The following is a 43,339-nucleotide window of genomic DNA, read 5'->3' as shown; positions in this document are numbered from 1 at the left end:
GTTCGCGCTGCTCGCGCTCGACGGCGCGCGCGGTAACGCCGCCCGGGGAGACGGCTCTCGCGGCAACGGCACCCGCGGCGACGGAGCCCGCAGCGGGGCCGCCCGAGGAGACGGGTCTCGCGGTAACGGCACCCGGGGCGACGGTGCTCGCGGAGACGCCCGCCGCGACGCCAAGGGCGACCGGCGCGGCGGAGGCGAGGGCAACCAGCGCGGCAACGCCCAGCGCGACCGCCGCGGCCAGTCCCAGCGCCGCGCCGAGCCCACGGGCGCCATGGCCGAGGCCCTCCGCAAGGCCGGCCTCACCGGCAACGACAAGTAACCACCCGGCCTCCCGGACACCCGGTCCGGGAGGCCGGAGGTGTGGTCAATCCCGCCTACGTCGGACGCCGTGACCATCGTCGCCAAGTGCACGCGCGCGTCATGGCAGTCCACAACCCCAAGCCCGGTCAGTACGGCGTGCCCGTCCCCCAGAACCTGATCGGCACCACACGGCCTAGTCCTGTCGCACATCCTCAAGATCGCCCATAGTGCAGGTCCGCTGACCGTCTTTCCAGACGCCGCGCTCCGCCCGGATGAGGAGACGTTCTCCGTCTCCACGTACCGCTTGTGAGGATCCGGCGGCTCAGGAAGAGGACGTTCTAGATTCCCCCGTGCCCGCGTACAGAGATTCGGCGGCTCAGGGACGGGACGTTGTGCCGCCCGTGAGGACCGGGCGACTCCAGAAGAGGACGTTCTCCGTTCCCCCGCCGCGCGGGAGGATCAGCCAGCCCGGGAAGAGGACGTTCTCGCTTTCCACGTACCGCCCGTGAGGATCCGGCGGCTCAGGAAGAGGAAGTTCTCCGTTCCCGCGCCGCGCGGGAGGATCAGCCAGCCCGGGAAGGGGACGTTCTCGCTTTCCATGTACCGTCCGTGAGGATCCAGCGGCTCAGGAAGACGACGTTCTAGATTCCCCCGTGCTCGCGCACAGGGATTCGGCGGCTCAGGGAGGGGACATTGTGCCGCGCGTGAGGATCCTGCGACTCCAGAAAGAGGACGTTCTCCATTCCTCTGCCGCGCGGGAGGGTCAGGCTGCCCGACCTCTCGGTTCTCGCGTGACGCGCGGTGGGACTGTGGATGGACATCGCCAGGGACGAGCGGCGACCCGGACCGGCGGTGACGGCTGTCATGACCGGTGGGACGATACGGTCGGAAGGTGACCACGTACGACCGCGCGATCGAGCAGGCCCGTGACCTCCTCCGGTGGCGTTCGCCGCTGCGCACCGAGCTCTGGGCGGCCCGCCTGGTGTCCGAGGGCGACCCTGACCTGCTGGGCGAACTGGCCGGTTCCGAGCGTCCCGAGGCGAGACTCGCGATAGCGGCCCTGGCCACGCTCGAACTCCCGGACGACCTCACCACGACCGCCCGCGCGACGCCGTACGACACCGAGGCCGTCCAGGAGACACCGACCTCGGACGAAGAACGCGACGATCTCACCGCCGCCCGGGAGGACGAAGAACCCGACGATCTCACGGCGACCGTCCCACGGACACCTCCCCCGTACGGTGTCGATCTCGCCGTGGCAGGGCGGGAGGCGTTGGAGTGGTTGCCCAGGTGGGCGGCCCGGATGGGGGAGGTGGTGTGCGAGGGGGCGTGGTACGGCAGGGGCGATCGGCACGGCGAGCAGGTGCTGGCCGCGCTCGCGTTCCGTTACGCCGACGGCCGGGAGCCGCATCTGCTGGTGGTGGGCATCGACCAGGCGCACGGCGGGCTGGCGGTGGACGCGGTGGTGGAGGAGCCGAAGTTCCTCGACGACCTCGACCTGGCGCGGGCGCCGGCGGACGTCGTGGCGGGGCGGGTGCTGGACGCGTTCGAGGTGACCGACCTGCTCATGGGCGCGGAGGTGGCCGACACCCTGCCCGCCGTCCGCCCGCTGGCGCTGGCACGCGCCCGGTCCGTCCCCGATCCGGTACGTCACGCGCCGGATGAGACGTTCACCGCTTTCGACGCCCTGCCCGACACGCCCGGGGCGGACGAGGCGTTCGGCGCGCTGGCCGAGTTCCTGGGCGCGCGGCCGCTGTGGTGGAGCCCGGCCAGGGTGTCGGTGTTCCTCACCTCGTGGCTGCCCCGCGAGGCGATCCTGAGCGACGCGGCGATCGCCGCGATGCCGGAGGTCCTGCGGGCCTGGACCCGCCACCTGGGCGACCACGAGGAGATCCACGACCGGATCGCCGCGGAGGCCCCCAGGTTGCCCGCGCTGATGGCCGACGAGTCGCTCGCCGGCCTCGCCAAGCGCATCGCCGCGAGCCGGACGGAGGAGCCGGGGGCCGATCCACCGGCGGGGGGCGGCTATGGTGTGCAGTGACGTTCACGCTGCCCCCGCCCGGGCGTTGAGAGGGAGATCTACACGATGTACAAGGAGTTCGCTGCCGAGGCGGTCGTCTGGCTCGTGCCGGTCGTGGTTCTCATCGGCCTGGCCCTGCTGGTCACCTCCTGACAGCCAGGGGCGTTTCGCCCCTGGCTGTCACCCTCAACGCGCGCAGGTCGAAGCGGATCTCTCCGTCGAGCCAGCGTCTCCAGAGCCTCGACAGCGTCGTGGCGCGATTTCCGGCATGGCGTCTGCGCACTGGTGCCCCCATGACTGACCGGCCGCCGCCTCCCCCTGTTGAAAGCGGCATCCTGATTAACCACCAGATCGGGAGCAAGGTCAACGTCCACATTTGCCGATATTTCGGCTCATGATGCCCAGGCGAGCAGCGGTCCGCCTTCCCGCAGGCGTTTGAACGCCTGCTTCTCCAACTGCCGGATGCGCTCCCTGGTCAGCCCCATCTGCGCGGCGATCTCCGTATAAGTCATGATCTCGCGCCCGGCCAGCCCGAACCGCAGCCTGATGATGTACGCCTCGCGCGGCGGCAGCGACGTGACGAGCCGGTTCAGCTCGGCGCCGAGCGCGCGGCGTTCGGTGAGCTCCTGCACCTCCAGGCCGTCCTCGTCGGCGATCAGGTCGCCGATCCTGCCCTCGCCCCGGTCTCCGACGGGCATGTCCAGGCTGACCGTCTCCTGGGCCAGCATCCGTAACCTGGCCACCTGCCGTATCGAGCGTCCGGCGGCCTCGGCCAGCTCGTCGAGGCCCGGGTCGCGGCCGAGCTCGACGGCGAGCCGCCGCTCCACCGTGAGCAGCCGCGCGAGCTCCTCGGCCACGTGGATCGGCAGCCGGACCGTACGGCTCTTGTCGTGGATGCCGCGCTCGATGGCCTGCCGGATCCACCACATGCCGTAGGTGGAGAACTTGTATCCGCGCCGGTAGTCGAACTTCTCCACGGCCCTCATGAGCCCGAGGTTGCCCTCCTGGACGACGTCCGTCATGGGCAGCCCGCGATGGGCGAACTTGCGCGCCGCGGCCACGACGAGCCGCAGGTTGGACCTGATGAGCAGCTCCTTGGCACGCTCGCCGTCGCGGCGGACGTCTTCGAGCTCCGGGGAGCCCGCGCCCCGGCCGATCAGGTGACCCGCGTACAGGCCCGCCTCGATCCGTTTGGCCAGGTCGACCTCGTCCGCGGCGGAGAGCAGGGGGATCACGCCGATCTGCTGCAGGTAGAGGCCGAGCAGATCGGGCTCTTCAGCCGACATGCCAGGCGACTACCCGGTAAAGGGCGGCGAATTCCCCTCTTCGCTCAGCTCGGCGATGGCCAGCTCGGCGGTCGTCCTGATGTCGAAGAACTTGTCGAGCGCGGTGATCGCGAACAGGTGCTTGCACCGGCCGTTGAGCCCGGACAGCAGCAGCTTGCCGCCGGAGGCGGTGACGGCCTTGTGCAGGTAGACCAGCACGGACAGGCCGGAGGAGTCGCAGACGCTGACCGCCTGCATGTCGATCACGAGCATCGGCGGTTGGGTGAGGTCGAGAGCCTTGGTGACTCGGTCGCGTACTTCAGCGGCGGAGCCGAAGTCGAAGTCGCCCGTCAGCCTCGCGATGACGCACGGCCCCTGGAGACCGAGACTGATCGACAAGGCTTGGTCCGAAGTCACCCAGCTCCACCTACCTGCGTTGCGTCTGACTTCCCCTTACTTTACGAGAAGTATCGACGGGGGTTGAACACCAGCATCTGCTCGATCTGCCCATCCGTCACGCCTGCCTCACGCAGAGCGGGCAGCACATCATCGTGAATGTGGTCATAGCGCCAGTTGGGAGCGATGACGCCGACCATGTCCCACTCGTTGGGGAAGTAGTCCATGAAGCAGGACGCGTCGTGGCTGAGCACCATGCGGTCGGTGTAGCCGCGCTCGCACAGCGCCGCGATCGTGGCCACGCGCTGCGGCGTCGGGTTGTAGAGGTCGAGCCCGAACCGGTCCATGCCGAGCGTCGCCCCGGTGTCGGCGAGCCGCCGCAAGTAGTCCAGATCGTTACTGTCGCCGGCGTGGCCGACCACCACCTTGGTCAGGTCCACCCCCTCCTTGGCGAACAGGTCGAGCGCGACGATCCCGCTCTGGGCGGGCGAGTTGGTGTGCACGGTGATCGGCGCCCCGGTGCGCACGTGCGCCTGGGCGACGGCGCGGCAGATGCGCTCCACGCCGGGGGTGAGCCCCTTCTCGTCGACCACGCACTTGAGGAAGGCCGCCTTGACCCCGGTGTCGGCGATCCCCTCGGTGAGGTCGCGGACGAAGTCGTCGATCATCGGGTCGGGCATGTCGAGGAGGAGCCCCGGGCCGCGGTGCTCGTACTGGTGAGGCAGCTCCTCGAAGCTGTAGATGCCGGTGGCGACGACGATGTTGAGGTCCGGAACCCCGGCGGCGACCCGCTGGATGCGGGGGATGTAGCGGCCGAGCCCCCACACGGTCGGGTCGACGATCGTCCGCACCCCCTTGGCCGCCACCGCGTTCAGCTTGGTGATCGCGTCGGCGACCCTGACCTCCTCGTCCCACCAGGCGCCCCTGCCGTAGTTCTCCAGGTGCTCGGCGGCGGCCACGAAGATGTGTTCGTGCATGAGGGTCTGGCCGAGTTCGGCGACGTCGACCGGGCCTCGGACGGTGCTGACGACGGGCATGGCCACCTCCGTGCCGGCGGATCTTCCCGCGCCACCGTAAGCGGCCCCTGACTCCCCGTCAACCGCCGCCCAGCCGGGGGAAGAGCGGCGCCGGCCGCGGCAGCCGCCCGTCCTCCTCGCGCACCGCCGCGGCCACCCGGCGCGCCGCCGTGGGCAAGAAGGGCTCCAGCTGTACGGCGAGCTCACGGCAGGCGTGCACCAGCGTCGCCAGGGAGGTGTCGCGCCCGCCGGGATCCTGCTTCCACGGCCGCGTCCGCTCCACGTACTGGTTGGCCTCCTCGACGATCGCCTGCACGGCGGCCGCCGCCCGCCGGAAGTCGAACGCCTCCAGCGCCTCGTGCACCCGCTCCCCCGCGCGGCCGGCCGCCTCCAGCGGCTCCGGCCGGGCGTCGGGCACCCGCCCGTCGCGGAACCTGTGCACCATCGTGACGACCCGGTTGACCAGGTTGCCGGCGCCGTTGGCGAGGTCCTCGTCGGCGCGCGCGATCAGCCGCTCCTCGGTGAAGTCGGCGTCGCCGACGCGCGGCACCTCGCGCAGCAGCCACCACCGCACCGCGTCCACCCCGTACGCGGCCGACAGCGCCACCGGGTCGGCCGTCGCGCCCCCGGACTTGCTGATCTTGCGCCCGCCCGCGGTGACGTAGTCGTGCACGAAGATCCGCGTGGGCAGCGGCAGCCCGGCCGAGAGCAGCATGGCCGGCCAGTACACGGCGTGGAAGCGGATCACGCCCTTGCCCATGAGGTGGAGCTTGCGGGGCTCGCGCTCCCACCAGCGTCCGTAGTCGTCGCCGTCCAGCGCGGTGATGTAGTTGGCCAGCGCGTCCCACCACACGTACACCACCTGGCCGGGGTCGCCGGGCACCGGGATGCCCCAGCCGCGCGAGCGCTCCGCCGACCGCGAGACGCTGATGTCCTCCAGGCCGGACTCCAGGAACGCCAGCACCTCGTTCCTGCGGCTGACCGGCTCGATCGCCGGGGTGCCGCTCCTGATCAGGTCCAGCAGCGGTTCGCGGTAGCGGGACAGCCGGAAGAACCAGTTCTCCTCCGACACCCGCCGCAGCGGTTCCGGGTGCCCCTCAGCGCAGGGTTCCTCCGGGTAGAACGCCTCGCAGCCGACGCAGTAGAGCCCTTCGTAGTGCCTGCGGTAGAGGTCGTGCGCGGTCGCCCGCCACAGGCGCTCCACCCCGGCCCGGTGTCCCGGGTGGGAGCTGGTGCGGACGAACGCGTCGAACGACAGGTCCAGCGGCCCGCGCAGGCCCTCGAACGCGGCGGCGTTGCGGTCGACCAGCTCGCGCACCGGCACGCCCGCCGCCTCCGCCGCCAGCACGTTCTTCAGCGAGTTGTCGTCGGTGCCGGTCTGGAACCGCACCGGCTCGCCGCGCCGCCGATGGTGGCGGGCCAGCACGTCGGCCTGCACGATCTCCAGCGCGAACCCGAGATGCGGGCGGGCGTTCACATAGGGAATGGTCGTCGTGATGTACATCGGGTGCCTCCCGGGGACCCCTGACACGACGAGAGGCCCCGCTCGCAGGGCCTCGTGAAGGACGTCGTCCGGTGAACCCCGCTAGAGGGCCGTCATCACCGCGAACGCCGTCATGCCTCCCATCGTACCGATCGGCCCCACGCGTCTCCCGCCATTTTCCGCGTACGAGGAAGCAGGCGTACGAGGAAGCGGGCGGCTCAGGCCCGGCGGCGGCGCAGGGCCCACAGTGCCGTGCCGACGGCGAACATGACCAGCCCGGCCACCACCGACGCCACCGGCAGGGTGGCGGCGAGCAGGAGGCAGAGCGCCAGCCCGAGCACCGGCACCGCCTTCGGCGGCGCGCCCTCGTCGGGGCGCAGGGTCAGGGCGGCGGCGTTCGCGATCGCGTAGTAGACGAGCACCCCGAAGGACGAGAACCCGATCGCCTCCCGCAGGTCGGCGACGAGCACGAGCACCACCACGGCCGCACCCACCGCCAGTTCGGCCCGGCGCGGCGCCTGGTGGACGGGGTCGACGGCGGCGAGAGCGCCGGGCAGGTCGCGCCCGCGGGCCATGGCGAGCACCGTGCGCGAGACGCCGAGCAGCAGCGCGAGCAGCGCGCCGAGCGCCGCCACCGCCGCGCCGGCCCGCACCACCGGCTCCAGCCACAGCGCACCGGCCATCTTCACCACGTCCACCAGCGGCTCGGCGGACTGGGCGAGCATCCCCGGCCCGAGCGTGTCCAGCGCGGCCACGGCGACCAGCGCGTACACCACCAGCGTGAGGCCGAGCGCGACGCCGATGGCGCGCGGGATCGTCCGGCCGGGGTCGCGGACCTCCTCCCCCAGCGTGGCGATGCGGGCATACCCGGCGAACGCGAAGAACAGCAGACCGGCCCCCTGGAGCACGCCCCACCCGGTCACCTCGGGATCGAGGAACATGCGGAGGCCCGGCGGCTGGTCGTACGCGGGAGCGGCGAGCAGGTCCGGCAGGAACGCCGCCGCCACGACGGCGGCCAGCACCAGCAGCACGAACCCGACCATGATCCGCGCCGCGCCCGCCGACCGCCGCACCCCGAACAGGTTGAGCGCCGTCAGCACGACGACCGCGCCGACGGCCAGCGGCCTGGCCAGGCCGGGCGCGGCGTACGCGCCGAAGGTCAGCGCCATGGCCGCGCAGGAGTCCGTCTTGCCGACGGTGAACCCCCAGCCCGCGAGGTAGCCCCAGAAGGGTCCCAGCCTGCGCCGCCCGTACACGTAGGTCCCGCCCGACTCCGGGTGGCGGGCCGCCAGGCGGGCGGAGGAGGTGGCGTTGCAGTAGGCCACGACGGCGGCCAGCCCGAGCGCGGCGAGCAGCCACGACCCGGCGGCCCCGGCCGCCGGCGCGAACACGGCGAACACCCCGGCCCCGACCATCGCGCTCAATCCCACGACGACCGCGTCACCGGTGCCCAGTCGCCTGGCCAGCCCTTCGCCCACGCACCCCTCCCTCACCGTCCGGCGCACTCTGCCGCATCGGACCGGCGCGATCAACCCACGGCGGGAGAACAGCGGCTGAACAGCGTGCTATTCGGCGGGTCTCGGGCCAGGCACGACCAGCACCGGCCGGCCCGCGTGGTGCAGCACCCGGTCCGAGGTGCTGCCGAGCAGCAGCGACCTCACCCCGCCGAGCCCGCGCGTGCCGGTCACGATCAGCTCGGCGTCGAGCTCGTCGGCCACGTCCACGATGGTCGCCCACACGGCCGGCGCGTCCGGCTCACAGCGCGGCCGTGCCTCCAGCCCCGCCGCGCGCGCCCGCTCGGTCCCCTGTCCGGCCAGCTCGGTCATGGCCCGCTGGATCGCCTCCTCCTCGGCGGGCGAGGTGTCCACGACCATCACCAGGCCGGCGGAGGCCCGCGCGGTGGTCATCGCCAGCCGCTCCCACACGGTCAGCACCACGGCGTCCCGGCCGGGGAACATCTTCCCGCAGAACTCGATGGCCGCCTTGGCGTCGTCGGATCCGTCGTACGCGATCAGAATCGTCATGCCCGTCCTCTACCGAAAGGCGGGGCGATTACGCCAGGGCCGGGGCCGTCGAGCGGCGGGCGGGCCGCCCCGGCATCGACAGGCCGGCCAGCGCCAGCACGCCCAGCTCGGTGATCACCACGGTGCGCTGGATCAGCCCGGCGGGGAAGTCCTCGTTCTCCAGCGGGATGCCGAACATCCGCACCGCGTACGGGATCACGACCATCACCAGCGCGCCCAGGGCCACCATGCTGAGCACCCGCACCCATCCGGCGTACCGGATCCGCGCCCTGGCCAGCAGCAGTCCGGCCAGCGGCATCACCAGGAACGCGACGAAGGCGGCATAGCGGTGGACGGCCCCCGAGAAGGACAGCGGCAGCCCGGGCGCGTCGGTCGGGAAGGCGCCGACCAGGAACATGCTCGCTCCCCACACGGCCAGCAGCGCCACCACCCACCGGTCCGCGCCGGACCGGCGCAGCGCCTCGGCGATCAGGGCCGCGCCCGCCGCGAAGAGAGTCAGCGACAGCGGCAGCAGCCAGCCGGCCGCCTGGAAGGCGTACTCGCTGATGACGGTGTGCATCGGGTCGAGCCCCGCCTCGGCGTGCAGGGCGACCATGGTGCCGGTGCCGGTGCCGATGGCCGTGAATCCGCTGGCAAGCAATCCCTTCATGCTTCCAACGTCGTGGCACGCGGCCTCGCGGAGTATCGGAGAAGAGCCCCAGCGCTCCCTGGTCGATCCCTTAGTACTTAGGTCGGATCATCCCCTAAGACCCTCCCCTGACCTGCGCGGACTCGACCCTGGGTAGGGCTGGCCCGATCAGGGAGGGTGGGGCGGGCGTCAGCGCGGCGCGTCGAAGTAGACGCGGACGACGGTCGCTCCCGCGCGGGTGTGGACCCGGACCAGATCGCTGAGCAGGTTGACGATGAGCAGCCCGCGCGAGCCCGCCACCTGCGGGTCGACCGGCCTGCGCCCGGCCAGCGGGTCGGCGATGTGGCCGGCGTCGCTGACCTCGCAGACCAGGCGGCCGCCCTCGCGCCACACCCGGATGAGGCCGGCGCCGCCGCCGTGGTCGAGGCTGTTGGCGCCCAGCTCGGCGACCACCAGGCGGACGTCGTCGAGCCGGTGGCCGCCGAACCCCATCTCGGCCGCCGCGGTGGCGGCGAGGCCGCGGGCGGCGGCCAGGTTGTCGTGGTCGAAGCGGAGCGAGACGAAGTCGTCGGGGTCGGCGAGCGGCCGGTTGTGGCCGTCGACGACGAGCCGGGGGGCGTAGCTGCCGCTCGGCCGCTCGCCGGCGGCGTCGAGCAGCACCGGGTGGGTGAGCTCCGCCTCGCGGAGCACCTCGGCGGTGAGCCCCTCGGCGTCGTACGGGCACAGGATCGTGACGTGGCGGCCCTCGAACGCGAAGTTGATCAGCGCCTCGTGCTGGGCGCACGCGGGGTATTCGGTGTCGGTGCGGTCGGGCCAGATCGGCTCGCCGACGATGCGGACGTGGGCGTCGCGGTGGCGGTCGGCGAAGTCGAGCAGCACGCCGGGGATGATGCGGCCGGGGTTGCGGCCCTCCCGGTTCATGTCGAGCATGAGGACGCGGGCGGCGTCGGCGCCCAGCTCCCGCTCCAGCAGCTCCAGCTTGGGACCGGGCACCGCCACGGCGACGGGCTCACCGGCCGCCAGGCCCTCGCGCACGAAGGCCGTGACGGCAGCCGTGTATTCCCGGTCGCCTCTGTAGAAGAGGGCCGGATGTGAGAAGGAGAAGGACTCGGCCAGCATCGTGATTCAAGCTACCCGGAATTGACGACTTCAAGGCACCTCGTTGGGGGTACCCCCTCAGTGTGAAGAGATACCGGGTCGTCCGGCGACCCCGCCTGCCGCGTCCAGCGTTCTCCCTGGATCTGCGCACCCCATCCGGCCGTCAACTCCCGTTCTAGGTTTCCGATCCCTATGCTCGGAGTATGTCGGAATTGCGGATGCGCGCCTCGGACGCGGACCGGGAGCGCATCACCCAGCAGCTGCAGCAGGCGTTCACCGAGGGTCGGCTCGACCAGTTCGAGCTGGAGGAACGCCTGGAGAGGGCGTTGAGCGCCAAGGTCTACGGAGATCTGGTCGCCCTGGTCGACGACCTGCCCGCGGCTGCGGCCGGGCCGGCGCGCGACGAGGTGACCCTGGAGAGCACGCACGACAGCATCCGGCGCACCGGCGACTGGGCGGTCCCGCGACGGCTGCGGATCGCCTCCAAGCACGGCGCCGTCCACCTCGACTTCACCGAGGCCGTGGTTCCGCACCGGGTGGTCGAGGTCGCGTTCGACCTGAAGTACGGAGCGGCCAAGATCGTGCTGCCGCCGGGCGCGTCGGCGGACATCGACGGGTTCCGCAGCGACTGGGGCAGCACGAGCGTCGCGGACGTGCCGGGCCGCCAGCAGCCCGGCGCCCTTCACCTGGTGATCGTCGGGCAGAGCAAGTACGGCGGCCTGACCGTACGCTATCCGCGCAAGCGCTGGTTCACCCAGTCGTGAAAGGCGGAGATGTGGTGCTCGCTCGGCACCAGCACGCCGCCTGACCGGTAGGCCCGCGAGTACATCCCGGGCTGGGTCCGCTCGCAGGCGTCGAAGTCCTGCTCGTTGACCCGGTGGAACAGCTCGACCGACAGCGACAGGTCGGCTCCCGAGGCGACCACGTCGGGGTGGTAGAGCCAGTCGCACTCCACGACCGTGCGGTCGACGGCCATCGGGAACATCCGGTGCACGATGACGTGGTCGGGCACGAGGTTGACGAACACCTGCGGCTTGACGGTGATCGCGTAGTAGCGCCGGTCCTGCTCGGCGGAGACGTCGGGCAGCTTGCCGAAGCCGGGGCTGCCGTCGACGGTGAAGCCCTGCACGCGCTCGGCGAACTCGGCGCCGTGGCCCACGTAGTACTGGGCGGCGTATCCGCCGGCGAACTCCGGCAGCACGGCCGTGAGCTCGGGGTGGATGGTCGCGCAGTGGTAGCACTCCATGAAGTTCTCGACGATCAGCTTCCAGTTGGCCCGCACGTCGTAGCGGATGCGGCGGCCGAGGGCGAGCTTGTCGGTCTGGTAGTGCTCGATGGCGGCCGGGTCGCCGAGCCGTTCCGTGGCCGCGTGCATGACCGTGTCCTCGAACGAGGGCGGCTGGTCGGCGAGGCAGACCCAGGCGTAGCCGAGCCACTCGCGCAGGGCCACCGGGACCAGGCCGTACTCGACGCGGTCCACGTCGGGCATCTTGACCAGGTTGGGCGCGGCGGCCAGGCGGCCGTCGAGGTCGTAGGCCCAGGCGTGGTAGGGGCACTTGAGCGTGCGCTTGACCTCACCCGTCTCCTCCACGCAGAGCCGGGCGCCGCGGTGCCTGCAGACGTTCAGGAACGCGCGCAGCTCCCCGTCCCGGCCCCGGACCACGATCACGCTCTCCCTGCCGACCTGGACGGTCTTGAACGCCCCGGGTCTGGCGAGTTCGTCCGACCGGAGCGCGCAGAACCACAGGACCTCGAAGATCCTGGCCTGTTCCGCCACGAACAGCGCCGGGTCGGTGTAGGAGCGTCCGGGCAGCGTGGAGATCAGACTCGATGTGCTGGTCAAGGGACACTCCTTGTTGCGTAATACGCACCGAGTTGCTCTATATGCGACATATTCGGGTCGGCCTCGGGGCGTGTCAAGAGGCATCCGGGGCGGCGCGCGCCGGGGCTGGTCAGGGCGTTCCACCCCGGCTGGCCACCTGCAGTCACCGTGGTCGTTAGCGCGGTCGTTAGCGCGGTCGTTAGCGCGGTGCAAGCGACCGTCAAGAACGCGCTTCTACTGTCCGTTCGTCCCTGAACCTACGAAAGGCACAACCATGACACCCCCTCGCCGTCGCCTGGCCCTCGCGGTCGCGACGTTCGCGTTCGCAGGTATGACGATCACCGGCTGCGGCGCCCTGAGCCAGGCGGTCGACTGCAACACCGCCGCCGCGGAAGTCACCACGATCATGAACGAGTTCAACACCACGGCCGCGTCGGCCGCGACGGACCCGAAGGCGCTGGAGACCGCGGGCAAGGAGGCCGGCGCCAAGGTGAAGACGCTGGCCGGCAACTACGACGGGGAGGTCGGCGCCGCGCTCAACGACCTCGCCACCGGCCTGGAAGGCATCAAGATCGACGGCTCCGACCCGGCGGGCTCGATGGAGTCGGTCAGCAAGCTGCAGGGCTTCATCACCAAGATCCAGCAGGCCTGCAGCTAATCAGAGAACGGTTCCGGGGGCAGTCGCCGACCGCCCCCGGTCGCGTCACGTAGGGGTGGCCGCGTTGGGGGAGGCGAGCCGGGCGGCTATCGCCCGCTCCCAGGACCCGAGGAAGTCCGCGTAGCCGTCGGCGAACCCGCGCAGCTCGCGGGCCCCCTGCGGGGACAGCGCCGTCAGCTCGTACGTGACCTCGACCGTCGTGCCGCCGTGACCGTCGTCGACGGCGGTGACCGTCACCGTGCCGGCCCGCGAGCCGGGGGTCACCCTCGCGTAGCTGATGCGGTGGCCCTCCTGCCGGTCGGCCACCACCCAGATCGTGCGCTCGCCGTGGGAGTCGGTCTCGAAGACGGTGCCGGGCCGCGAGTCGTCGGGGGCGGGGACGGGGAAGCGGGGCCGCCAGCCCTTGATCCACTCCTCCTCGCCCCGCGGGGTGAACAGGCGCAGCGCCTCCGGCGGCGGCAGCGGGACCGGCACGTGCCCGGTCAGCGTGCAGTGCCCGTCGCTCACCGGTCGACCAGCTTGTGGGCGTCGTCGGCGGTGAGCGTCAGACCGTAGACGGACTTGAGCTGGGCGATCTTGCCGAGGGTCTCGTCGGAGAACGGCGCGCGGCCTTCGAAGGCGTGCAGCGTGATGCCCTCGACCAGGTCGCCGAGTGACATGTCGAGATATTCGGCCAGCCCCTTGAGGACCTTCAACAGGTTCTTCTCCACTCTCAGGCCGGTCTGCGTCCGCTCGGTTGGTACCACGGTAACAAGATAACACCCTCAGGCGCGGCCGGCCGCTTCCGCGTACGCCCGGTCGAATCCGGCGAGCACCGTGGGCCAGGAGCCCGCCGCGGGCGGGTTGGCCCGGTTGTGGCGGGTGATCCGCTCCCGCAGCCCGCGGTCCTCGCAGAGCCGCGCCACGGCCTCGGCCACCGCGCCGGGATCGCGGCCGAGCAGGCCCTCCGTGCCGTGCTCGACGAAGTCGGCCACCCCGCTCTGCGTCCGCGCGACCACCGGCAGCCCGGCGGTCCTGGCCTCCAGCGCGGCGATGCCGAACGACTCGCGCGGCGCCGGCGCCACGAACACGTCGGCCGACTCCAGCACCTTCGCGATGCGCTCCCTGCTGTAGCGGCCGGGCAGCGACACCCACCCGCTCATGCCGTGCCTGGCCAGATAGCGCTCCATGGCCGGCCTGGCCGGGCCGTCGCCGACCACCGTGGCGCGCAGCGGGATCGCCGCGGGCACCCGCGCCCTCGCCTTCTCCAGGATCCGCAGCAGGCCCACCGGCTGCTTGCGCGGGGCCAGCCGGCCGACCGCCACCACGTGAACCTCGTCACGCGGCTCGGGCCCGCCGCCTCCGGGGAAGAGCCGCCAGCCGGACAGGTCGAGGCCGTTGGACACCACCCGCACCGGCACCCCAGGCCCGGCCACCCGGCGGATCGGCACCGCCGCCGCGTTGCTGACCGTGGTGGCCACCAGTCCCCACCGCTGCCACCCGTACAGGAGCCCCAGGAGGCGGTAGAGCGCCCGCGTGACGGGGTCCCACATGCTGTGGACGGTCACCACGCACGGCAGCCCGCGGCGCACCGCGGCGCGCACCCCCATCCACGCGAACGGCGAGACCGCCCCCATGTGCACGTGCACCACGTCGGGCCTGGACAGCGCCAGCCGTCTGGTGAGATGGCTCACCCCGCGCGGGTGGACCGGCAGGTCGAACGGCATCCTGGCGGCGACGCGGTGCACCCCGTCGAGCGGCTCCCCCCGGGTGGCGGTGGCCACCTCGACGGCGTGGCCGGACTCGCGCTGCATCCGCACGAGATCGGCGACCTGCACCTCGATGCCCCCGAGCCGCGGGAGGTAACAGTCGCTCACGTGAAAGATCCGCACCTCTCCCAGACTAATCTGGGGCCTGTGCCTCCACGTACCGCAGTCTTCTTCCACGCCCACCCCGACGACGAGGCCCTGCTGACGGCGGGCACGATGGCGATGCTGGCGGCCGAGGGGCACCGCGTGGTGCTCGTGGTGGCCACCGCCGGCGAGCGCGGCCTGGCCGACATGGATCCCGGCGAGGCGCTCGGCGAGACCCGGATGAAAGAGCTCTACCAGTCGGCCGCGGTGCTCGGCTGCGCCCGCGTGGAGTGCCTGGGCTACGGCGACTCGGGGCTGAGCCCGCAGGGCGGCGTCGCCGACGAGCGCCCCGACAACGCGTTCATCGACGCCGACACCGAGAAGGCCGCCGGCGCGCTCGCCGCGATCCTCCGCGAGGAGGAGGCCGACCTGCTCACCATCTACGACCCGGCCGGCGGCTACGGCCACCCCGACCACGTGCAGGTCCACCGGGTGGGCAGGCGGGCGGCGGAGATCGCCGGCACGCCGATCGTCCTGGAGGCCACGGTCAACCGCGACCCGCTGCTGCGGCTGCTGCGGATGGCGGGCAAGGTCTACCGGTTCCCGCCGGAGTTCGACGTGCGCACCTTCGAGAGCGCCTACTCGGCCGGCGAGACCATCACCCACCGGGTCAACGTGCGCCGCTACGCGCGGCAGAAGCGGGCCGCGATGGCCGCGCACGTGTCCCAGGCCTCCGGCGGCGACAGCGACCGCACGCTCGCCGTGATGCTCAAAGTGCCTGGCCCGCTCTACCGCCTGGTCTTCGGCACCGAGTGGTACGTCCGGCGCGACCTGCCGCCGGGCACCCGGGTGCGTCATCCCTTCGACCCGGGGCCGAAATAGTCCCCCAGATGGACCCGGCCACGCCGCGCAGCCGCCAGACTGGGAGCCGATGAAGAACAAGTGGCTGCAGATCACGCTGTCCGCCCTCTCGCTGGGCCTGGCAGTGGTGCTCGTGGTCTACCTGCCGCAGATCGTGCACACCCTGACCGGCAAGCACGTCTCGTGGCGGGAGATCTGGGCCGTCTTCGGCTCGCTCGGCGCCGGCACCATCGCGCTGATGACCGGGCTGTGGCTGCTCAGCCTGCTGGCGTACACGTTCGTGCTGACGGGATCCCTGCCGGGGCTGGGGCGCCTGCAGGCGCTCACGCTCAACGCGGCGGGCAGCGCGGTGAGCAACCTGCTGCCGTTCGGCGGCGCCGCCGGGGTCGCGCTGACGTTCGCGATGGCCAGGGGGTGGGGCTTCCACAGCCGCTCGATCGTGGTCATGACGCTGGTCAGCGGCGTGTGGAACACCCTGTTCAGGTTCGTCCTGCCGGCCGTCGGCATCATCGCCCTGCTGATCGCGGGCCGGGTGCCCAACCCGACGGTGGCCAACGCGGGCTGGGCGGGCGCGGTGTCGATCCTGGTCCTCGTCACGGTGGTGGCCGTGGCGCTCTACTGGGACCGCGCCGCGGCCGTGCTGGGCCGGGGCCTCGACTCCCTCGTACGGCTGATCCGGCTGCGGGTGCGGCCGTCGGAGGCGTTCCACCGGCTGCGGGCCGACACCGCGGACGTCATCAGGACCCGGTGGCCGCCGTTGACCGCGGGCATGGTCGCGTTCCTGGTCCTGCAGGGGGCGATCATGGTGGCCTGCCTCGTCGCCACCGGCGCCTATCCGGGCCCGGCCGAGTCGATCGCGGTCTTCGCGCTGTCGCGGGTGCTGACGACCGCGCTGATCACGCCCAGCGGGGCGGGCATCATGGAGGCGGGCGTGGTGGTGCTGCTCACCAGCGCGTTCGGCGTGCCGCTCGCTCCCGCGACGGCCGCCGCACTGCTTTTCGGCTTCTGGACTTACACTATCGAGATCCCGTTCGGTGGCCTCGCGCTCGGGGCGTGGGCGCTTCTGCGTAGGCGCGACAGGCGTGGCGCCGCCGCGGAGCCCCCGTCCACGATCTCGAAGGCCCCCAGGTGACGATCAGAAACATAACGCTCGATTATCAACCCCGGGCCTTGTGCGTGATTCGGAAGCCCGCATAGCGTGGCGGCTGAAATGGTGGCGTTCCGAGTTCTGGGGCCAGTCGAGGCGTACGCACACGACGACGAACTCGACCTCGGCGGGTTGCGGCAGCGGGCCGTCCTCGCCCGGCTCCTCGTGGCCAGGGGTCAGGTCGTGCCCGTTGACACCCTGCTCTACGACCTGTGGGACGACGACACGGCCAAGGGCGCCCAGTCCGGCCTGCAGGTCTACATCTCGCGGCTGCGCCGCGTGCTGGAGCCCGGCCGCCCGCGCGGCGGGCCCAACCGGCTGCTGGTGACGGTGGCCTCCGGCTACGCGCTGCGGGTGGCGCCCGACCAGGTCGACGCGCTGCGGTTCGAGCAGCTCGTGCGCGCGGCGGGCGAGCACCTGGAGGAGGGCGACCCCCAGTCGGCGCGCGGCCGTCTGGAGAAGTCGCTCGGCCTGTGGCGCGGCACCCCCTACTCCGACTTCGCCGACCAGACGTGGGCCGAGGCCGAGGTCAACCGGCTCGCCGAGCTGCGGCTGGTGGCCCGCGAGCGGCACGCCGACACCGGCCTGCGCCTGGGCCTGCCCTCCGAGACCGTGCCCGACCTGGAGGCGCTGACCACCGAACACCCGCTGCGCGAGGAGGGCTGGCGGCTGCTGGCGCTCGGCCTCTACCGCTGCGGCAGGCAGGGCGACGCGCTGGCCGCGCTGCGCAGGGCGCGCGGCATCCTCGCCGACGAGCTGGGCATCGACCCCGGCCCGGCGCTGCGCAAGCTGGAGTCCGACATCCTGGCCCAGTCGCCCGAGCTCGACCTGACCCCGCCGCCGCGCCCGTCCAGGCCGGTCCCGGCGGCCGACACCTGGCCGCCCCGCCCGGCCACGCCCGTCGAGCCGCCGCCGCTGGAGCCTGAGCCGTTCGTCGGCCGCGACGCCGAGCTGTCCAGGCTGACCACGGCCGCCGCCCGTACCGGCCGCTTCCAGGTGGCGATCGTCACCGGCGTCGCCGGCGCCGGCAAGACCACGCTGCTCCGCCAGCTCCAGGGCAGGCTCACCGCCGACGGCTGGATGACCTCGTCGGGCGCCTGCCCCGACTCCAGCGCCACCCCGCCCGGCTGGGCCTGGGTGGAGATCCTGCGCACGCTGGTCCGCGTGACCGGCGCGGGCGAGTACGCCCAGTTACTCGCGCCGCTGCTCGACGACGCCGCCCCCGACCCCGACGACGACGAGGTGTCGGGCGGCTTCCGGCTGCACCGCGCCGTCGGCGGCTACCTGGCGGGCGTGGCGAGCCGCTCGCCCGTCCTGCTCACGCTGGAGGACCTCCACTGGGCCGACGACCAGACGCTCGCATTGCTGCGCGCGCTGCCCAGCCTGCTGGCCACCAGCCGGGTGCTGCTCGTGGTCACCTGCCGCGAGAGCGAGCTCGACGACAACCAGGCCGACGTGCTCGCCGCCCTGGCCCGGCTCGGGCCGCTGCGGGTGAGCCTGTCCGGGCTCGACCCGAAGGCCGTGGCCCAGCTCGTGCGCGCCACCTGCGTGCGCGAGATCGAGGACGACGCGGTCGAGTCGATCGTGGAGCGCACCGCGGGCAACCCGTTCTTCGTGCGCGAGACCGTACGCCTGCTCGACGCCGAGGGCGCGGCCGACCGGGCCAGCGCGGCGGAGGTGCTGTCGCAGGTGCCGTCCGGGGTGCGCGACGTGCTGCGGCGGCGCATCTCCCGGCTGCCCGCCGGGGCGCAGCAGATCCTGCTGCAGGCCGCGGTGATCGGCCGCGACGTGGACGTGGACGTGCTGGTCGACGTGGCCGGCGACGAGGACGCGGTGGTCGAGGCGGTCGAGGCCGCGCTGCTGGCGGGGCTGGTGACCGAGCCGGGTCCCGGCATGCTCCGGTTCGACCACGACCTGGTGCGCGACACGATCTACTCCGACGCCTCGCGGCTGCGCCGCACCCGGCTGCACGCCGCCGTGGCGGCGGTGATCGAGCGGCGCGCCCCGTCCGACGTGGCGGCGCTGGCCCATCACTACTACCTGGCCGACGCCGCCGACAAGGCGGTCCACTACGCCGGGCTGGCGGCCGAGCAGGCCGAGCGGCGCTTCGCCCACCGCGAGGCGGCCACGCTGTGGGAGCAGGCCACCGCCGCGTTCGACCGCACCGGCGGCGACACCAAGCAGCGCCTGCAGCTCATGCTCCGCCGCATCAAGGCGCTGGCGCTGTGCGGCGACATGACGGCGGCCCGGGTGCTGCGGCGCGAGGCGATGGACGCCGCGCTGCCGCTCGGCGACCTGGAGCTGACGGCCCGGGTGGCCGCGTCGCTGGCGGTGCCGCACAAGGGCATGGCCCGCGACTTCACCCGCACCGCCTGGGAGATCGTCGACATCACCGAGCGGGCGCTGTCGGAGCTGCCGGAGGGCGAGCAGTCGCTGCGCGCCAGCCTGCTCACCACGCTGGCGCTGGAGCTGGAGGGCTCCTCCTCGCCCGAGCGGGGCCGCCAGGCGTCGCTGGAGGCGCTGGAGGTGGCCCGGCAGAGCGGCGACCCGGCGCTGATCGCGGTCGCGCTGAGCGCGCGGCTGCGGCAGTCCTACGACATCCCCGCGGTCGACACCCGCGAGAGCATCGGCCGTGAGCTGCTGCAGGTCGCCCAGCGTTCGGGGCAGATCGCCACCCAGGCGCTGGCCCACCTGGTGCTGCTGGAGTGCGCGGCCGCGCGCGGCGAGTTCGCGGCGGCCGACGAGCACGCCGCCGCCGCCGACCAGCTCGCCCGCCAGTACGACCTGCCGGCCCCCGCCGCGGTGCACGCGTGGTACGTCGGGCTGCGGCGCATGATCGCCGGCGACTACCCGGCGGCCGAGCACGCCTACCGCGACGCGGCCCGGCTGACCGCCAGGGCGGGCATGCTGGAGGGCCGCCAGGACCTGCCGCTGATCACCGCGTTCTGCCTCCACCTGGTCGACGGGCGGGCCGCCGAGATGGTCGACCTGCTGGCCGAGGCCCACCAGCGCGGCGCCAAGTGGACCCTCGACGCCTACGCGCTGGCGCTGGCCTCGGCGGGTCACCTGGCCGACGCCAAGGCCGTCGCCGCGGTGCGCCCGCCGGTGCGGCCCGACTTCCTGTACGAGCTCGCCATGACGTGGCGGGCGCTGGCCGGGATGCTCCTCGACGACCGGGAGCGGATGGTCGACTGCTACGACAAGCTCAAGCCGTTCGCCGACCGGGTCGCGGGCGCCGGCACCGGCGTGGTGGCGCTGTGGCCGGTGGCGCTGACGCTCGGCGACCTGGCGATCCGGGTGGGCCAGCCCGAGGCCGCCCGCGACCACTACCTCAAGGCGCTGGAGGTGGCCAGGCGGGTGGGCGTGCCGCGATGGGTGGAGGCGGCGCAGCGCTCGGTCAGCAACTCACCTGGAAACGGTCGCTCTTGACGGTCTTGGCGCCCTCGACGGCCAGCTCGACGCGATACCAGCCGGGGTTGCCGGAGACCGTGGCCTCCCACTCGGCCGTCCCGCGCGCCCCGGCGAAGCCGGAGTAGTCGACGAAGTAGGTCCGCCAGGTCTTGGCCGACGGGCTCCAGCGGGCCAGCTTCCAGCTGTAGGAGACGGTCCGGCCCGGGTCCGGGTTGACCAGGAGGGTGCGGGCCACGTACGGCTTCAGGCAGCCGGGCCCGGCGGGCAGCGCGCTGACGGTGACGGTGCCGGCGGCGAGCGCCCGCGCGGTCAGGGCTGTGGTGACCGGCGTCTCCTCGGCCGACAGGCTCACGGCGGTCGGCGCGGGGGCCTGGGCGGAGCTCGCGATACCGTAGGCCGACAGGCCCGCGTACGCGGCGGTGAAGGCCAGGGCCGCCACCACGAACTTGGCCGCGTTCGCCGTACCACTGGCCAGCACCGCTCCGCTTCTCGTCGCCATGGTCACCACCTCTTTCGCTCACCCTCAGGTCTACTGGGAGGTGGTTGACCACGACTTGCAGCCCGATATGGCAGTCGTTTGCAAGGTGAAATAAGGTAAGCCTGACCTAACGATTGGGGGTGTGGAGTTCGCCATGAGGCACCTCCCGCTCGCGATGCCGGCGCCGACGGACCCGTTCTGGCTGGGCCTGCCCTATTGGCTGGTGGGCGTCATCCTGATGATCGCCCTTTTCGTGGTGTTCCAGGTCTACTACTGGGCCGGCCGCCGGCTGGGCGAGAAGCTGTACGAGTCCCGCGTCGGCGAGCGGATGGGCCGGGAGCGGATCGCCAGGATCGAGCGGACGGTCGAGAAGTGGGGGGCGCTCGCCGTCTACGGCTGTTTCTGGGTGCCCATGCTGCGTCACACGCTGCCGTGGGTGGCGGGGGCACTGCGGGTTTCGTATCCCTGGTACGTGGTGGCCAGCGCGCTCGGGTGCATGACCTGGGCGCCGCTGTGGTGGTTCGGCGGCATGGTGGCGCTGTGGGCGTGGCTGCGGCTCGCCTACCAGTCGCCGATCACGGCCGCGCTGGTGGCGGTGGCCGTCGTGGCGGCGGTGGCGGTCTATGTCGCCCGGCGGCGCAAGAAAAGGGCGCAGCGGGAGGAAACACTCCCGGCCTGACCGTCCCGGCATGTTTCACCGAATCCGCGCCCTCTTGATGTCAACATGGTGCGCATGCGCTTCGCTGCTCTCGCCTGTTCCACCATGCTCGCCTTCACCGTGGGGGTCTCCGCCGCGCCGCCGGCCGTCGCGGCCCCCGCCGTGGCCGCCAGGCACGCTTACGTGGTCGACTCCCACGGAACGGTCCACTTCGGCAAGCGCGAGACCGCCCGGGTGCCGGTGGCCAGCCTGGTCAAGGTGATGACCGCGTACGTGGTGCTGCGCGAGGCGAAGCTGACCGACGTCGTCACCGTCACCGCCGCCGACGTCCGCTACGCCGCCAAGGGCGGCGCGGCGACGGCGGGCCTGCGCGCGGGCGAGCGGCTCACGGTCCGGGACCTGCTGTACGCGCTCATGCTGCCGTCCGGCGCCGACGCGGCCAACGCGCTGGCCCGCACCTACGGGCCGGGCAAGCCCGCCTTCGTCGCCAAGATGAACTCCGCCGCCCGCAGGATGGGGCTCGGCGACACCCGCTACACCAACGCCGACGGCATGCCCACCCCGCGCGACGGCGGCTACTCCACCGCCGTCGACCAGGCGAGGCTGGCGCAGTACGCGCTCGACATCCCGGTCTTCAAGACGGTCGTGAGCCGCCCGACGCACAAGGTGACCAAGACGGCCCTGCACCAGGCGCACACCTGGACCAACACGAACAAGCTGCTCGGCCGGGCCGACGGCGCGATCGGGGTCAAGACGGGCTATACCCGCAAGGCCGGGTTCTGCCTGCTGTTCGCGGCGGAGCAACGCGGCACGCGGGTGGTCGGCGTGCTGCTCGGCGACAGCGACGAGCGCCGGTTCAAGACCGCCGAGCGGCTGCTGGAGCACGCCGCCGGGGAGATCGTCATCGGCTGAGGCTCAGCACTGCACGACCGGGTCGAGGCGGTCGGCGGTCCGGCGCAGGCTGTGCGCCAGACGGACCCTGACCCGGGCCCGGTCGCGATGCGGCAGCACCGGCGCGTCCGGCAGCGCCGCATGCGCCGACTCCCGGTGTCCCATCGCGGTCCGGTACGCGAGGACCTGCATGGCATCCATGGAACCCTCCTTCTTAATCCATTAAGACCTTAATCGATTAAGAGGTGGTCGGCAAGAGATCCGCTACGGTGGGAAGATGGCCAGGGTCACGCTGCAGACGATCGCCGATCGGCTGGGCGTGTCCAGGGCGACCGTGTCCTACGCCTTCTCCCGGCCCGACCAGCTCAGCGACGACCTGCGGCGGCGCATCCTCCAGGTCGCCGACGAGCTGGGCTACGCCGGCCCCAACGCGGCCGCGCGCTCGCTGCGCCTGGGCCGGGCCGGCGCGGTGGGCCTGCTGTTCAGCGAGACCCTCGCCTACGCCTTCGCCGACCCGTACGCGCTCGGGTTCTTCCAGGGGCTGGCCACCGCCGCCGAGGAGGCCGGGGTCGGACTGCTCATCCTGCCGCTCCCGCGCGGCGAGAAACGCCCGCCGCCGGTGCGGGACGCGGTGGTCGACGCGTTCTGCGTGGTGTCACTGCCCGACGGCCACCCGGCGCTGGCGGAGGTGCTGGCCCGCAGGCTGCCCACGGTGGTGGTCGACGAGCCGTACGTGCCCGGTCACCCGTTCCTGGGCATCGACGAGCCGGCCGCCGGGGCGCAGGCCGCGCGTCACCTCGTCGAGCTGGGCCACCGGCGCGTCGGCGTGGCCATGGTCGGCCTGCACGACGACGGGCGGACGGGCTGGGCCGACCCCGGCCGCCAGCGCGGCGCCGTGTTCGAGGCGATGCGAGGGCGGCGCTCCGGCTACGAGGCGGCCTGCGTGTCAGCCGGCGTCGACTGGGCGTCCGTGCCGTTCTACGAGCTGAGCAGGAACTCGCGGGCGGCCGGCAGGGAGGCCGGCCACGCGCTGCTCGGGCGCACGCCGCGGCCGACGGCCATCCTGACCAACACCGACGTGCTGGCGCTCGGCATCCTCGACGCCGCCGCCGACCTGGGGCTCGACGTCCCCCGCGACCTGTCGGTGGTGGGGTTCTCCGACAGCGCCGCCGAGGAGGCCGGGCTGACCACGATCCGGCAGGCGAAGCAGGAGATCGGGGCAGCGGCCGGGCGGCTGCTGCTGGAGCCGCCTGACGAGCCCGAGCGGCTGCTGTTCCCGCACGAGCTGATCGTCCGCGCCTCGACAGCGCCGCCGCGTCCGTAGTCCTTCGGACGAGACGCTCCCCTCCCTAGTCAAGTGGCGTAAACGGCAGGTTTTCAGCTCATTACACATGATTGACCTTTGTTGTGCGGTACGCGTAGTTTCGGTGATCGAAGTGCCAGATCCGCGAGCCTGCGAGGGAGACGTGTGATGGGGACCACGGGCGTGGCGATCGTCGGATGCGGCAACATCGCCCAGAGATACGCCGCCGACCTGGCCTCCTACCCCGAGATCGAGCTCCGCGGCGTGCAGGACGTCGACCCCGCGCGGGCCGGGACCCTCGCCGCCGCGCACGGCGTCCGCGCGTACGCGACGATGGACGAGCTGCTGGCCGACCCCGGCGTCGACATCGTGGTCAACCTGACCGCGCACAAGGCCCACTACGAGGTCATCCGCCGCGCCCTGGAGGCGGGCCGGCACGTGCACAGCGAGAAGCCGCTCGCGCTGCGCTACGAGGAGGCGGCCGAGCTGGTGACGCTGGCCGGCGAGCGCGGGCTGCGGCTCGGCGGCGCGCCCGCCACGTTCCTCGGCGAGTCCCAGCAGACGGCGCTCAAGCTGCTGCGCGAGGAGGCGATCGGCCGCGTCCGGCTGGTCTACGCGGAGGTGAACTGGGGCCGGATCGAGGTGTGGCACCCGGAGCCGGTCGGCTTCTACGAGGTGGGGGCGCTGTTCGACGTGGGCGTCTACCCGCTCACGATCGCCACGGCCGCGCTCGGCCCGGCCCGCCGGGTGACCGCGTTCGCCTCCACCCTGCACCCCCAGCGGACCCGCCTCGACGGCCTCCCCTTCACCCTCACCACTCCCGATTACGTGGTGGCCAACATCGAGTTCGAGGGCGGCGTGCTGCTCCGGCTGACCTGCGACTTCTACGTCGACCAGCGCAACACCCACCAGAAGGGCATGGAGTTCCACGGCGACGGCGGATCGCTGCTGCTGCGCGGCTGGCACGACTTCGACGCGCCGCTGGAGATCGCCGCCTTCCGCGAGGAGCCCCGGCCGGTGAAGCCGCTGCGGGAGCCGTACGCGGGCGTCGAATGGGGCCGGGCCGTGCGCGACCTCGCCGCCGCGATCCGCGAGCGGCGGCCGCACCGCGCCACCGGTCAGCAGGCCGCGCACGTGGTGGAGATCCTCTGCGCCGCGCGCGCCTCGTACGAGAAGGGCGGGACTGTCGAGCTGGTCAGCTCGTTCGAACCGCCCGCGCCGATGAGCTGGGCCGAATGACGGGTAGGCCCTCCCCGTAGGCGGCGCACGAGGGGGACACGATGCCGATCAAGGGGCCGATCAAGGTCACGGTGTGGGGCGAGAACCGTCACGAGCAGCGCGAGGAGGAGGTGCGGCGGCGCTACCCCGACGGGATGCACGGGGCGATCGCGGCGGGGCTGACCGAGCACCTGGGCTCCCGGGTCCGCGTCCGCACCGCCGTCCTGGACGACCCCGAGCACGGGCTGTCGGACAAGGAGCTCGCCGAGACCGACGTGCTGACCTGGTGGGGGCACATGGCCCACGAGGACGTGGCCGACGAGGTGGTCGAGCGGGTGCGGTCGCGGGTGCTCGGCGGCATGGGGCTGCTGGTGCTCCACTCCGGCCACTACTCGAAGCTCTTCCGCTCCCTGATGGGCACCACGTGCAGCCTCAACTGGCGCGACGCCGGAGAGCGCGAGCTGGTGTGGACCGTGGCCCCGGGCCATCCGATCGCCGAGGGGGTGCCGCGGCCGATCGTCATCGGCGAGCACGAGACGTACGGCGAGCCGTTCGGTGTGCCCGAGCCTGACGAGCTGGTGTTCATCAGCTCGTTCGGCGGCGGCGAGGCGTTCCGCAGCGGCTGCTGCTACCGGCGAGGGCTGGGCCGGATCTTCTACTTCAGCCCCGGCGACCAGAACTACCCCGTCTACCACCATCCCGACGTGCGCCGCGTGCTGGCCAACGCCGTGCTGTGGGCGGCCCCGCCGGCGGGAGTCGGCGAGCCGCTGGACAACGCGCACACGCCGGTCCGGTGGTAGGCGTGCTTACCGGACTTTCCACCGCCGGTCAGGAAAGAGAAAAACGCCGCTAGACCGTTCCAGTAAAAAGCGGTAAAGCCCATGATCAGCGACTTTACCGGTGAGTTGATCAGCCTCTTGACGGGCTGAATCCGATCATGAAAAGCTCTGGTCGCGCGCAGTATCGGCACTCGTCAAGGGGTCGGCATGACTTATTTATCCCGCGTCCGCGCCATCGACAATTCCATTATTCAACTAGAAGTCGAGGACAACGACAAAGAACTGCTGCACGTCTGGTGCGGCCATGTGCGTTACAACCCGAAATACGGGAGCCGCGACACGACGGCCGATGTCTGGGCCCTCGAACTCGCGCCCCTGACCTCGCTCGGCTCGGCCGTGCAGGCGGTCGGCGGCAAGGAGCGTGAGCGCCTGTCCGTGGCGGGCGGCGAGCTCGTCGTCCACGACTGCAAGGATCCCCAGGACGCCCGCTGGGCCGCCTGGCTCGGCCCCTGGCACATGGTGCACGGCATGTTCTACGCCCCGGAATGGGAGACGAAGGACATCATCGACACCTTCGCCCGGGTCGCGTGGACCGACACCCCCGAAGGCATGACCGCCGACGCCGGGCAGCGCTTCCAGCTGTCCATGGCCATGTACACGCAGACCATCGCCGGGGTCGGGTCGCTGCTCGTCGAGCCCAAGCAGACCAGCTCCAAGCGGATCCCGGCCTGGCGCGGCTACGAGACGAGCGCGGGCGAGATCTGGCGGGACGACGACGAGTCCAACACCCACGCGCAGCCTCTGATCATGGTCACCGACACCGCCGTGGTCACCCTGTCCCCGTGGGACGCCCCGCGGCAGGACCGGCCCGGCGTCTCCGTGCGTTCCCTGGGCGTGGCGGCCGAGGACGCCGCCGCCACCTTCCTCACGAAGATCAAGCGCCTCGAGTGGACCGCGTAGGTGGAGCCCACCACCGCCGCGATCATCGTCCTCGCCGTCCTGGTCGGGCTGCTCTTCGCGGCCGGGGCGGGTCTCTACCGCCGGGTCCGCGAGCTGGAGCTGGCCACCTACGAGGGCGTCGGCGTCCGCTTCACCTCCGGGCAGCACGAGCAGGCACGCTCGGCCATCACCAGGCCGGACGGCACGACGCTGGTCGTGAAGATCAACAGACAGTGCTCCATCTGCGACGACGTCCTCGTCGCCGTGGCCAAACTGGCTCCCGAACTCCCTGAGGACCACTCCTTCGCGGTGGTGTCCGACGACCCGGGCTTCGGCAAGAGCCTCCCCGAGACGGTACGGGTGATCAAGGACCCCGAGATGTGGCGGTCGATCACCGTCCCGTACGCACCCGCCCTCCTCGTCGTCGGCCCTGACGGGCTGGTCGTGTTCTCGACCCCGGTCGGGTCCGGCGAGGCGCTGGTGGACGTCGTGGAACGAGCGTTGGAGAAACGAAGGGAAGCACAGCCGTGACCATCTCGGACGAGAGAAGTTCGATCCTCGACCAGATTCCGAGCGCGAACCGGGAGCCCGTGGACGCGGTCCCGTCCCGGGTCGCCGCGACCAAGCCGCGTCCGAGCCGCCGGGGCGTGTTCGGCCTCGCCCTCGGCGTGGCGACGGCGGCCGGGCTCGGCGCCCTCGACCTGCTGCCCGGCTCCCGCCCGCGCAGCGCCGCCGCCGCCGTCTACAAGACCGTCTGGGACACCTGCAAGGGATTCATCAACGCGTCGTCGGTGTGCGTGCCGTCCTCGGCCTACTACGGCTCCGACAACTGCACGGGCTCCTGGCACCGCGACGACGGCTACTCGGGCACCTGCGTCAGCATCAACTACACCTCGTACGCCGACTCGTGCGCCGGCCGCAACGCCTGGCGCTGGACCGGCGGCAGCACGACCAGCAAGCGGCGCAAGTGCTCCGACGGCTACCGCTACGTGGTGGCCTGCGGCGCCAGCGGCTCCGGCCAGTTCTCGATCTGCAGGACCACGATCTGAGTGAGTGACAACACGTCGGCCTCCCTCCGCCTGCTCTGGCCCGGCTTCGGGCTCATCGCGGCGGGGGAGGCGGCCGTGCTCGCGGCCCTGACCTCGGCAGGGGCGCTCGGTGCGGGCACGACCGGCTTCGTCTGGCTGGTCGCCGCCCTGGTCGCCGGGTTCTCGCTGTCGGGCTCCGTTTGAAGCCTCAACAGCGCCTGGGTGCTGTCCTCGTCGGTCCGGCGGGGCTCTGACGTCTCGGGGTTCGTCCTCGGTCTTTTCTTGGGTGCGATGGGCACCGCGTTCGCCTTCGTGGTGGTCGGCTCGCTCCTGCGCGTGCCGTTCCCGCCCGCCGTGGCGCGGGTGGTGGTCGTCGTCGCGGCGATCGTCCTGCTGCTGCAGGAGATCGGCGTGCTCCGGTTCCCGATCCTGCAGAACGCGCGGCTCGTCCCGCAGTTCGTCACCAGGATCCCGTTCTGGGGCTCGGTGCAGTTCGGCATGGAGATGGGCACGGGCATGCGCACGTACTCGCCTACGGCGCTGCCGCACATCATGGCGATCTCCATCGTGTTCCTCGCCTCCTGGCAGCAGGCGCTCCTGGCCGGCGCCGGGTTCGCGCTCGGCAGGGCCGTGATGCTGCTGACGTTCGTGGCCGCGCGCAGCAAGAACAGCGCGGACAAGGCCTTCTCCTTCGAGCTGCCGAGGCTCCGGCCGCTGTTCGTGGTCCTGGTGATCCCGATGCTGGCCCTGATGGTGATCGCGTGATCGTCGTCCGGTACGCGCTGGGGCTGGTGCTCGTCCTGGCCGTCGCGGGCAAGCTGCGGGATCCGCGCGGCTTCCGCGACAGCCTCGGCGCGTTCGGGCTGCGGGGCGCGGTGGGCACGGCCGCCGCGGGCGCGGTCGTGGCCGTGGAGGCGGGCACGGCCGCGTTGCTGTTCTCCCCCGCCCCTGGCCTGGTGGCGGGGGTGGCGGCGACGGTGCTGGGGGCCGGCTTCACCGCGGCGCAGACGTACCTGGTCGCCGCGGGCGGGCCGGCGGCCTGCCAGTGCTTCGGCGTCCGCGAGCCGGTGTCCTGGCGCACCTGGGCCAGGGCCGCGGCGGTGCTGGCCCTGGGCCTGCTGCTGCTCGCCGTCCCGGCCTGACTGGCACGATCTCGCGAACGGCCTCAACCTCCGGCGGGGTGCGGAGAGTCCTCTCCTATGACGCCGCAGGACTGAAGGGCTGGGCCGATTGATCGACACCGAGGGTTTCCGCGACTTCGTGGCCGCGCGTGGCCACGCCCTGTCCAGGACGGCGTTCCTGCTCACCGGCGACCACGGCCAGGCGGAGGACCTGCTGCAGGAGACGCTGGTCAAGGCCGCCACCCGGTGGCGCAGGGTCTCCGCCGCGGCCGATCCCGAGGCGTACGTGCGCACGATGATGCTCAACCAGCTGCGCACCTGGCGCCGCCCTCGTCGGCTCACCATCGTCCCGACCGCCGACCTGCCGGACTCCGGGCCGCACCACGACCAGTCCACGCAGGCCGACCTGAAGATCATGTTAGGGCGCGCGCTCGGCGTGCTCACGGCCAAGCAGCGGATCGTGCTCTACCTGCGGTTCTACGAGGACCTCCCGGAGTCGGCGGTCGCCGCGCAGCTGGGCTGCTCGGTCGGGACGGTCAAGCGGCACGCGCACGACGCGCTCAACCGCCTGCGCCGGGTGGCGCCGCGACTGCTGGAGAGGGTGTGCCCATGAACCTCCGCGACACGTACCACCGGCTAGGAGCCGACGCGCGCGACTACGCGGACGCGGACCTCGCCCTGCGCGTCCTGCGCCGCCGCAGGACCGTACGGGCCGTGACCGGCGCGGCGGCGGCGGCCCTGCTCGTGGCCGGAGGGTTCGGGCTGCTACAGAACCTCACCCGCTCCGCCGAGACCATCACGGCGGTGCCGGCGGTCTCCACGAGCGCGGGGTACCCGTCCCTGCCTTCGAGCGGTCCGGTGGGCCGCGGCGCGGTCGTGTACGCGCCGTGCCGGAGCTCCTGCCCCACGCTGCTCACCCTGGAGGACGGCCGGACCTACGGGCTCGGCGCGCGGACCGTGCACCCGCAGGGCAACATCACGCTGTCCCCCGACGGCCGCTGGCTGGGCCTGCCCACGCCGGACGGCTACGAGCTCAGGGACCTGCTGGGCGGCACCGCGCATCGGGTCCCCGTGCCCGGTGACGGCCGGGCCGACAGCGCCTACAGCCCGTGGGCGTGGTCGGCCGACTCCCGCAGGCTGATCCTCGGCTACCACGCGAGCGGGGACGTGCACGCGTACACCGACGTGCGTCTCGATGACGGGCGGGCGGAGCCGCTGACCCCGCCGGAGGGGTACGAGCCGGTCGGCGTGCTCCCGTCGGGCGAGCTCGTCCTCCTGGCGCTCGGGCAGGACGGCGACGGCGCGCGCGAGCGGGTGCGGCTGCGGGTGGGCGGGACGGCCCGCACGCTCTCGGCGACCGGGTCCGGGGTGCTGTCCGACGCCGACCACGGGCTGTCCGTCCAGGTCAGCGGGGAGCGGATCTTCGTGCTGGAGTACACCGGCGACAGCGTCGCCGTGCTGCGGTTCGATCCGCGCGGCACGCTCGTCGAGCGCACGCCGCTGCCGGACGGGCAGTACGCCCTCGGGCCCACGAGGGACGGGTACGCGGTCGTCCAGCCACCGGCCGACCAGCGGGGACGCCTGCGGCTGCTGACCACCGACGGGCATGTCCTGCGCGACCTGCCGGGCGAGGCGGAGCCGGCGATCCCGGGCCTGGCCCGGCACTGACTTGTTGAGCGGAGGCGGACGGGAATCGAACCCGCCGCGCCGAGATGCTCGGCGCCACCGGTTTTGAAGACCGGGAGGGCCACCAGGCACCTGGACGCCTCCGCTCGCGATCTTAGCGCTCCGGGCGGCCCGTTCCGGCGATCCGGCGCGAGCCGTCCTCGGCCCTGCGCGTCGCGCCGGTCCTGTCCAAGTGTTCGAGCAGCGGGATGACCACCCGGCGGGACGTGCCCAGCGCCTTGCGCGCGTCGGCGGCGGTGAACGGCTGGGCCAGGCCGGACAGCACGGTGAGCGCCCTTTCGGGTGCGCCCGGGGGCAGGACGACGCCGGGCGCGAGCCGTACCAGGTGTCCGGCGGCCTCCGCCGCGGCCAGATCGCGGCCGTCGAGACCGAGCTCGGCCAGCCTGGCGGCGTCGGGGGCGGCGAACGGCGCGGCGGCCCAGTCGCTGCGCAACCGCTCGACGCCGGGCGCGAGCTCCGGCGGCGCGGCGGTCAGCCGTCCCCGGGAGCGGCCGAGCGGCGTCCGCTCGGCGAGCGCGTCCACGAGCGACCGGTCGGGCAGGCCCAGCGCCTGCCTGACCTCCTCGGCCGACATCCCGGGATCGTGCGGGCTGGCCTCGGCGTGCGCGGTCACGACCTCGACCAGCCGGGCCCTGAGCGACTCCCAGTGCTCGGGATCGGCGACCCACGCGCCGGCGACGGGCTCGGCGGTCGCCGGCGCGCCCATGGCGGCCAGCTCGTCCAGCCTGGCGATCCCCCGCCGCCGCAGCTCCGCCTCTCCGTCGGGAACGCCGTCCAGGGCGGCCAGCTCCTCCGCCCGCCGCCTCGCCGCACCCCTGCGACGCAGCGCGGGCGGCCGGACGTCGAGTACGGTCACCCCCCAGACCCTGCGGCTGCCGGGATCGCGCAGCAACGCCCGATCACCGATACGCAGCGGAAGCGGCCTCTCCAACGTGACCCGCACAGTGTCCCCGCCATACGCACGATCGAGCACCGATTCCCCGCCGTACGCACGATCGAGCGTGACATGCACCGCGTCACCCCCGAACGAACGGCCCCCCGCGCCGTCGGCAAGCAGCCGATTCCCCGCGCCGAGCCCGAGGTCTCCAGGCGAGCGGTCCCGGAGGTCGCGAGCGGCCACTCCCGGCGAGTCCTGAAGGTCGCGGGCGGATGTTCCAGGCGGATGGTCCCGGAGGTCGCCAGCAGACACTCCCCGCGAATGATCCCGGAGGTCGCGAGCGGCCACTCCCGGCGGGCGATCCTGAAGGTCGCGGGCGGACGCTGCAGGCGGGTGATCCCGGAGGTCGCCAGCAGACACTCCCCGCGAATGATCCCGGAGGTCGCGAGCGACCAATCCCGGCGGATGGCCCTGAAGGTCGCGAGCGGCCACTCCCGACGGGTGATCCTGGAGGTCCCGAGCGGACACTCCCGGCGGATGACCCTGAAGGTCGCGGGCGACTCCCCCAGACGGGCGATCCCGGAGGTCGTGGGCGGCTCCTCCATACGGGTGATCCTGAACGTCGCCGACGGACGCTCCCGGCGAGTCCTGAAGGTCGCGGGCGGACGCTCCGGGTGGGTGGTTACGGACGGTTCGGGGGGAGAGGGCTGTCAGGGGGCGGATGCGGGCGGGGGTGGCCGTTGTGCCGATGTGCCAGATGGCGTGGTGGGGGACGTCGGTCGCGGGTGAGAGCCGGACGTCGGCCTGGGTGACCTCCAGCCAACGGTCCGGGGTGAGGAGGGCGTCGCCGCGGCGGGGGGTGGCCGCGCCGCGCAGGTTGACCGCGACCCGGGCCGGGCCGCGGACCTCGTCGCGGGCCGTGCCGAGGCTGTGCAGGCCGCGGACGCGGACGGGCTCGCGGCCGGCCATCAGCCGGTCGCCGGTGCGGATCGTGCCCGCGCCGAGCGTCCCGGTCACGACGGTGCCGCGGCCCTCGACGGTGAACACCCGGTCGATCCAGAGGCGGACGTCGGCGTCCGGGGACGGCTCGGGCTCGGGAAGGGCGGACAGCGCCGCTCTCAGCTCGGCCAGCCCGTCGCCGCGGACGGCGCTCACGGCGACCGCCGGGATCCCGTCGAGGCCGGTGCCGCGCAGCCGTTCCCGGCAGGCGGCCAGGACAGGACCCGGGTCCGCGAGGTCGGCGCGGGTGACCGCGAGAACCCCGGTGGTGATGCCGAGCGCGTCGACGATCCGCAGGTGCTCCTCCGACTGCACGGCCCAGCCGTCGTCGGCGGCGACCACGAACAGCACGGCCGGCGCGGGGCCGACCCCGGACAGCATGTTGCCGATGAACCGTTCGTGGCCGGGCACGTCGACGAAGGCCAGCCCGTCGGTCCAGACGAAGCCGAGGTCCAGGGTGAGGCCGCGGCGGCGTTCCTCCTCCCACCGGTCGGGCTCCATCCCGGTCAGCGCCCGGAGCAGGGTCGACTTGCCGTGGTCGACGTGCCCGGCGGTGGCGATCACGCGCATGCCGCCGCCTCCCAGGCGGCCGCCACCGCCGCCGCGAGGTCCCCGTCGTCGTCCGGGGCGACGGCGCGCAGGTCCAGCAGGTAGCGGTCCGCGGCGGCCCGGCCGACCACGGCGGGGGTCCCGGTCCGCAGCGGGCCGGCGAGCGCGAGCGGTACGGTGACGGCCACGCTGGGCAGCTCCACCCCCGGCGCGCCCCCTCCGCCGACCGCCGCCACGGTGTCCACGACGTCGGCCTTGACCCCGTCCGCGTGCAGCAGGAGCAGGAGCTCGTCCGCGCGGCGGCGCAGCGTGGGCAGGTCCGCGAGGAGCGCGGCGCGGGTCGGGTTGGCGGCGTGCGTGAGCGTGGCCTCCAGGGCGGCGAGGGTGAGCTTGTCGACGCGCAGCGCGCGGGCCAGGGGGTGGGTGCGGAGCCGTTCGACCAGGCCGGTCCGGCCGAGCAGGAGCCCGCACTGGGGGCCGCCGAGCAGCTTGTCGCCGCTGGCCGTCACCAGGTCGGCGCCCTGCTCCAGCCAGGTGGCCGCGTCCGGCTCGGCCGGCAGCGCGGGCTCCGGGCGCAGCAGCCCCGAGCCGATGTCGCCGACGACCGGGACGCCCAGCCCCGCAAGCTCGCCCACGCCGGGCGTCCCCGCGAAGCCCTCGACGCGGTAGTTGGACGGGTGGACCTTCAGCACGAACCCGGTCGCGGGGCCGATCGCCGCCCCGTAGTCGGCGACGGTGGTGCGGTTCGTGGTGCCGACCTCCCGCAGCCGGGCGCCGGTGGACTCCAGCAGCTCGGGCAGCCGGAACCCGGCGCCGATCTCGACCAGCTCGCCCCGGCTGATGACGATCTCCTTCCCGTACGCGAGCGCGGTCGCCGCGAGGACGAGGGCGGCCGCGTTGTTGTTGACGACGTGCACCGCCTCCGCCGCCGGGACGGCCTGGGCCAGGGCCGCCAGGGCGCCGCGCCCGCGCCGTCCCCTGCGTCCGGTGACCAGGTCGAGCTCCACGTCGGTGGATCCGGCCGCCACCCGCACGGCCTCCAGCGCCGGTCCGGACAGTGGCGCCCGGCCCAGGTTGGTGTGCACGACCACCCCCGTGGCGTTGATCACGCGGCGCGGCCCGGCGTCCGACAGCGACGCCAGCGCGGTCTCGGCCACCAGTTCGGGGTCGATCTCGCCATCACGTGCCCGGCGCTGCGCCGCGGTGACCGCGGCCTTCACCCGGCTCCTGCCGAAGACGGGGGTGAGCTCGGCCAGGCGGGGATCCGCCAGGACCGCGTCCGTGCGGGGAATCCGGCGCCGTTGATCGGTCATGGTCATCTGCCATACCGGAAACCCGCGATCCGCGCAATGATGTGATCATGATGAGGCTTACCCAATACGCCCAGGGCGGCGGCTGCGCGTGCAAGATCCCTCCCGGAGAGCTGGAGGACGTGCTGGCCGGCCTGGCCCGGCCGCAGGGCGCTGATCTCGTGGTCGGCCTCGACAGCGGTGACGACGCGGCGGTCGTCAGGATCGAGGGCGGGACGGCGATCGTGAGCACCGCCGACTTCTTCACACCGGTGGTGGACGACCCGTTCGACTGGGGACGGATCGCGGCGGCCAACGCGCTCTCGGACGTCTATGCCATGGGCGGGCGCCCGTTGATGGCGATCAACCTGCTGTGCTGGCCCCGCGAGACTCTCCCGTACGAGCTCGCCCGCGAGGTGCTGCGCGGGGCCGCGGAGGTCGCGGCGGACGCCGGCTGCCACGTCGCCGGAGGTCACAGCGTGGTCGACGTCGAGCCCAAGTACGGCATGGCGGTGACGGGGCTGGCTGACCCGGACCGGCTGATGCGCAACGACGCCGGGGTCGCGGGCGTGCCGCTGTCGCTCACCAAGCCGCTCGGCCTGGGCGTGCTCAACAACCGGCACAAGGCGACGGGCGAGGTGTTCCCGCACGCCGTCGCCACCATGACCGCGCTCAACGCGGCGGCGAGCCGGGCGGCGCTGGAGGCCGGGGTGCGCTGCGCCACCGACGTGACCGGGTTCGGGCTCCTGGGTCACCTGTTCAAGCTCGCCCGCGCCTCGGGGGTGACGGCGGTGGTGGACGCGGCCGCGGTGCCGATCCTGGACGACGCCCGCCGGAGCCTGCGCGAGGGGTACGTGCCGGGCGGTTCCCGCCGCAACCTGGACTGGGTCGCCGGCCACGTCGACCCGGGCGGCGCGGACGAGGAGACGATGCTCCTGCTCGCGGACGCCCAGACCTCGGGCGGCCTGCTGATCGCCGGCGAGATCCCGGGCGCCCCGGTCATCGGCGAACTGGTGCCGCGCGGCGACCACGCCATCGTCATCCGATAAGCAGGCGGGCCTTTTGGGCAGCGTTATACGCCGGAAATTCCGGAAATATCGCTTTTCACCTATTGCGGTTGCCCGAAGTCGCCTTCCCCCCTATGGTCCCGCCATGTGAAAACCCTCATGATCGCCGCGCTGGCGACCATCACCCTTCCGCTGTCCGGCACCGCGGCCGACGCCGCCATGGACCCGATCAACAGCCCCGAGCTCACCAAGAACGACCTCTACGCCACCGGGCCTCTCCCCCGTACGAAGTGCGCGGAGAAGCGCATCAGGACAGGCGACAAGAAGCAGGCCCGGGCCTATATCGACGCCGTCGTCGCCTGCCTCAACAAGACCTGGGGCGCGCACCTGACGAAGGCCGGGGTGGACTTCGGCAAGATGCGCGTCAAGCACTTCAACCGGATCCCGAAGAAGTACTGCGGCCTGGACGTGGACAAGGACGACTCGCAGGCCTGGTACTGCGAGAAGACCGAGACGCTCGCCGTCCAGGTGGGCAAGACCTGGGTCGAGGATCCGGACGACCTGTGGCTTTTCAACTACACGGCCGGCATGTACGGCTACCACGTCCAGAAGCTGACCGGCATCACCGACGCCTACAACGACGAGCCCTACGACAACAAGACGGAGCTGCGGGAGCAGTCGCGCCGCGTCAGCCTGCAGACCGACTGCCTCGGCGGGGCTTTCCTGAAGAGCGTGTGGCCGCTCAAGGGCAGGACGTCGCGTGACTATCGCGAGCTGCTGAGCCTGGTCCAGGGCGACACCGGCTCGGAGCGCTGGGTCGGGAAGACGGCCAACGTGCGTGCCTGGATCAAGCAGGGCTTCGCCACCGGTGACCCCAAGTCCTGCAACACCTGGGCGGCGTCGTCCTCCAAGGTCTCCTGACCGGCGTCACCGTCGGCCGCGCATGAGGCCGTGACAGGCGATGGCGGCGGCGGCGACCACGTTCAGCGAGTCCACGCCCGCGTCCATGGCCGCCGGGCTCATCGGGATGCAGACCGGCTCGTCCGCCTCGTGCAGCCACCGCGACGACAGGCCGTCGCCCTCGGCGCCGAGCAGCAACGCCACCCGGTCACCCAGCTTGACCTCGTCGAGCGGGGTGGCCGACTGGTCAGGGGTCAGCGCCAGGGTCTGGAAGCCGGCCGCGCGCAGCTCGTCCAGGCCGGTGTACCAGTTGTCCATCCGGGCGTACGGGATCGAGAACACCGCCCCCATCGAGACCTTCACCGCGCGCCGGTAGAGCGGATCCGCGCAGCGGGGAGACAGGATGACGCCGCCGACGCCGAGTGCGGCGGCGCAGCGGAAGACGGCGCCGACGTTGGCGTGGTCGACGATGTCCTCCAGGACGACGAGGCGGTTGGCCGACTCCATCACCGAGGCGGTGGACGGCAGCGGGAGGCGGGCCATCGAAGCGAGGGCGCCCCGGTGGACCTGGAAGCCGGCGGTGGCGGTCATGATCTCGTCGCTGACCACGTACACGGTGGCGTCGCCGAGGACGTCGGCGAGCGGCTGGAGCCAGCGGCGGGTGGTGAGGAGGGAGCGGATCGGGTAGCCCGCGCCGACGGCGCGCCTGATCACCTTCTCGCCCTCGGCCATGAACAGGCCGCGCTCGGCCTCCAGGCTCTTGCGCAGCTCGACGTCGCGCAGTCTGGTGAAGTCGGTCAGGCGGGGATCGGCGGCGTCCGTGACGTACTCAAGCACGTTCCGATACTGCCATGAGCCGTCTGACCTGCCAGACGGCCGCGTAGCAGAGAAGCACGAGGCAGAACCCCACGACGGTGCCGGCGCCGACCTTGGTGATGACGCCGGGCAGGCCGAAGACCGGGTTGGGTTCGTCCAGCCGGGGCCAGGCGAACGCGCCGGCGACGACGCCCGCCGCGCTCCAGGCCAGGACCGTCCAGCGCGTCCGCGCGGGGGTGCGCAGGTCGGCGGGCACCGGCACGGGCGCCATCCTGGACAGGCCGCGCCAGGCCCACCACACGACGATCACCAGCCCCACCGCTGACGAGGTGTACTGCAGGACCCTGAACAGCGGCAGCACGCCGAGCACCGGGGTCGCCAGCCACGCGCCCCACTCCCCCGGCCCGGTGGAGTGGGTGAAGGAGTCCCAGGCGACGTGGCTGGCCGAGCCGATCAGGCCGCCGGCCACGACGGCCGGAAAGCCGCGGGCGAGCTGCGGCCAGGCGGGGCGCAGCGTGGCGGCGCGGCCCGCCAGCGCGGGCGGGAGCAGGGCCAGGAGCGGGTCGCGGAGCAGGCCGTGGAAGAGGACCAGCAGGATGAGCATCGCCGCCAGGTCCACCGTCACCACGCCCTGCCAGGAGTGCCAGTCGCTGTAGTCGGGCAGGAACGGCAGGAAGATCGGCAGGTCGGGCACCATCGCGCCGAGCGCCAGCGCCCACGGGTCGGCGAGGCGGCGCAGGCGGGCCGACGAGATGAGGGGCAGCACGAGCGCCATGTGGCTGGGTGTGAACGGCACCGGCCCCCCTGTACGAGTCGCTCCTTGATCACGACACTACCCGCGAAGTTCGGCCGTCCCTCGCCTCCACCCTCTAGGGTCACGAGCAGTGATGAGGTCGCCACGGAACGCTGTCGGCGGCGAAAGCGGGGGTTCAAGGTGTCTGACCAGCGAGTTCATGCACATCCTGTGGCGTCGTCCGAGTGGCTGCGCGCGGCGCGGAACGCGCGGTCCCTTTCCCTGGTCACGCTCGTCTGGCTCGGCGTGGAGAGCACGCTGGGGCTGGCGGCCGGGTTCGGCGCGCACTCGGTCGCGCTGATCGGGTGGGGGCTGTCGGCCCTGGTGGAGGCGCTGGCCAGCCTGATCGTGGTGTGGCGGTTCACCGGCGAGCGCACGCTGTCGGAGACGGCCGAGCTCCGGGCGCGGCGGGCCGTGGCGGTGAGCTTCTGGCTGCTCGCCCCGTACCTGATCGTGCATGTGGGCCACGACCTGGACGCGGGCCATCGCGCGGAGGTGAGCCTGCTCGGCATCGTGGTGACGTCGGTGAGCCTGGTCAGCATGCCGGTGCTGGGCGTGCTGAAGCGGCGGCTGGGGGTGCGGCTGGCGTCCGGGGCGACCGCGGGCGAGGGCACCCAGAACATCATCTGCGGTCTGACGGCCGCGGGCGTGCTCGCCGGGCTCTGGTTCAACACCCTCGGCCTGTGGTGGGTCGATCCGATCGTGGCGCTGGTCCTCGCCGTGGTCGCGGTACGCGAAGGGATACGGGCCTGGCGTGGTCACACGTGCTGCCACTGAACACGACCCTGAGTAATTACTGCACCAAAAGAGGTGTTTTGCCCCGGCAAGCCTACCGAGTATCGTTCCCCGGGTATCGAGGAGTACCACCCGCCAGGGTCTCCGGAAGGTCAGGCTCAGCCAGGCGATCAAGAACACCAAGAGGGACACCGTGGGGCGACACCGCACAGACGACATCGACGGCGGCTACCGAGCCCAGGACCCATCTTCCCGCTCCGCGCGCAGACGGGCGCGTGGACGCGGACGGGTCCTGGTGCCGCTCGCGGGAGCCGTGGCGCTGGCGGTGCTGCTCGGCGTAGCGGCGTTCGTCATCTTCACCCGCGAACACGACTGCTCCGCCGGAAGGCTGCCGCTGCGGGTGGTGGCGAGCCCGGACATCCAGCCCGCGCTGAACAAGATCGCGGGCACGTACACCAAGGCCCTGCACTCGATCGACAGCAAGTGCGTCGAGGTCACGGTGGCCAAGGAGACCTCCGCGAAGGCCGCGAGCGCGGTCGCGGCGGGCAAGTTCGCCGGTGACATCTGGGTGCCCGACTCCAGCCTGATCCTGAGCCAGCTGAGCAGCCGCGTGTCGGACCAGGTCGAGGTGCCCCAGCCCGCCGGTTCGATCGCCTCCTCGCCCGTCGTGCTGGCGACGGCCGCGTCCGCTGCGGCCAAGCTGGAGGGCACGCTGAAGCCGAGCTGGTCCGCCCTGGTGGCGGCGGCGAACGTGGCCGACCCCGACGGCCCCGGCAAGAAGGTGCGCGTGGTCGCCCTCGACCCGCAGAAGAGCTCGGCCGGGATGGCGGCCCTGATGGCCGCGTCCGGCGTGGCCAGGGAGGCGGGCCAGAGCAAGGCGCTGGTGGGCGCGCTCAAGGAGCTGTCGGGCCAGGTGGCGGCCGACTCGACCGCGCTGCTCGCCAGCCTCACGGTCAAGTCCGGCGGGAAGGTGCCCATCGGCGTCAGCTCCGAGCAGGCCATCCACGTGCACAACACGAAGAAGCCGGACACTCCGGCGGTCGCGCTCTACCCTGCCGAGGGCACGCTGAGCCTCGACTATCCGCTCACCGTCCTCACCAAGGACCTGGCGACGCAGAAGGCCGCGGCCGACTTCCGCCAGGAGCTGGCCAAGGAGTCCGCGCTCAAGGTGCTGCGCGCGCAGGGCTTCCGCGGCCCCGACGGCACGGCGGGCGAGGCGCTGTCGGAGGCCAAGGGCTTCGTCCCCGCCGCCCCCAAGGCGCTGCCGGAGCCCGACGTCAAGACCGTCGCCACCGTCAGCCAGACCTGGACCAGGCTGAACCTCGGCACCCGCCTGCTCACGCTGCTCGACGTCTCCGGCACGATGGCGCTGCCGGTCCCCGGCACGAACCTGACCCGCATGCAGGCCATCAGCAAGATCGCCACCGAGGGCCTGACGCTGTTCCCGGCGAACTCCGAGATGGGCGTGTGGATGTTCTCCACCCACCTCGACGGCCAGGGCAAGGACTGGAAGGAAGTCGTCTCCGTCGGCCCGCTCACCCAGAGCGTCGACGGCGTCCTGCGCAAGGACGCGCTGGCCAGGGAGCTCGCCTCGGTCCAGGCCAAGGCCACCGGCGACACCGGCCTGAACGACACGATCAAGGCCGCCTACACCGAGATGACCAAGACGTACGCCCGGGACAGGATCAACACGCTGCTGATCCTGACCGACGGCGCGGGGAACGACGACCCCGACGGCGGCGTCAGCGACGCGGAGATCCTGCGGTTCCTGAAGGAGACCTACAACCCGGAGCGGCCGGTCAGCATCCTGCTGATCGCGTTCGGCCCCGAGGCGCAGGCGGGCAAGCGGCAGATGGACGCGGTGGCGCGGGCCACCGGCGGCGAGGCCTACATCGCCAAGGACCCGCTCCAGGTGCGCGACTTCTTCCTCCAGGGCATGGAACGCCGCCTCTGCTCCCCCAACTGCGACGGCTGACACAACCGTCACATCTACCCCTGTTTTACCTGGTTAAGCCACTTGGGCACGACCTGGCAACCCGCCGGGCGCCAGGGACGTCCTCTACGCCGGGGATTCCTTGTCACCCGCGGGGAGGTACTGGTGCCTGGATGGCCGGCGGTCGACCGCGCCCACGATCTGGAACTGGTGGCGGCGTTGCGGCGCGCCGATCCGGGCGCGCCTGAGCGCCTGTACGACGCGTACGGCGACCGGCTGCACGACTACGCCGCCTCGCTCCTGGGCGACCGGCGCGCGGCCGACGCGGTGCACGACGCGGTGGTGACCGCGCAGGGGTGCGCCGACCGGCTGCGCGAGCCGGCCAGGTTACGCGCGTGGCTGTACGCGCTGGTCAGGTTCCAGGCGATGGCCAGGCTCGGCCACCATCGCGGGGCCGCGGCGCCGCTGGACGACCCCGACGACCACGAGCTGGCCGAGCTCGTCGGGGCGGCGCTGGGCGAGATGCGCAGGAGCGAGCGGGAGATCCTGGAGCTGTCGACGCGGCACGGGCTCACGCCCGCCGAGGTCGGCTCGGTGCTGGGGCTGACCTCGCGGCAGGCGGCGAGCAGGCTGCGCCGGTCGCGCGACCTGCTGGAGAACGCGGCCGCGGCGGTGGTGCTGGCCAGGACCGGCCGGGCGCACTGCCCCGAGCTCTCGGCGCTGGTGGACTCGTGGGAGGGGCCGCTGACGCCGCCGCTGCGCCGGCGGCTGGCCGCGCACATCGGCGGCTGCGAGGTCTGCACCGAGCGGCGGCGCGCGCAGGTGTCCGCGGCGCGGCTGCTGGAGATGCTCCCGGTGGCGTACGCGCCGTTCTCCCTGCGCGAGCGGGTGCTCGGCACGTGCGCGGACCCGGCGCTGGGCGACACCCGCACGATGATCCTGGACCGGGGCGACGGCTTCGACCGCGGCGGCTTCCCCGTGCCGCCCGGCCGGCCGCGGCGGCGCGGGCGGCGCGGGCTCGGGCCGGTGCTGCTGGCGGCCGCGGCGCTGCTGGCCGGCCCGGCCGTGCTGGTCGCCATGACCGGCCACGAGGGCGCCAAGACCGCGCTGGACCTGCGGCCCGAGGGCTCGCCCACCGCACACGTGCTGCCGGAGAGCCCGCCGGCCGAGACCGAGGAGGAGTCCGGCCCCACCCCGAGCCCGAGCGAGAGCAGGCGCGAGCGCACGCCGTCGCCGAAGCCGACGCGGCGGCCCGCCGCCGACCTGGCGACCACCAGGCCCCCGGCCGTCAGCACCCCCACCCGGCGGCGGGCCGCCCGTCCCGCCAGGCTCACCACGACCTGCCCGGAAGAGGTGGCCGGCGCCGCCACGATCGGGTTGCGCGCCCGCAACAGGACTGTCTCCTGGAAGGCCGCGGCGTCGGAAGGACTGGGCGTGGTCCCGGCCGCGGGCTCGATCAAGCCCGGCGGCACGGCGGTCGTCTGGGTCACGGTGGAGGATCCCGGCACAGAGGGCAGCGGAACGGTGACGATCACCTCGAACGGCGGCGGCTCGGCCTGCGCGCTGAGCTGGGACGACCCGGCCGTGCCAGGCCCCACCAGGCTGCCCGACGACGACGTCACCGCGAGCGCCGGACCGACCGGCACACCGGTGCCCGAAGCCGCCAGTTCGTCATCGCGTTAAAAAATGCGATAAGTCGGACGCGAAGTCGGTACGTGTGTGGCAGATAGGGCATCCTGGTGTAGCTGGGGAACGTGTCAGGCCGAGGTGGTTCCTACCCATGTGGTCAATCCCACATGGGTAAGTGGCGACCTGCGGTAAACCTGACGTGGTCCTCACGCGTCGGCGTTGACGCGCGCGCGCATGGATTGATGCCATGGAGCGATCAACCGCGCACCTCGAAGCGAAGAACCGGGAGAGAGACGGCATGCTCAAGCAGCACCGCAGAGCGGTCACGTGGCTGCTCTCGCTGGCCTGCATAGCGGGGGCGGTCATCGCTCTGCTCGACATCGACACGCCTCTGCGGCCGTTCCTGATCTCCCTCTTCCTTCTGGTCGTGCCGGGCACCGCGGTCGTCGGCCTGTTGCGCGATCGTGATCCGCTTGCCGCACTATCGGTAGGAGCCGCCGCGAGCCTCGTGATCAACGTGCTGCTGGCCCAGGCCATGCTGCTGTTCGACGCGTGGTCACCCCGGGCGGGCGTGGCGACGGTCGCCGTGCTCGGCGGGTTCATGTACGTGCTTCGCGTGTTGTACCGGGGGAAGAACATGCAGACCGAACAGGGGGCCAGGGCAAGGTGAAGATCAGCGTCGTGCGCCCGCGCGAGCTTGGCGGGCCCGAGCGGGCACGATGGCGGGAGCTCCAGAAGGCCGACCCGAGTCTGGACAATCCGTTCCTGTCGGTGGAGTTCGCGCTCGCCATGGATCAATTGCGGGATTATGTACGGGTTGCCGTTATTGAGAACGAAGACCGTATTGTCGGATTTTTTCCCTATGAGCGACACAATTTCGGTATTGGTAAGCCTCTCGGCGGATTCCTGACTACTTGTCATGGTTTGATCGCTGTTCCCGATCTGCAGCTCGACGCCCGCGCGCTCCTGCGCGCGTGCAGGCTCACCGTGTACGACTTCGACCACCTGGTCGCCGGCCAGCCGACGTTCGCCCCGTACGAGAGCGACGTCCGCCCGGCGCCGGTCATGGACTTCACCACCGGCTTCGACAACTGGCTCGACCAGGTCAAGGCCAACTCCCCGAAGAATCTCAAGACTGTCCGCTACAAGGAGCGCAAGCTCGGCAGGGAACACGGCGGGCTCCGGCTCGCCTGGGCCTCCGATGACGAGTCCGAGCTTCGCACGCTCCTGTCCTGGAAGTCCGATCAGTACCGGCGCACCGGCAGGGTCGACAGGTTCGCCCAGCCGTGGATCGTCGAACTGACCGGTCTGATGCACGCCTCGAGGTCGCCCGACTTCTCCGGCGTGCTCACCATGTTGTACGCGGGAGACGTGCCTGTGGCCGGCCATTTCGGGCTGATGACGGCCACCACGCTCGTCGGCTGGTTCCCCGCGTACGACACCGAATACGCCCGATACTCCCCCGGCATCGTCCACCACATGCAGATGGCGGAGGCTGCGGCCAAGAGCGGCCTGCACATCATCGACATGGGCAAGGGCGGCAAGGAGTACAAGGACTGGCTCAAGAGCGGCACTCTCTACGTCGCCGAGGGGCGCGTGTCCAGGCCGACGCCGGCGGCGGCCGTCCACTGGATCGGCCGAACTCCTTTCAACAAGGCCCGAACTATCGTGCTGGATCGGCCGTCTCTCTATAAGGCAGCCGATCGAGTCCTCAAAGGATTCGGGCGGGTCCGCAGTACCGTCCAGCACG

Annotated in this window: 44 protein-coding genes, 1 tRNA gene and 1 pseudogene (1 of these 46 cut by a window edge); 27 read left to right on the top strand and 19 right to left on the bottom strand. The window is 72.3% G+C overall.

Annotated elements, in window-relative coordinates; all coding sequences use genetic code 11:
- A pseudogene (locus ABD999_RS22420) lies at positions 1-319 on the top strand (hypothetical protein); the annotation flags it as partial.
- Between the two features lie 873 nt (positions 320-1,192).
- Positions 1,193-2,341, top strand: a complete 1,149-nt coding sequence (locus tag ABD999_RS22415; RefSeq protein WP_271277626.1) for a hypothetical protein — start codon at positions 1,193-1,195, stop codon at positions 2,339-2,341.
- Positions 2,342-2,712: 371 nt separating this feature from the next.
- Here the strand turns inward: ABD999_RS22415 and ABD999_RS22410 are convergent, their stop codons facing one another.
- The 8 genes from ABD999_RS22410 to ABD999_RS22375 form a co-directional block, all read right to left on the bottom strand.
- Positions 2,713-3,606 (bottom strand): sigma-70 family RNA polymerase sigma factor, encoded by an 894-nt coding sequence (locus ABD999_RS22410; RefSeq protein ID WP_271277627.1) that lies wholly within the window; start codon positions 3,604-3,606, stop codon positions 2,713-2,715.
- A 9-nt stretch (positions 3,607-3,615) separates the two neighbouring features.
- Positions 3,616-4,002, bottom strand: coding sequence for an STAS domain-containing protein (locus tag ABD999_RS22405; RefSeq protein WP_148029683.1), 387 nt, complete (start codon positions 4,000-4,002; stop codon positions 3,616-3,618).
- A 41-nt stretch (positions 4,003-4,043) separates the two neighbouring features.
- Positions 4,044-5,018 (bottom strand): phosphotriesterase family protein, encoded by a 975-nt coding sequence (locus ABD999_RS22400; RefSeq protein WP_148029682.1) that lies wholly within the window; start codon positions 5,016-5,018, stop codon positions 4,044-4,046.
- Positions 5,019-5,076: 58 nt separating this feature from the next.
- Entirely contained in the window at positions 5,077-6,501 is a 1,425-nt protein-coding gene (locus tag ABD999_RS22395) for a methionine--tRNA ligase (protein ID WP_271277628.1), read from the bottom strand.
- 197 nt (positions 6,502-6,698) lie between these two features.
- Entirely contained in the window at positions 6,699-7,958 is a 1,260-nt protein-coding gene (locus ABD999_RS22390; protein WP_271277629.1) for an APC family permease, read from the bottom strand.
- A gap of 87 nt (positions 7,959-8,045) precedes the next feature.
- Positions 8,046-8,504 carry a universal stress protein gene (locus tag ABD999_RS22385; protein ID WP_271277630.1) on the bottom strand — a complete coding sequence of 153 codons (459 nt, stop codon included), beginning with the start codon at positions 8,502-8,504 and terminating at the stop codon, positions 8,046-8,048.
- A gap of 28 nt (positions 8,505-8,532) precedes the next feature.
- Positions 8,533-9,153 carry a DUF998 domain-containing protein gene (locus ABD999_RS22380; protein WP_271277631.1) on the bottom strand — a complete coding sequence of 207 codons (621 nt, stop codon included), beginning with the start codon at positions 9,151-9,153 and terminating at the stop codon, positions 8,533-8,535.
- A gap of 168 nt (positions 9,154-9,321) precedes the next feature.
- Positions 9,322-10,251, bottom strand: a complete 930-nt coding sequence (locus ABD999_RS22375) for an anti-sigma factor RsbA family regulatory protein (protein ID WP_271277632.1) — start codon at positions 10,249-10,251, stop codon at positions 9,322-9,324.
- 182 nt (positions 10,252-10,433) lie between these two features.
- On the opposite strand from ABD999_RS22375, the gene ABD999_RS22370 reads away from it, so the two are divergent.
- Positions 10,434-10,994, top strand: coding sequence for a DUF1707 SHOCT-like domain-containing protein (locus ABD999_RS22370; protein ID WP_246639423.1), 561 nt, complete (start codon positions 10,434-10,436; stop codon positions 10,992-10,994).
- On the opposite strand, the gene ABD999_RS22365 is transcribed toward ABD999_RS22370, so the two are convergent.
- On the bottom strand, positions 10,961-12,073 hold the full coding sequence (locus ABD999_RS22365; protein ID WP_271277633.1) for an aromatic ring-hydroxylating oxygenase subunit alpha: 1,113 nt from the start codon (positions 12,071-12,073) through the stop codon (positions 10,961-10,963). The two genes, ABD999_RS22370 and ABD999_RS22365, sit on opposite strands and share 34 nt — an antisense overlap.
- Positions 12,074-12,326: 253 nt before the next feature.
- Between ABD999_RS22365 and ABD999_RS22360 the strand changes: the two genes are divergently transcribed.
- Positions 12,327-12,710, top strand: a complete 384-nt coding sequence (locus tag ABD999_RS22360; protein ID WP_148029677.1) for a hypothetical protein — start codon at positions 12,327-12,329, stop codon at positions 12,708-12,710.
- Between the two features lie 45 nt (positions 12,711-12,755).
- Here the strand turns inward: ABD999_RS22360 and ABD999_RS22355 are convergent, their stop codons facing one another.
- The 3 genes from ABD999_RS22355 to ABD999_RS22345 are packed head-to-tail and all read right to left on the bottom strand — an operon-like array spanning position 12,756 to position 14,581.
- Positions 12,756-13,217: an SRPBCC family protein gene (locus ABD999_RS22355; protein ID WP_148029676.1), complete on the bottom strand. Its 462-nt coding sequence runs from the start codon at positions 13,215-13,217 to the stop codon at positions 12,756-12,758.
- Positions 13,214-13,456 (bottom strand): hypothetical protein, encoded by a 243-nt coding sequence (locus ABD999_RS22350; protein ID WP_148029675.1) that lies wholly within the window; start codon positions 13,454-13,456, stop codon positions 13,214-13,216. The genes ABD999_RS22355 and ABD999_RS22350 overlap by 4 nt, the downstream gene beginning before the upstream one ends.
- Before the next feature lie 18 nt (positions 13,457-13,474).
- Positions 13,475-14,581 carry a glycosyltransferase family 4 protein gene (locus ABD999_RS22345; protein ID WP_271277634.1) on the bottom strand — a complete coding sequence of 369 codons (1,107 nt, stop codon included), beginning with the start codon at positions 14,579-14,581 and terminating at the stop codon, positions 13,475-13,477.
- Positions 14,582-14,605: 24 nt separating this feature from the next.
- Here ABD999_RS22345 and ABD999_RS22340 point away from each other — a divergent pair, with 24 nt between their 5' ends.
- The 3 genes from ABD999_RS22340 (at position 14,606) to ABD999_RS22330 (ending at position 19,979) form a co-directional block, all read left to right on the top strand.
- Positions 14,606-15,424, top strand: coding sequence for a PIG-L deacetylase family protein (locus tag ABD999_RS22340; protein WP_148029674.1), 819 nt, complete (start codon positions 14,606-14,608; stop codon positions 15,422-15,424).
- Between the two features lie 49 nt (positions 15,425-15,473).
- Complete coding sequence (locus ABD999_RS22335) at positions 15,474-16,535, top strand: lysylphosphatidylglycerol synthase domain-containing protein (protein WP_148029673.1); 1,062 nt, start codon at positions 15,474-15,476, stop codon at positions 16,533-16,535.
- A 78-nt stretch (positions 16,536-16,613) separates the two neighbouring features.
- Positions 16,614-19,979, top strand: coding sequence for an ATP-binding protein (locus tag ABD999_RS22330; protein ID WP_148029672.1), 3,366 nt, complete (start codon positions 16,614-16,616; stop codon positions 19,977-19,979).
- On the opposite strand, the gene ABD999_RS22325 is transcribed toward ABD999_RS22330, so the two are convergent.
- Positions 19,948-20,460, bottom strand: a complete 513-nt coding sequence (locus ABD999_RS22325) for a hypothetical protein (protein WP_271277635.1) — start codon at positions 20,458-20,460, stop codon at positions 19,948-19,950. The two genes, ABD999_RS22330 and ABD999_RS22325, sit on opposite strands and share 32 nt — an antisense overlap.
- A 133-nt stretch (positions 20,461-20,593) precedes the next feature.
- Between ABD999_RS22325 and ABD999_RS22320 the strand changes: the two genes are divergently transcribed.
- Together ABD999_RS22320 and ABD999_RS22315 are read left to right on the top strand one after the other, a co-directional pair.
- Positions 20,594-21,118: a DedA family protein gene (locus ABD999_RS22320; protein WP_148029670.1), complete on the top strand. Its 525-nt coding sequence runs from the start codon at positions 20,594-20,596 to the stop codon at positions 21,116-21,118.
- A gap of 54 nt (positions 21,119-21,172) precedes the next feature.
- Positions 21,173-22,009, top strand: a complete 837-nt coding sequence (locus tag ABD999_RS22315) for a D-alanyl-D-alanine carboxypeptidase family protein (protein ID WP_246639422.1) — start codon at positions 21,173-21,175, stop codon at positions 22,007-22,009.
- Positions 22,010-22,012: 3 nt separating this feature from the next.
- Here the strand turns inward: ABD999_RS22315 and ABD999_RS22310 are convergent, their stop codons facing one another.
- The gene (locus tag ABD999_RS22310) at positions 22,013-22,189 is read right to left on the bottom strand and encodes a hypothetical protein (RefSeq protein WP_187280980.1); all 177 of its coding nucleotides are present in this window, start codon (positions 22,187-22,189) and stop codon (positions 22,013-22,015) included.
- 76 nt (positions 22,190-22,265) lie between these two features.
- Between ABD999_RS22310 and ABD999_RS22305 the strand changes: the two genes are divergently transcribed.
- The 11 genes from ABD999_RS22305 to ABD999_RS22255 all read left to right on the top strand — a co-directional run bounded on the left by ABD999_RS22305 (position 22,266) and on the right by ABD999_RS22255 (position 30,044).
- Complete coding sequence (locus ABD999_RS22305; RefSeq protein ID WP_148029669.1) at positions 22,266-23,312, top strand: LacI family DNA-binding transcriptional regulator; 1,047 nt, start codon at positions 22,266-22,268, stop codon at positions 23,310-23,312.
- A gap of 147 nt (positions 23,313-23,459) precedes the next feature.
- Positions 23,460-24,530, top strand: coding sequence for a Gfo/Idh/MocA family protein (locus ABD999_RS22300; protein ID WP_271277636.1), 1,071 nt, complete (start codon positions 23,460-23,462; stop codon positions 24,528-24,530).
- Positions 24,531-24,571: 41 nt separating this feature from the next.
- Entirely contained in the window at positions 24,572-25,309 is a 738-nt protein-coding gene (locus ABD999_RS22295; RefSeq protein ID WP_271277637.1) for a ThuA domain-containing protein, read from the top strand.
- Between the two features lie 186 nt (positions 25,310-25,495).
- Positions 25,496-26,248 (top strand): hypothetical protein, encoded by a 753-nt coding sequence (locus ABD999_RS22290; protein ID WP_271277638.1) that lies wholly within the window; start codon positions 25,496-25,498, stop codon positions 26,246-26,248.
- Positions 26,249-26,758 carry a hypothetical protein gene (locus ABD999_RS22285; protein ID WP_219543823.1) on the top strand — a complete coding sequence of 170 codons (510 nt, stop codon included), beginning with the start codon at positions 26,249-26,251 and terminating at the stop codon, positions 26,756-26,758.
- Complete coding sequence (locus tag ABD999_RS22280; RefSeq protein WP_271277639.1) at positions 26,755-27,276, top strand: hypothetical protein; 522 nt, start codon at positions 26,755-26,757, stop codon at positions 27,274-27,276. The genes ABD999_RS22285 and ABD999_RS22280 overlap by 4 nt, the downstream gene beginning before the upstream one ends.
- Positions 27,277-27,459 (top strand): hypothetical protein, encoded by a 183-nt coding sequence (locus ABD999_RS22275; protein ID WP_148029663.1) that lies wholly within the window; start codon positions 27,277-27,279, stop codon positions 27,457-27,459.
- A gap of 87 nt (positions 27,460-27,546) precedes the next feature.
- Positions 27,547-28,020 (top strand): hypothetical protein, encoded by a 474-nt coding sequence (locus ABD999_RS22270; protein WP_271277640.1) that lies wholly within the window; start codon positions 27,547-27,549, stop codon positions 28,018-28,020.
- Entirely contained in the window at positions 28,017-28,397 is a 381-nt protein-coding gene (locus ABD999_RS22265; protein ID WP_271277641.1) for a MauE/DoxX family redox-associated membrane protein, read from the top strand. The genes ABD999_RS22270 and ABD999_RS22265 overlap by 4 nt, the downstream gene beginning before the upstream one ends.
- 88 nt (positions 28,398-28,485) lie before the next feature.
- Positions 28,486-28,989, top strand: a complete 504-nt coding sequence (locus ABD999_RS22260; protein WP_148029660.1) for a SigE family RNA polymerase sigma factor — start codon at positions 28,486-28,488, stop codon at positions 28,987-28,989.
- Positions 28,986-30,044 (top strand): TolB-like translocation protein, encoded by a 1,059-nt coding sequence (locus ABD999_RS22255; RefSeq protein WP_271277642.1) that lies wholly within the window; start codon positions 28,986-28,988, stop codon positions 30,042-30,044. The genes ABD999_RS22260 and ABD999_RS22255 overlap by 4 nt, the downstream gene beginning before the upstream one ends.
- Positions 30,045-30,052: 8 nt before the next feature.
- Here the strand turns inward: ABD999_RS22255 and ABD999_RS22250 are convergent.
- The 3 genes from ABD999_RS22250 to selA form a co-directional block, all read right to left on the bottom strand.
- Positions 30,053-30,146, bottom strand: a tRNA-Sec gene (locus tag ABD999_RS22250).
- Positions 30,147-30,156: 10 nt separating this feature from the next.
- A complete protein-coding gene (locus tag ABD999_RS22245) occupies positions 30,157-32,508 on the bottom strand; it encodes a SelB domain-containing protein (protein ID WP_345482862.1) in 2,352 nt (783 codons plus the stop codon).
- On the bottom strand, positions 32,499-33,800 hold the full coding sequence (selA, locus tag ABD999_RS22240; RefSeq protein WP_271277644.1) for an L-seryl-tRNA(Sec) selenium transferase: 1,302 nt from the start codon (positions 33,798-33,800) through the stop codon (positions 32,499-32,501). Before selA ends, ABD999_RS22245 begins: the two co-directional genes overlap by 10 nt.
- A gap of 47 nt (positions 33,801-33,847) precedes the next feature.
- On the opposite strand from selA, the gene selD reads away from it, so the two are divergent.
- Complete coding sequence (gene selD, locus ABD999_RS22235) at positions 33,848-34,825, top strand: selenide, water dikinase SelD (protein WP_271277645.1); 978 nt, start codon at positions 33,848-33,850, stop codon at positions 34,823-34,825.
- 105 nt (positions 34,826-34,930) lie between these two features.
- Positions 34,931-35,704 carry a neutral zinc metallopeptidase gene (locus ABD999_RS22230; protein WP_271277646.1) on the top strand — a complete coding sequence of 258 codons (774 nt, stop codon included), beginning with the start codon at positions 34,931-34,933 and terminating at the stop codon, positions 35,702-35,704.
- A gap of 6 nt (positions 35,705-35,710) precedes the next feature.
- Here the strand turns inward: ABD999_RS22230 and ABD999_RS22225 are convergent, their stop codons facing one another.
- Complete coding sequence (locus ABD999_RS22225; protein WP_271277647.1) at positions 35,711-36,520, bottom strand: TrmH family RNA methyltransferase; 810 nt, start codon at positions 36,518-36,520, stop codon at positions 35,711-35,713.
- Positions 36,513-37,295 carry a DUF4184 family protein gene (locus ABD999_RS22220; protein ID WP_271277648.1) on the bottom strand — a complete coding sequence of 261 codons (783 nt, stop codon included), beginning with the start codon at positions 37,293-37,295 and terminating at the stop codon, positions 36,513-36,515. The genes ABD999_RS22225 and ABD999_RS22220 overlap by 8 nt, the downstream gene beginning before the upstream one ends.
- Before the next feature lie 168 nt (positions 37,296-37,463).
- Here ABD999_RS22220 and ABD999_RS22215 point away from each other — a divergent pair, with 168 nt between their 5' ends.
- From ABD999_RS22215 to ABD999_RS22195, 5 genes are all read left to right on the top strand, one after another.
- Positions 37,464-38,069, top strand: a complete 606-nt coding sequence (locus ABD999_RS22215; protein ID WP_219543813.1) for a cation diffusion facilitator family transporter — start codon at positions 37,464-37,466, stop codon at positions 38,067-38,069.
- A gap of 253 nt (positions 38,070-38,322) precedes the next feature.
- On the top strand, positions 38,323-40,002 hold the full coding sequence (locus ABD999_RS22210; RefSeq protein WP_271277649.1) for a substrate-binding domain-containing protein: 1,680 nt from the start codon (positions 38,323-38,325) through the stop codon (positions 40,000-40,002).
- 123 nt (positions 40,003-40,125) lie between these two features.
- A complete protein-coding gene (locus ABD999_RS22205; RefSeq protein ID WP_345482859.1) occupies positions 40,126-41,643 on the top strand; it encodes an RNA polymerase sigma factor in 1,518 nt (505 codons plus the stop codon).
- A gap of 193 nt (positions 41,644-41,836) precedes the next feature.
- Positions 41,837-42,259, top strand: a complete 423-nt coding sequence (locus ABD999_RS22200; RefSeq protein ID WP_246639421.1) for a hypothetical protein — start codon at positions 41,837-41,839, stop codon at positions 42,257-42,259.
- Positions 42,256-43,339, top strand: the 5' portion of a protein-coding gene (locus ABD999_RS22195) for a GNAT family N-acetyltransferase (protein ID WP_345482858.1). Its footprint extends 41 nt past the window's final position; 1,084 of the gene's 1,125 nt are visible here — the first part of the coding sequence; its start codon is at positions 42,256-42,258; its stop codon lies beyond the right edge, outside the window. The genes ABD999_RS22200 and ABD999_RS22195 overlap by 4 nt, the downstream gene beginning before the upstream one ends.

The sequence above is a fragment of the Nonomuraea ferruginea genome (assembly GCF_039540635.1).
In the GTDB taxonomy this organism is placed as follows: domain Bacteria; phylum Actinomycetota; class Actinomycetes; order Streptosporangiales; family Streptosporangiaceae; genus Nonomuraea; species Nonomuraea ferruginea.
The sequence above is the reverse complement of the archived record's forward strand: the minus strand, read 5'-3'. Positions and strand labels throughout refer to the sequence as shown.

What these genes read in the sequence shown, in the direction of transcription:
- ABD999_RS22410 (WP_271277627.1), bottom strand. Translation starts at nt 3,606, where the DNA reads ATGTCGGCTGAAGAGCCCGATCTGCTCGGCCTCTACCTGCAGCAGATC.
- ABD999_RS22400 (WP_148029682.1), bottom strand. Translation starts at nt 5,018, where the DNA reads ATGCCCGTCGTCAGCACCGTCCGAGGCCCGGTCGACGTCGCCGAACTC.
- ABD999_RS22395 (WP_271277628.1), bottom strand. Translation starts at nt 6,501, where the DNA reads ATGTACATCACGACGACCATTCCCTATGTGAACGCCCGCCCGCATCTC.
- ABD999_RS22385 (WP_271277630.1), bottom strand. Translation starts at nt 8,504, where the DNA reads ATGACGATTCTGATCGCGTACGACGGATCCGACGACGCCAAGGCGGCC.
- ABD999_RS22380 (WP_271277631.1), bottom strand. Translation starts at nt 9,153, where the DNA reads ATGAAGGGATTGCTTGCCAGCGGATTCACGGCCATCGGCACCGGCACC.
- ABD999_RS22375 (WP_271277632.1), bottom strand. Translation starts at nt 10,251, where the DNA reads ATGCTGGCCGAGTCCTTCTCCTTCTCACATCCGGCCCTCTTCTACAGA.
- ABD999_RS22370 (WP_246639423.1), top strand. Translation starts at nt 10,434, where the DNA reads ATGTCGGAATTGCGGATGCGCGCCTCGGACGCGGACCGGGAGCGCATC.
- ABD999_RS22360 (WP_148029677.1), top strand. Translation starts at nt 12,327, where the DNA reads ATGACACCCCCTCGCCGTCGCCTGGCCCTCGCGGTCGCGACGTTCGCG.
- ABD999_RS22335 (WP_148029673.1), top strand. Translation starts at nt 15,474, where the DNA reads ATGAAGAACAAGTGGCTGCAGATCACGCTGTCCGCCCTCTCGCTGGGC.
- ABD999_RS22330 (WP_148029672.1), top strand. Translation starts at nt 16,614, where the DNA reads ATGGTGGCGTTCCGAGTTCTGGGGCCAGTCGAGGCGTACGCACACGAC.
- ABD999_RS22325 (WP_271277635.1), bottom strand. Translation starts at nt 20,460, where the DNA reads ATGGCGACGAGAAGCGGAGCGGTGCTGGCCAGTGGTACGGCGAACGCG.
- ABD999_RS22320 (WP_148029670.1), top strand. Translation starts at nt 20,594, where the DNA reads ATGAGGCACCTCCCGCTCGCGATGCCGGCGCCGACGGACCCGTTCTGG.
- ABD999_RS22315 (WP_246639422.1), top strand. Translation starts at nt 21,173, where the DNA reads ATGCGCTTCGCTGCTCTCGCCTGTTCCACCATGCTCGCCTTCACCGTG.
- ABD999_RS22310 (WP_187280980.1), bottom strand. Translation starts at nt 22,189, where the DNA reads ATGGATGCCATGCAGGTCCTCGCGTACCGGACCGCGATGGGACACCGG.
- ABD999_RS22305 (WP_148029669.1), top strand. Translation starts at nt 22,266, where the DNA reads ATGGCCAGGGTCACGCTGCAGACGATCGCCGATCGGCTGGGCGTGTCC.
- ABD999_RS22300 (WP_271277636.1), top strand. Translation starts at nt 23,460, where the DNA reads ATGGGGACCACGGGCGTGGCGATCGTCGGATGCGGCAACATCGCCCAG.
- ABD999_RS22295 (WP_271277637.1), top strand. Translation starts at nt 24,572, where the DNA reads ATGCCGATCAAGGGGCCGATCAAGGTCACGGTGTGGGGCGAGAACCGT.
- ABD999_RS22290 (WP_271277638.1), top strand. Translation starts at nt 25,496, where the DNA reads ATGACTTATTTATCCCGCGTCCGCGCCATCGACAATTCCATTATTCAA.
- ABD999_RS22270 (WP_271277640.1), top strand. Translation starts at nt 27,547, where the DNA reads ATGGGCACCGCGTTCGCCTTCGTGGTGGTCGGCTCGCTCCTGCGCGTG.
- ABD999_RS22255 (WP_271277642.1), top strand. Translation starts at nt 28,986, where the DNA reads ATGAACCTCCGCGACACGTACCACCGGCTAGGAGCCGACGCGCGCGAC.
- ABD999_RS22245 (WP_345482862.1), bottom strand. Translation starts at nt 32,508, where the DNA reads ATGCGCGTGATCGCCACCGCCGGGCACGTCGACCACGGCAAGTCGACC.
- selA (WP_271277644.1), bottom strand. Translation starts at nt 33,800, where the DNA reads ATGACCGATCAACGGCGCCGGATTCCCCGCACGGACGCGGTCCTGGCG.
- selD (WP_271277645.1), top strand. Translation starts at nt 33,848, where the DNA reads ATGATGAGGCTTACCCAATACGCCCAGGGCGGCGGCTGCGCGTGCAAG.
- ABD999_RS22200 (WP_246639421.1), top strand. Translation starts at nt 41,837, where the DNA reads ATGGAGCGATCAACCGCGCACCTCGAAGCGAAGAACCGGGAGAGAGAC.